The sequence below is a fragment of the Paenibacillus sp. BK033 genome, from assembly GCF_004345425.1.
Taxonomy (GTDB): Bacteria; Bacillota; Bacilli; order Paenibacillales; family Paenibacillaceae; genus Pristimantibacillus.
Genome location: NZ_SLVP01000006.1, coordinates 115,343 through 173,013 on the forward strand (window position 1 = coordinate 115,343; position 57,671 = coordinate 173,013).

Here is a 57,671-nt window from a genome sequence, read left to right on the forward strand (position 1 = left end):
CAGCAATCCGTGGCATATGACGGCTGACGGGAAAAGCAAGTATTTGGGCGTGTTTTGGGAAGGCATGCCGGATTTGAATTTTGACAATGCGGACGTACGCCAAGAGCTTGCGTCCATCGGCCGATATTGGCTGGAGCAGGGGCTCGACGGCTTCCGGCTCGATGCGGCCAAGCATATTTACGGAGATTATGCTTCAACCATTAATAGCGCGGAGATTCAAGGCGCGAATCAGAAATGGTGGCAGGAGTTCCGCAGCGGCTTGTCCGGCGTGAAGCCGGATGCGTACCTGGTAGGCGAGGTATGGGATTCGCCGGTTGTTATCGCTCCTTATCTGGATAAAGCGCTGGATTCGGCTTTTGATTTCGATCTCGCCGGCAAGCTGATCAGCGCGGCTGACCGGGAGCGGGACTCGGATCTGGCCTTTACGCTTGGCAAGGCGTACGGGTTATATGAGAAGTCCTCGGGCGGATCGTATGTAGATGCGCCGTTTCTGAGCAACCATGATCAGACGCGGGTGATGACCGCATTGAGCGGCAACGTGTCGCATGCCAAGATGGCTGCGGCCATGCTGCTGACCCTGCCGGGGAATCCGTTTATTTATTACGGCGAAGAGATAGGCATGGCCGGCGCCAAGCCGGATGAGTATTTGCGCGAGCCGATGGTCTGGTATGCCGACCCCGCTGGAGGGGAGGGGCAGACCAGCTGGGAGCGGGGCAAGTACAATGCGGCCGGCTCGGCCGTATCGGTGGAGAGCGAGCAGAAGGACGAAGCTTCGCTGCTCGCTTGGTACCGGATGCTGCTCCGTTGGCGCAGCGAGGAGCCGGCTTTGCGCGATGGGGGAATCATCGCGTACAGCTTGAAGAACGCGGTACCGCAGGTATCCGCGTATGTAAGGGCAACAGCAGACGAGCGCGTGCTCGTGCTGCACAATTTGTCCGGCCAGCCGCAAATGGCGGAGCTGGCCAGTGAGTACGGCTCATTCGCGAAGCTGAGCCGCAAGAGCGACAACGCCGCCGAGCTGAGCGGCGGCGTCGTTACGCTGCCGCCGTACAGCAGCGTTATATTGAAGTAGACGAATCCGGTGCCTGAGGCGCCGGATTTTTTGTTTTGGGGATCGCAGGCTCTCCCTCGCTTCTCTCCGATTGAAGCGGAATGTCCCCCTAAGACGGAAAAACCGTACTACAGCGCGTTAGGTGTGGGGATGAGGGGCATGAGTAGCGGAATAAGGCGGAAAAACCGTGCTACAGCGGGGCAAGCATGGGAACGAGGGGCAGGTGACTGAAAAATGGAGAAATGCGGTAAACTAGTTGTCTATGGCTTGAGTAGGTATATGGATATTTACGATTGACGGGTGGTGTGACGGGAGTGAGTACGAAGTCTCTGCGGATTGCGACGCTTATAATTTTCTTGATTAATGTTATTCTTATTTTTCTTGTTGACTGGTTTACGGTCGAGATGCTCCCGGATAAAGGAATTTCCGGCGACGGAAATCCTGCGGTTATCCTTTGGTTTATTGAGCTGCCGATGTATCTGCTGTTATTGGCCGGTGTCGCTTTAATCGTACACAGGGAACGGTATCTGGTTCAATACAATAGAATCCGGGTCCTGCTTATTCTTCTCGTCTTTTTTGCGGTATCGGTGCTGCTTCAGGTTGATAATGCCCAGCGGATTCATGATCGGATCGACGGCCGAACGAATGATTACGGCTGGCTGAACCCATATACCAACACGATATACATCAATTTTTACTCGTTCCTAAGCGGCATCCTGCTGCTGCTTTTAATTCAGACGGCAATTACATTAATTCGCAATCGCTTTTATCGGGGAGACAGGCTTGATAAAAAATAGAGACGGATCAGCTTGCGCTCGCGTCCGTCTCTTCGTTTTTAAACAAGCTGCTTCCAGATGCCGTAGCCGTACCCCGGGAGCCGCAGCCGCAGCTTCCCGGCTGCCGGCTCAAGCCGCTGCTCATCCCCGAGCAGCGACACCCAGCTGCCGCCGGCTGGCACGGCGGCAACAGCCTCGCGTCCTCGCGCATTCATCGCGACGAGGATGCGCTCAGCCCCATCGCGGCGTTCGTACACGATAACGCCGCCGTCCTCGCCATCCGCTGCCTGCAGGAAGCGGATGTCCGCGCTGCGCAGCGCGGCGTGCTTGCGCCGAAGCGCAAGCGCCTGCTTATAGAACGCGAGCAGCTCCCGGTCCTGCTGCTCCGGCTCCCACACCATGCATTTCCGGCAGTCGGGATCGCCCTCGCCGTTCATGCCTACTTCATCGCCGTAATAAATGCACGGCGTGCCCGGATAGGTCAGCTGGAAAAGAGCCGCCAGCTTCATCGCATCCGTTTCATCGCCGCAGATCGTCAGAAGACGCGGCGTATCATGGCTGTCCAGCAGGTTAAACGCCGTCTCCGTTACCTGCTGCGGATAAGCGGCAAGCTGCCGGCCAATGGCATCGGCGAAAGTTTTCGCTCCGATGGTCTGATGCCCGAAGAAGTCCAGCACCGCGTTCGTAAACGGGTAGTTCATGACCGCGTCGAATTGGTCGCCCTCCAGCCACATCATCGCGTCATGCCAGATCTCGCCGAGGATATAAGCATCCGGATTTACGGCCTTCACCGCTTGGCGGAACTCCCGCCAGAACTGGTGGTCCACCTCGTTGGCCACGTCAAGCCGCCAGCCGTCGATTCCGATTTTCTCAATCCAGTAGCGCGCCACATTGAACAAGTAGGCTTTCACATCCGGATTTTCCGTATTGAGTTTAGGCATCATCGGTTCAAAGGCAAACGTCTCGTAAGTCGGGATGCCGTCCTCCACCCGAAGCGGCCATTCCCGCACGTGGAACCAGTTCGCGTAGACGGACTTCTCGCCGTTTTTCAGCAGATCCACAAACGGCGGGAACGTACGGCCCGCATGGTTGAATACCGCATCCAGCAGCACCCGGATTCCGCGCTTATGGCATTCCCCGACAAGTTCTTTCAGCTTCTCGTTGGTGCCGAAATGACGGTCCACCTGCATATAATTCTCGGTATCGTACTTATGGTTTGTTGTAGCTTCGAACAGCGGGGTGAAGTAGACCGCGTTAATGCCTAGCTCGGCCAAATAATCCAGATGGTCCAGCACGCCCTGCAGGTCGCCGCCGAAGAAGTTCGTTGGCGTTGGCTTGCCGCCCCAGGCTTCCGTTATCTCGGGGTTCAGCGTAGGATCGCCGTTTGCGAAACGCTCCGGGAAGATCTGATAGAACACCGCATCCTTCACCCAAGCCGGAGGAGAGAAGACATCAACCGGATTGATGTAAGGGAAGTCGAAGAACGTATTCGGATTATCCGGCAGATCGGCGGGAAAGCCGCTTTCCGTCAGAATAACCGTCTCATCGCCATCCGTCAGGCGGAACGCATACCGCAGCCGGCGGAAGGGAGGCTGGATCGAAGCTTCCCAATAATCGAAAAGCGAATCCGAGGAGAGCACGCTCATCCGGGCAACGGTAAACGTTCCGGCCCAGTTGTATTTGTCTCCGGCAATAAGCTCCACGCGCTTCGCGTCATTTCGTTTCGTGCGGATTCGAATATGCAACGTCGTCTTGTCATAAGCGTAAGCCCAATTTTGCTTGGGTCTGTGATAGATCGCTTCCAGCAGCATAAAGGTAAGATCACTCCAATCGGATAATGGGGTACAAAACAGAAAAAGGCACAACCGGCTAATTATAAAAATCAGCGAGGTTGTACCTTTATAGGTAGCATTGCCTTTAAATTGTCGTTCGAACTTCCTTCATTATACTATGATCTTTCCGAACGAGCCACAGGCAATTCCGATTTCATAAAATCTTAAGCATGCACCGCGTCGTGGCTTTGCGCTTCCAGGAAGCGTTCCGCATCCAGAGCTGCCATGCAGCCGCTGCCTGCCGCCGTAATCGCTTGGCGGTATTGACGGTCTTGCACGTCGCCGCAGGCGAATACGCCAGGAATGTTGGTCTCCGAAGTGCCGGGCTTCACGATGATGTAGCCTTGCTCGTCGGTGTCGATTTGGCCGCCGAGGAATTTCGTGTTAGGCGTATGGCCGATCGTGATGAACACGCCGTCCGCTTCCACGAATTCTTCTTCGCCGGTAGCGTTGTTGCGAACCTTCAGACCTTTCAGGCCCATTTCGCCGGGAACGATCTCAAGCGGGGTTTTGTTCAGGTTCCAGCTGATTTTTTCGTTCGCGCGCGCGCGGTCCTGCATGATTTTCGAAGCGCGGAGCTCGTCGCGGCGGTTAACAACCGTTACTTCGGATGCAAAGCGAGTCAGGAACACCGCTTCTTCCATGGCGGAGTCGCCGCCGCCCACGATGATCAGCTTTTTGTTGCGGAAGAAGAAGCCGTCGCAGGTTGCGCAAGTGCTGACGCCGCGGCCGATGTTTTCTTGCTCGCCCGGAATGCCGAGGTATTTCGCGGAAGCGCCTGTCGAGATAATGACGGACTCCGCTTGAATTTCGCCGATGCCTTCTACGTCAAGCGTGTAAGGGCGTTTGCTGAAGTCGACGCTTTTTACCGAGCCGTTGCGGAAGGATGCGCCAAACCGCTGCGCTTGCTTGCGCATGTTGGACATCAGCTCGCTGCCGAGAATCCCTTCAGGGAAGCCAGGGAAGTTCTCGATTTCCGTTGTTGTTGTAAGCTGACCGCCTGGCTGCCAGCCTTCGATAACGAGAGGTTCCATATTTGCGCGCGCCAGATAAATCGCCGCCGTTAATCCGGCAGGGCCGGTACCGATAATGACTGTTTTGTACATGAAGAATTCCTCCGCTCCATCTATATGTTGTTGATGTATGTCGCATTTTCTAGTTTAAAATTATTACAATCTGTAAACTTTGTCAATACAGTTCATCTTAATTTCATCTAGTTGTATTATTGTAGAAAGACAGTATACGGGAGGTGCTCTATAATGCCGAAAATACTCGTCGTGGACGACGATCCGAATATACGGGAGCTGGTCAGCTTGTTTTTGCGGAGAGAAGGCTATGAAGTGATCGAAGCAGCCAACGGAGAGGATGCTTTAACCCGTTTGGAGGCGGTGAAGCCGGATCTTGCGGTTATTGACGTAATGATGCCAAAAATGGACGGCTGGGCTTTATGCTCGGCTATGCGCGAGTCGTTCGACATGCCGCTCTTGATGCTGACGGCCAAGGGCGAGACGGCTCATAAGGTAAAAGGCTTTGAGCTTGGCGCCGACGATTATGTCGTGAAGCCGTTCGATCCGCCGGAGCTGATCGTTCGGGTCAAGGCGCTGCTCAAACGATACCGCATTGCGTCGTCGCAGGTTGTGGAGCTTGGCGGGCTGTCCATGAACCGTTCGGACTTCCAGCTTGTCGCGAACGGAGAGAAAATCCTGCTGCCGCCGAAGGAATTCGAGCTGCTCTTCAAGCTGACAAGCTATCCGGGCAAAACCTTCACCAGGGAGCATCTGATCGAGCAGCTGTGGGGAATGAACTACGAAGGGGACGAGCGCACGGTAGATGTACATATTAAGCGGCTACGCGAACGGTTTCCGGAGGAGGATTTTGGCTTCCGCATCGTTACGATCCGCGGTCTTGGCTACCGATTGGAGGAGCGGGCATGATCCGCAGCCTGTATGTGCGAATAGCGGTGACTTTTCTGGTCATCGTATTAGTAAGTATTAGTATTGCCTATTATACGGCGAACCAGCTGTTCCGGCGGGATCTGCAAGGGCAGAACGGTCTGGAGGACATGATGATTACCCGGCTGGAGCGGCTTTACAACGATTCGTCTCCGCGGTCCTTGCCGATGTTCCTCGAGCAGGTCTCAAGCCTTCAGGAGATGTCGATCGTCGCGGTCAATCGGAAAGGGCTTGTTATTCAAGTCGGCCGGACAAGCCGGGCCATTGTAAATCATTTAACGTACAAGACGGTCGAGAACATCTTCGGAGGCAAAACGGAACGGGTGAAGTATGCGGACGAGCATGAGAGCGGTCCTCCTTCGCCCCCGGCATACGGCCGCTTGGCTCAATTCGGCAATACGGAATGGGCCGTCTTTATTACTCCGGATCATGTCCGGCAGGTTCGCAGCTTCCAGCGAAATACCTTCACCATTCTGATTACGCTCTTGGTCGTCGGCTGTATTCTTATCCTGTTCGCTGCCCGTTATCTGGTGAAGCCGCTCAAAATGATGACCGCTGCCACCACTCGCATCGCCAAGGGCGATTTTAGCGTACAGCTTCCGATGTCCCACAAGAACGAGCTGGGCGAGCTTGCGGACAGCATTAACAAGATGGCGCACAGCTTGTCGCAGCTGGAGACGATGCGCCGCGATTTCGTATCCAACGTATCGCACGAAATCCAGTCGCCGCTCACCTCGATCGGCGGCTTTGCGGAGGCGCTGCGCAGCGAGGATTTGACGGAAGGGGACCGGAATCGTTATGTTGGTATTATTAAGCAGGAAAGCAGCCGCTTATCCCGGCTCAGCGAAAATCTGCTGAAGCTGGCATCGCTTGATTCCGAGCATCATCCGTATAAGCCGGTCACTTACCGGCTGGATAAGCAGCTTCGCGACGTCGTCTTGTCCTGCGAGCCGACCTGGCTTGCGAAGCGGCTGACGGTAGAGCTGTTAATGGAAGAGACCGTCATTAAAGCCGACGAGGATCAGCTCAGTCAGGTATGGATCAACCTGCTTACCAACAGCATGAAATTTACGCCCGAGGAAGGTAAAATCTCGTTCCAGCTGTCGGAGAAAAGCGGCTATGCCGTCGTCCGGATCTCCGATACGGGGTGCGGAATACCGGAAGAGGAGCGGGACCGGGTATTTGAGCGGTTTTACAAAATCGATCCGTCGAGGGACCGTACCCAAGGCGGAAGCGGGCTTGGCTTATCTATTGTGAAGAAGATTATCGACATTCACGGCGGGGCAATCGAGATCGAGGATGCGGAGCAGGGGACGGTATTTGTCGTCCGTCTGCCGCTCAGTCCCGATCCTGACATTTGAGACCGAAAGGGTGACGGCCATGTTTCATGAGAAGAAGAGGCAGCAGGTACGCAAAGCGATTATTCCGGCGGGAGGGCTCGGTACGCGCTTCCTTCCCGCGACCAAGGCACAGCCGAAGGAAATGCTTCCGATTATCGATAAGCCGGCTATTCAATATATCGTGGAAGAAGCGGTGCAGTCCGGCATCGACAGCATAATAATCGTGAGCGGACGCCATAAGCGGGCGATCGAGGATCATTTTGACAAGTCTTACGAATTGGAAAAGGAACTCGAAGAACGCGGCAATGAAGAAATGCTCGCCATCGTCCGGGATATCTCGCATCTGGCCGACATCTATTATGTCCGCCAGAAGGAACCGCTTGGGCTTGGACACGCGGTTCTGTGCGCGCGTCGTTTTATCGGAGACGAGCCGTTTGCGGTACTGCTTGGCGATGACATCCTGCGTTCCGAGCCGCCTTGCCTGCAGCAGATGATCCATCAGTACGAGGATACGGGCTCCTCGGTTATTGCCCTTATGGAGGTGCCCTGGGATCAGACGCATAAATACGGCATTGCCGCTTTCGATAACGCCGATCCTTCCCGTAACCGCATTCTAGACCTGATCGAGAAGCCGGCCCGAGGTCAGGCGCCATCCAATTGGGCGGTCGTTGGGCGCTACGTGCTGGATCCGGCGATCTTCGAGCTGCTGGAGAATGCCAAGCCGGGCAAGGCCGGGGAGATACAGCTGACGGACAGCCTTCAGCAGCTGAATCATATCGCTCCGATTCTGGCACACCGCTTTACGGGCAAACGCCATGACGTCGGCGATAAGCTGGGCTTCGTGAAAGCGACGATTGATTTCGCCCTGGAGCGGGAGGATCTGTCGGAGGAGGTCCGCAAATATTTGCGCGAGCGTCTCGGTTGAGGGATGAACGGAAAAGCACGCTGATGTGAAGAGGAAACCTCTTGCGCAGCGCGATGAACGAACGGCATGTATATGGTGCCGATTGGAGTAAAATAACGGAAAAGAATGAGCCGGTTCCTGGTTATGCAGGTTCCGGCTATTTTTATGGAAAGGGCTGGAGAAACTTTTTTTATTTTCCGTAAAGGAAAAATGGAGATCATTTATTTTTTCATATAGAATAGATAAGAGATATAAAGAGATGAACAACTCAAGCTGGAGGAGAATGAAATTGTATTGCCATCATTGCGTCAGGGAGCATGATGCGGATGCCGTATACTGCAGCAGGTGCGGCAGGCTGCTGGAGCCACAGCGAAATTTGCAGCAAGGAACAGAGGATCAGGCGGCAGCATTGGAAGAATGGGATATAGCAAAGGACCAAGCAAGCTCGGCATTGGAGACGTCGCAACCGCCGTTAAAGCAGACTGGCCGGGGCAATTTGTTCATTGGACTGATTCCCGTCATTTTACTCGTTGGTATTGCGGCGGTGCTGTTGTCCTATTATTTATATGAAACCAGATTAAATAACCGCGTGCTGGATTGGCAGAGTACGGCCAGACAAGAGGCGTTGGCGGGTAAATACGAGGAGGCATTCCGGCAGCTGAACAAAGCGGCGGATGCGCGTCCGGATTTTAAGCCGGTGCAGGCGGATTTGAAGGTTGTGGAGGAAGCTTTATCGCTTGACCGCACGTTGACGGAAATTCAGCAGCGTCTGGACGACCAGGACCTGGGCGAAGCTTCCATTCAGCTGGAGCAGGTGAAGTCGAAGCTTCGCGGCCGCGAGGAGCCGATTTTTGGCAGAGTGCGGGATCAGGTTGGCGAAATGTCGACGAAGGTGACGGTGCTTCAAGTATCGGCGGAATATGAGAGCATGAACGGCATTGACGACCTTGCCGGCGAATATAACCAGGTGAAGGGCCTGTCCGGCGACGAGGCGCTTGCGCTGCGGCAGAAGATTGAAGCGAAGATTGCGGCTATCAGCTATGATGAGGCCGATGAGATGCGGAAGAAGAAGAATTTCTCGGCGGCTATTACGGCAGCGCAAAAGGGACTCATCTACGCGCCTGACAACGATAAGCTGGCTAAGCTGTACGACCGGATAGTCGTGGAGAAGAAAAACTTCGAAGACGCGGAGCAGCAGCGGATCGAGCAGGCCATGCAGAAGGCGGCGGAAGAGGATCTGATCAATCAGACGGCGGCGGTTAAGGTGAAGCATATCGATGCGCAGCTTGATCTTTTTGGCGATTTTAACGTGAAGGGAGAACTGCTCAACGCAGCCACCCGGCCGATTTACTCCGTAGTCATTGAGTATACGGTTCATGACTCGGAAGGAAAAGCGATTACAACGGGCAAAGTGGATGCAACCCCTTCTTACATTGAGGCGGGCGAGACGTTCAGCTTCTCCTTTGTGGTTCATCATGTGCAGGATGAGAATGCAACAGTGGCTATCGATCATATGACTTGGTATTTGGATTAGGGGAAATTCGTCATGAAAAAAGGAACATGGATTAGTCTCATCGCGTCTGTGGCGGTTCTTTTGGCGGGAGCGGGCACCGCTGCTTATATCCATGCGGAGGTGCCGAAGCAGCTAAGCGGCCTGCCTCTGCTCGCTGATGCTAACGCTGGTGCGCCCAAGTCGTTAAAGGATATTATTTACGCAACGCAAAAGCTTGTTGTCATGATCGAAACCGAGGACGGCACGCAGGGCTCCGGCTTCGTCTATAACGATAAGGGCGACCTGATTACCAATGCCCATGTGGTTGCCGGGGCAAGCAAGGTTACGGTGAAAACGGCGGACGCGAAAGAGCTCGAAGGAGATGTCATTGGCATCAGCACGGAGACCGACGTTGCGGTCGTACGGGTTGCAGGACTTGCGGGAGTGGAGCCTCTTGCGATGGTGCGCAAGGAAAGAGCGGAGATTGGCGACGAGGTTATCGCGATCGGCAGTCCGCTTGGCTTCCAGAATACCGTTACAACCGGCATTGTCAGCGGATTAGGCCGGAGCTTCGAGATCAAGCCTTACACGTATAACGATCTGTACCAGATCTCGGCGCCGATCGCGCCGGGCAACAGCGGCGGACCGCTGGTCGACAAGAAGACAGGTGAGGTTCTGGGCATCAACTCTGCCGGAATCGAGCAAAGCTCCATAGGCTTCAGCATACCTATCGTTAACGTGCTGGACATGGCCGAGGCCTGGTCGGAGCATCCGATGAAGACGCTGCCCGAATGGAAGCCGGCCGAGGATGACAGCAACGTGAAGAAGGACGCATCGATTACCGAGTATGCGGAATATTTGGTTACGCACTTTTACGACAGTCTTAATAATGCCGACTACGTTTACGCGTACTCCCTGCTTGGCGGCAACTGGAAGCTGGGCACCAGCTACGAAGTGTTCCGTCAGGGCTACATGATGACCCGGAACGTGGTTATCGACAACATTCACGTCACGAAGGAAAGCAACGACGAAGCGATCGTTACGGCAATCATTTCGGTTGATGAACGGGTGGACGGGGAATACCGGCTCAGCAAGTATCAGGTTACCTATGACGTTGGCTACGAGAACGATCAGCTGAAGCTGATCAGCGGCAAAGGGAAAGTCATCAAGCAAGGCGAAGAGCAAGATAAGCCTACCAAGGCTAAATGAGCGAAGGAAAGGCCGCGGGCACAGCCCCGCGGTCATTTTTTTTGCATGCCCTATAAGGGAAGGAGCGGCTCGCCTGTTTACTAGCGTTAAAGTTCCAGCTTCCTCATCACCGCATGCGCCTCCCGGCTCGAGTTGAGGCTTGACCGCCGAAGTGTGACTGAGCATTGCGTGCCGCAATGGCGATTCTGAAGATGCACGCGCTCCATTCCCGTAATATAGCGATGGTGAACTCCGGCGAAAAAAACTTGTTAGCTAAAGAACTTGGTCCGCTACGCTGCACGTATTGCATCATAATGGAGTCTTTGAGTGACGTAACGCCAAATATCCTGCACGGAGTTCAGGATATTTGGTTTGGGGGTAGCCATATTCCCTCGATTTGGAGAAATATCGTGTACGATGTGCAGCATATTTCGCTCAGTCCTGCCTTATTGGTTGAATATGCCGCATTTCGTGCAACGTGCATCCAGGCATACCGAGTCGTGCGATGAAATTATGATTTCGATAGGCGGTTATCCGCCTTTCAGGAGGGAGAATCGGCAAGAATATGGAGCTGAAAGACTGGAAACAGCCTATAGGCGGGAGAACGGCATGGCGCATCGCCCCAAAAGAAAGCTGGGAGTCCGTATCGGCCTCCCAGCTCGGTTTTATTCTTTATACCTCTTCCGGATCGTAAGTGGCAAAGTGTTCGGCAACGTTCAGATGGGCAATATCCGTCAGCTCCTGCTGCAGTTTATCCTCTTCGTCAGCCCTTCCGGTTACGGAGAAAAACAGCTCGATTGCAACCGTATCAAAGCGTTGTACCGGGAAAGTCAGCAGCGTTTGCGGTATGACGCGGCCATTCAAGCGGAGAACAAACTGAATTGGTCCGCCGATCGGAATGCCGCTTACCGAAGCAATCTGGCCGTTAAACGAGAAACGTACAACGCCGGTTGCCGCAAGAGAATCGCGAATGCTCATGCCCGGCCAGAACCTTACACGATAAGAATTCGTCACGTTCGGGAAGAAACGTCCCCCGTTAATGACGACAGTTACATATGCCGGCCCCGGTTGTGGAGGGAATGGAGGAAACGGCGGGAATGGGAAAAACGGTGGAAATGGCCCCGGCGGGAATGGCCCCGGCCCCGGCGGGAACGGTCCTGGTCCCGGCGGGAACGGTCCTGGTCCCGGTGGGAACGGCCCTGGCCCCGGCGGGAACGGTCCTGGTCCTGGCGGGAACGGTCCTGGCCCCGGCGGGAACGGTCCTGGTCCAGGACCTGGGCCCGGACCAGGACCCGGGCCAGGAGGTGGCGGAGGCGGTGCAGGCATTAACGTCCGCGTGCCCCCGCAGCCGCAGTTGCTCACAACGGTGTTGTTGCCTTTCCCTTCGATATACTTATAAGTATAGCTGCTCATGCGTTTTGTCAGACTCCTTCGTATGACAGATTAGGCAATCATCCTGATTCATCTTATGCGGCGGATGCCTATCCGTGTGCACGAAGCAGCTGCTTCGGGAGCTTATTGCGACAAAAATAAAAAAAGGCTGCCCCAAAGGGACAGCCTTGTCTGCATTCAACCAACTGCTTATTTAACAGCTGCTTCGTAACGTTTGCCAACTTCAGCCCAGTTTACAACGTTCCAGAACGCTGCAATGTAGTCAGGGCGTTTGTTTTGGTAGTTCAGGTAGTAAGCATGCTCCCAAACGTCCAGACCAAGGATAGGCGTTTCGCCTTCGAAGATCGGGCTGTCTTGGTTAGGCAGGCTCGATACTTTCAGCTTGCCGTCTTTAACGGATAGCCAAGCCCAGCCGCTGCCGAAGCGAGTTGTAGCTGCTTTCGCGAATTCAGCTTTGAACGCGTCGAAGCCGCCCAGTTCGCTGTCGATTGCCGCAGCAAGTGCGCCAGTTGGAGCGCCGCCGCCGTTAGGGCCGATAACTTCCCAGAACAGGGAGTGGTTTGCATGGCCGCCGCCGTTGTTGCGGACAGCCGTTTTGATTGCTTCCGGAACGATTGCCAGGTTGTTAGCCAGCAGTTCTTCCAGGGACTTGTCTTGCAGCTCAGGAGCTTGTTCCAGAGCAGCGTTCAGGTTTGTTACATAAGTGTTGTGGTGACGGCCGTGGTGGATTTCCATTGTCAGCGCGTCGATATGCGGTTCAAGAGCGTCCTTAGCGTAAGGCAAAGCAGGTAATTGATGAGCCATGATTAACAGCCTCCCATAAATAGGTTATGTAAAACTCTTCTCATATTATCCCTTATCCGAGTACATAAATCAACATTAATGTTGCGAAAGTCGAATGGTGGCGGACAAAGTCGTACGAGTTGTAGAGTGTCACGGAAGTCGCGGAAATATGCAAAAACATTAGAAAACGAGCCAAATTCAGAGCAAACCGCTAATAAATACATGTAAGCGCTTAAAATAAAGCGTTTTCAACGGAATACAGCAAATTTCTTTAAAATTTTTAAGTTATTTTTAAGACAAAAAGAGGATTTCGTTAAAAAATGTCGTAAAATATATAAATGCAGCACTATGACAAGGTATAGAAGGTGTATAATTAATGAACGTTCGTTCCTTCCAGTTGTCTGACTACAGACCTGTCACTACACTCCTTGAGGAAGTATTGTCTGAAGAGTGTTACGAACAAACGATGGAAGCTTTTGCGCGTCAATTGTCATGGGACAGTGAGCTTGTACTTGTCGCTGTCGAAGAGTCGGAAATTGTAGGTATGATCATCGGCACGATTGATAATAACAAAGGTTATTATTATCGTATCGCTGTTCATACGGAATATCGTCGCCAAGGAATTGGCAAGGCGCTTATACAAGCTTTGCGGCAGCGCTTCGAGCAGCGCAACGTTTCCAAAATATTAATTACCGCCGACGAGCATAATGAACCGGTGTTGCCGTTATACGAAGCGATGGGTTATGCTTCGAACGACTTTTTCCGTTCATTCCAGAAATTAAGTATTGTAGCAGGCTAAACGGCTGCCAAATTCAGCCTAATAGCCATATTGTGCAGGGCATATCTGCATCGCCATTGCTTTTGGCGGTCAGATATGCTTTTCTATTTAAAAGGACTATTGTTTGGAACATACGAACGGGGCGCTTGATGCCGCCCTTGGCCCGTTTCACAATAAGTAAGGAGAGGCGTCATGGACATTTATCGGCACTGCGTTATCAAAAGCTTCAAGCACGACGGTCATATTCACCGAACATGGCAGCGCAACTACCTTGTGCCGGCGGAACGGCTTGCGCCGGAGCACAGGGATAACCAAATCATTGTGCTTATAAATCGCCAGACGCCTATTGTGGAATCCGACGGCAAGCAATGGATCAGCCGCGTGCCGGCGGTATCGTTCTTTATTCCGGGTGAATGGTTTAATGTCGTAGCGCTGCTGGAAGACAGCGGCATCCGTTATTATTGCAACATCGCATCTCCTCCTTATTTGCAGGGGGACGTGCTTACTTATATCGATTACGATCTGGATGTGATCCGCACGACGGAAGGCAACCGCTATGTCGTGGATCAGGACGAGTACCAGATGCACAAGCTGGCTTATCATTATCCGCAGATGGTAGAGGACAAGGTTCAGCAAGGGTTGGCTGCGCTGCTCAAACGAATGGACGAGGGAGCCGTGCCTTTCCAGGATGACATTGTCCAAAGCTACTATGCAGACTGGCATAGCACCTGCGGGGAAAGCGAGGGGTAGGCTAAAGATGAGTGTATCCCCTTCGGATTGGAACGAAACCGCCCCGCGAGAGGTACATGGGAAGCCTCATTGGTTCAAGGAAGCGCTGGAGTGGGCGAAGACCATTACGATTTCTTTTCTGATCGTTATGGTGCTGCACCTGTTTGTGTTTAACCTCTCGACAGTCGAAGGGCATTCCATGGAGCCGACGCTTCGGGACCGGGAGTGGCTGTTCGTGAATAAGGCCGCTTACCTGATCGGCAATCCCAAGCTGGGGGATATCGTTATTCTCGAAGACCCTTCCGCTTACGGCACCGAAAAAGACTATTTGGTGAAGCGGGTCGTTGGCGTGGCGGGCGACCGCATTGAAATTTACAATAAACAGCTCTACCGTAACGGGGAAAAGGTATCGGAGGCTTATACCGACGTCGAAATCGAGGACCTGGATTTTATGCCGGTTATTGTGCCGAAAGGGCAATATTTCGTTATGGGGGATAACCGCCATGCGAGAGCCAGCAAGGACAGCCGGATTTTTGGCACCGTACCGCGTTCCATGATTCACGGTAGAGCGGATTTTATATTATGGCCGTTCAAACAGGTAAAGGTGTTATAGCCTTTAAAGAATTGCTTCTTTTAGGAGATGAAAGAATGAAAGAAGTAACCATTTATACGGACGGCGCCTGCTCGGGCAATCCGGGGCCGGGCGGCTGGGGAGCCGTGCTGTTCTACGGCGCGCACCGGAAAGAACTTTCCGGAGGCGAAAAGCATTCGACGAACAACCGGATGGAGATTCAGGCGGTTATTGAAGCGCTGAGCCTTCTGAAGGAGCCGTGCAAAGCAAAGATCTACAGCGATTCCGCGTATGTCGTGAACTGCTTTCAGAAGGGCTGGATTCACGGCTGGCTGAAGAATGGTTGGAAGAACAGCAAGAAGGAGCCGGTGGAGAATCAGGATCTGTGGAAAACCCTATGGGATCTGATGAAGCGCCATCAGGTGGAATACATCAAGGTGAAGGGACATAGCGACAACGAGTGGAATAACCGCTGCGACGAGCTTGCCCGCGAAGCGATTAAACGGTTGTAATTTTAGGAGGAAGGGAGCCAGGTACTGATGGACGGCAGCCGCTGGATATTGTTAAAAGAAGAATTGCGCGAAGCGGCGGGAAGCCTTGGCATCGACAAGATTGGCTTTGCTTCCGCCGATCCGTTTACCGAGCTGAAAACAAGGCTGATCCGGCATCGTGAGCTAGGCCGCGAGTCGGGCTTCGAGGAGCCGGATTTGGACAAGCGGACCAATCCGGCTTTGCTGTTTGATAATCCGCAATCGATCATCGCGATTGCCGTCGCTTATCCGGCGAAGCTGCCTAATCCGCCAAAGTCGGAGCCGGGAGCCCGGCGCGGTATTTTATCGCGCTCCGCCTGGGGCGAGGATTATCATAAGGTGCTGCGGGACCGGATGGCGAAGCTGGAGGCTTGGCTGAAGGAACGCGTCCCTGAAGCGAGGTTCGAGAGCATGGTTGATACGGGCGCTTTGTCCGACCGGGCGGTTGCCGAGCGTGCCGGGATCGGCTGGAGCGCGAAGAACTGCTCGATTTTGAGCGAGGATCTGGGCTCATGGATCTACCTTGGCGAGATGATTACGAATATTCCGTTCGAGCCGGACACGCCGGTAACGGAAGGGTGCGGGGAATGCACCAAATGCATCGACGCATGCCCGACGGATGCTCTGGTTGGTCCGGGACAGCTGGACTCGAATAGGTGCATCTCGTTTATTACGCAGACCAAAGGCTTTATCTCCGATGAATACATGCGCAAGATCGGCAACCGGTTATATGGCTGCGATACGTGCCAAACGGTCTGCCCGGTGAACCGGGGCAAGAACTGGACCCATCAGCCCGAGCTTCAGCCGGATCCGGAGCTGGTCAAGCCGCTGCTTGTGCCGCTGCTGACGATCGGCAACCGGGAATTCAAGGAGCGCTACGGTCACACCTCCTCGGCATGGCGCGGCAAGAAGCCGATCCAGCGCAACGCGGTTATCGGCCTCGGCAATTTCAAAGATAAAAGCGCCGTACCCGATCTGATTGGCGTGCTGAAGGACGATACGCGCCCGGTGCTGCGAGGAACGGCTGCTTGGGCACTCTCCCGGATAGGCGGCGACGAAGCGTTGGAGGCCTTGATAGAGGCGCTGCCCAAGGAGTCGGACGAGGAAGCGAGAGTCTATTTGGAGCGTGCGATTGCCGGTCTGCAGGCCGACCTCGGCAGAGCGGAGGAAGGAGCTTCGATCCCGCGTGAAAGCTAGGAAAATTTACTTCCGAGGGACGTTTGCGAATGCCTGCTTTACATGCTATTATAGGGGTCATTATAGACTATAGGCTGGATTAGTAGAAAGGGCCGGGTGAGTTCGTTATTATGTGGAACATCATTATTCCGATTGTAACTTTAATCGTAGGGGTTGCAGGCGGATTTTTTATCGGGGTATTCTATCTGCGCAAGCAGCTTGAGAAGATGCAAAGCGACCCTGAAATGATCCAAAAAATGGCCAAACAAATGGGCTACAACTTGAACAAGCAGCAAATGAATCGTGCACAGCAAATGATGAAAAATCAGAAGTTTCCACGAAAATAAATGCGGTTAGTTGAAAGTAGCCGGAGAGGTGGTACGAAATGGCGGGGATGAAAGACTACGTCAATTCGGCGGTATCGCGCAACCGGGAGCAAATCGAGCATCATGTCAAAGAAATCCTGAAGCTCGTTGGCGAGGACGTTGAAAGAGAAGGTCTGCTGGAGACACCGGCTCGCGTTACCCGGATGTATGAGGAGATTTTCGCGGGCTACGAGGTAGATCCGCGGGAAGTGCTGGGCGTTACCTTCGACGAGCAGCATGAAGAGCTTGTTATTGTGAAAGACATTGTCTACTACAGCCAATGCGAGCATCATATGGCGCCGTTCTTCGGGAAGGTGCATATCGGATATATTCCAAGCGGCAAAATCGCCGGTCTCAGCAAGCTTGCGCGACTGGTTGAAGCGGTTTCCAGAAGGCTGCAGGTGCAGGAGCGGATCACGACGCAAATCGCGGACATTATGCAAGAAGTGCTGAAGCCGCAGGGCGTCATGGTTGTCGTGGAAGGCGAGCATCTGTGCATGTGCGCTCGCGGCGTGAAGAAGCCGGGAAGCAAGACCGTTACGTCGGCAGTCCGCGGCGTGTTCTCGGACAGTGCGCTGCGTTCGGAATTTCTGTCTTTGCTCAAGCAATAGCAGGATTAACAACAAAAAGCCACTGCGGCATCAGGCGTTGTCAGATCGCTTGATGCCGCGGTGGCTTTTTTAATTGAAATATATAAGGGCAGTATGCTCTAAGTGGCTTGCGTATGATCTTTGGAAGGATGCATTTCCTGGAACTGCTGATCAACCTGGCCGAGGAAAAGGGCAGCGCGCTGGATGTATTCGGTTGGCGAAGCGCGGAAGAGCATTTCGTGCTGGCCGTTTGGTACAATCCAGGAGCGGGACAGCGGATTGGTCTGATCCGCGGCTATTTGCTCCGCTAATTGGTAAGGCGCTTTGGCATCGCTCGTGCCATGCATAATGTACAGCGGTATATCAAAGGATTTCGTTAATATTTGATCGACCGGTACCTGCTTCAGGCTTGTGCCAGACCAGGTGGGGAGCAGCATTTCGATCAACTGCTTGGACGGGAACTTCGGAAGCGGCAGAATTTGAGTCACGTTATGGAACATCGTATCGGCCGTTGCCAGGAAGGTGCTGTCCAGAATCATCGCATCGATATCCTTCGTCTGAAGCGCGGCTTGGAGAGCCGTGCCTGCTCCCATGGAGAAGCCCCATACGACAATCTCCTGGGCGCCGCGGGACTTGGCGAAGTTGACGGCGGCGAGCAGCTGCTGCGATTCTTCAATCCCCGCGGTAGCCGGCGCTTTGTATTTCTGCGAGGCATAGCCGTAGTCAAAAAGCACCACATTATAGTGAAGCCCGTGAAGCAGCTTCGTCAGATCATACATCGGCACCCAATCTTCTTCGCGGTTGGCCCCGTAGCCGTGGCTGAAAATAACGGTGCGTTCCGACTTTGCGGCGGAGCTTGCCAGAACGGCGTCGGAATCATTGTCCGAGGCCGGTACATACCATCCGCTGACGGTCGTTTTTCCGCTGGCGCTCGGGAATAAGATATCTTCGTAATCAAGGCCGGCAGCGGCCTTCGGATTGGAAGTAAGCGGTGCTACATAAGGATAAGTCAGCATCCAGGCGACATATCCGTAGAATACGAGAACAAGCAGCAGGCATAGCGCCGTGAATGAAGCAACCAGCGCGATGAAGAAATGCTTGCGCGTCTTTGCTTGCGGTCGCCCTGTCTGCAGTCCGCCGTCAAGCGGAAATGGCTGCAGTGTTTGAGGAAAGCCGGTTTCAAGCGGCATTGGTGTCATCATGGTTGTGCTCATCGCGTAGTCCCTCCCTCACTGCTAACGATGTAAGCGCTATTACATATCTAGTACTTTTATCGTAGACCCGCAGGGTAAGCCTGTCAATTGATGTCGATGTAATGTTAAGCATTTGTAATCAGGCTGTAATGAAAGATCTTTTCTTTACCATTATCGCTGAATTGAGGTATACTGAGTGATAATAAGTTTCATTGTACGAAACCAAAATAAGAGCGGATTAAGGGAGGGCGGACTGGATGGAGGAAGGCAAATCAAATGTGCGTGCGGTAGAACGGGCGCTGGATATTTTACTCTGCTTCACGGAGGGAACGGATCTGGCAATGTCCGAAATCGCGGAAAAGGTAGGCCTGCATAAAAGCACCGTCCACCGCATGCTGGCAACGTTGGAGGACCGTGGCTTCGTGGAACGGGATCCGTCGTCCGAGCGTTATCACCTCGGAATGCGGATGTGGGAGCTGTCGGCGCATCTATCCAGCTCGGATGACCAAGCCGTCATTTGGCAGCCGGAGATGGAACGCTTGCGCGACCGGCTCGGGGAGACGGTTAGTATATATGTACGCGACGGATCGGAGCGGGTGCGGATTCAGGCGGTCCAGAGCAATCAGCCCGTTCGCCGGGTAGCGCCGGTTGGCGCAAGGCTGCCGCTGTATGCCGGTGCGTCCAGCAAGGTGCTGATTGCTTATTCCGACCGTTTTGTGCAGGAGCAGATTTTCGGAGACCCGGCCTGGCTGCTGGCGATCGATCTCGACCTGTACAAGCAGCAGCTGGAGGAAATCGTGCAGCAGGGCTACGCGACCAGCTTCGAGGAACGCGAGCCGGGAGTAGCGGCGCTGGCGGCGCCAATCTTTAACCGGCATGGCCAGGTGGCCGCGGCTTTGTCCGTATCGGGACCGTCCAGCCGTCTAACGCTGAAGACGATGCGCGAATACTCGCCGGTTCTGATCGAGTTCGCGAAGCGTATGGGCACCATGATTAAGTAGGTAAGGTTAAGCGGCAAACTCCGCATAGTGCAGGTTAAAGTGGCAAACTCCGCATTTGAATGGGGTTCTGGTTAAGTGGCAAACTCCGCATTTGAATGTTCTTCCGATCGCCATTGCTCAGGGATTCCTTGGAATTACGTTTAACAATGTAGGAATCCCTTCACAAAAGCGACCACTTCGTTTCTCCAGAATCATTCAAAATGCTCCGTTTGCCATTAACCTATTTTAGAGAAAAGAAAAGCGACTGTGCTGATTATACTTAGCACAGTCGCTTTTGTTTTAATTAAATAAGTTACATGATCTGACGGAGCACGGTTTGCAGGATACCGCCGTTGCGGTAGTAGTCAACGTCGACCATGGAGTCGAGACGCACGGTTACGTCGAACTCGGTTACTTTGCCGTCTTCGCCGGTCGCTTTCGCGCGGACCTTCTGTCCGGGCTTCACGTCATTGGACAGGCCCGAAATATCAATCGTCTCGCGGCCGGTCAGACCGATTGTCTTCCAGCTTTGACCTTCAAGGAACTGAAGCGGAAGCACGCCCATGCCGACCAGGTTGGAACGGTGAATCCGTTCGAAGCTTTCGGCGATGACCGCCTTGACGCCAAGCAGCAAGGTGCCTTTTGCCGCCCAGTCGCGGGAGCTGCCCGTGCCGTATTCCTTGCCCGCGATAACGACGAGGCTCGTTCCGTCCTTTTGATACTTCATGGAAGCATCATAGATGGACATCACTTCGTTAGTCGGCAGATAGGTGGTTACGCCGCCCTCCGTACCCGGCGCTACTTGGTTGCGGATCCGGATGTTCGCGAACGTGCCGCGCATCATAACCTCATGATTGCCGCGACGGGAGCCGTAAGAGTTGAAGTCCACCCGTTCAACATGGTGGTCGGTCAAATATTTGCCTGCCGGGCTGTCGGCTTTAATATTGCCCGCGGGTGAGATATGGTCCGTCGTTACGGAATCGCCAAGCAAGGCCAGAATGCGCGATGACGGAATATCTTTGATATCGCCGACATCTCCGCTCAGATTCTCGAAGAATGGAGGGTTCTGAATGTAAGTCGAATCCGGATCCCACTCATAGCTTTCGCCTTTAGCTACTTCAAGTGCGTTCCAGCGTTCATTTTGCGTGAAGACATTGGCATATTTATCTCGGAACATCTCAGGACGGACAGCCGATTTGATCGCTTCGTGCACCTCTTCATTGGTCGGCCAAATATCCTTCAAGAAAATCTGCTTGCCGTCTGAGCCCGTACCGATCGGGTCCTTTGACAGATCGATATTTACTGTGCCGGCAAGAGCGAAAGCGACGACAAGCGGCGGCGACGCCAAATAGTTGGCCCGGACCTGGGCATGAATGCGGCCTTCGAAGTTCCGGTTGCCGGAAAGCACCGCCGCCACCGTCATATCATTGTCGGCGATCGCTTTGCTCACTTCGTCAGGAAGCGGCCCGGAGTTGCCGATGCAAGTGCCGCAGCCGTAACCGGTAAGGTGGAAGCCAAGTGCCTCCATAGGTTCCATCAGTCCCGCGCGGTTGAAGTATTCCGTTACAACCAGCGAGCCTGGGGTGAGGGAGGTTTTGACGTATGCCGGTACCTTTAGTCCAAGTGCGACAGCTTTCTTGGCGACAAGCCCGGCGCCAAGCATAACGCTTGGGTTAGACGTATTGGTACAACTGGTTATGGCGGCAATGACAACAGCGCCGGTGCCCATTTCGCTCTCCCGGCCGTCTTTATGGTGAACCTTCACTCTTTGATTTTTATTTTCTTCGCTTAAGCCATAGCCGCCTCTTTCGACGGACAGGTTGATAATATCGTTAAAAGCTTCCTTGAGATGAGTGAGTTCAACGCGGTCCTGCGGACGTTTTGGTCCGGCAAGGGACGGCACGACCGTGGACAGATCAAGCTCCAGCGTGTCCGTAAACACCGGATCCGGCGTTTCATCGGTGCGGAACATGTCCTGTGCCTTATAGTAAGCCCGAACCAGCTCAATCTGTTCTTCGTCCCGTCCCGTATCCCGCATGTACCGGAGCGTCTCCTGATCCACCGGGAAAAAGCCGATAGTCGCGCCGTATTCAGGCGACATATTCGCCACCGTTGCGCGGTCAGCCAGGCTGATGTTAGACAGCCCGGATCCGTAAAACTCGACAAATTTGCCTACAACGCCTTTTTTTCGAAGCATTTGAGTAACCGTTAAAGCCAGATCGGTTGCGGTGGAGCCTTCGGCTAAGCTACCGGTCAGCTTAAAGCCGATAACTTCCGGCATCACAAAGTAGAGCGGCTGCCCCAGCATCCCGGCTTCCGCCTCGATCCCGCCTACGCCCCAGCCCACAACGCCAAGACCGTTGATCATCGTGGTATGGGAGTCGGTGCCCACCAAGGAGTCCGGGAAGACGACCGTGTCATTGCCGATTCTTTTGGTTGCGGCAACGGAAGCCAGGTACTCCAGATTCACCTGATGAACGATTCCGGTGTCGGGCGGGACTGCCCGGAAATTATCGAAGGCAGTCTGCGCCCAGCGCAGAAACCGGTAGCGCTCCTCATTGCGCTTGAATTCAAGCTTTATGTTGTATTCGAGTGCTTCCGGCGTACCGAAGGAATCGATCATAACCGAGTGGTCGATGACAAGGTCAACCGGTACGAGCGGATTGATCTTTTTTGGATCGCCGCCGGCACGCTTGACGGTATCGCGCATCGCGGCCAGGTCGACGACAACGGGGACGCCGGTGAAATCCTGCAGGAGAATACGCGCTGGAATAAAAGGGATTTCCTTATCGATCCTGCCGTTCGCCCAGGAAGCAATCTGCTTCACATGCTCCTCGGTTATCGCTCGGCCGTCAAATTGGCGTACGGCGGCCTCGAGCAGCACTTTAATCGAGAACGGCAGCTTCGATACAGGGCCCAGCCCTTGCTTCTCCAGCCCCGCGATCGGGTAATACGCATAGGTTTTGCCGGCAGCCTCCAGCGTGCTGCGCTCGGCAAAAGGGTTGTTCTTGGACATACTTACTAACCTCCTAAAAGTTTGGGAAGCAATCTCGCTTCGAAAGCATCCGCTTAAAGCTTGCGAAGCATCGCTTCGAAAGCCTCCGCTTAAACGCTCATATCTCCTGTTTACCTCAGGTAGTGTTCCCAAGCCCCCTGGTGATTGTTACATGAAATCTTACATTTGCTCATATAATGAACCAGCAAATACAGGAATGGGAGGGGTAGCCATGTCTACGCGATCGGATCAAACGAGGAATCGTCCCGACAAGCAGCGGCCAAGCAAAGCTTTAGTGCTCCAACCGGCGGCGGTGCGAACAAGTCAGCCGTCCGAATTATTACTGAAGGCGGATGAGCCTGAAACGCAGCGTCCTTCTGGCGTGACGCGGGAGAATGCCGACCGCGGGCAGCGGGGCAGCCAAACGCCGCCCGCTGGGCTACCCGTCCAATCCGCACCTACAAAGTCTGCCCAGCCTTCCGCCGGACATACCGCCGGGAAACAGGTGGCGAAGCTTTCTTCCTTGCTTCGCTCCGCCGAGCAGGAAGGCTCCGGAAAAAGGGAGAAGGCAGGCGAATGGAAGTCCGTGATATCCAAGTACGTGAACTTATATAACAAGGCCGAGACGGATCAGCATTATGCCGCTCTCGATGATTATATAGAAGACAAAGACCATTGCTTGAGGCTTCGTTACCGGCTTGAACGGCTGCGGGAAAGGGATCTGTACCGCGGCGTGCTTCCCGCCAGGGGCGAGACCAAGGCGGAGCTCATCAAGGTGAATGAATCCGCTGCCGAAGTATCCGTGCTAGTGAAGCTTCATATCAAAAGGCAGATGGAGCAGTCGGGGCTGTATTATCTGGAGGAGCGGACCGAAATCGAGCGGTTATGGCTGAATCAGTCGGGGGGCGCCTGGCGCATCTTCCGGATCGAGCCCGTCATTGCCGAGCGGAGACCGCGGTTTGGCGCTTCCGAATATACCGCGGCGGTGGAGGAGGAGCTGGATCAAATCCGCGAAGCATCGGTCTTCCGGTCAACTCCTTTTTTGAACCTGGACCAATATCCCCAGCTGAAGCAAAGGATAAAAGGCATTCCCTATCGCCGCGAGCTGGCGGCGGCATACGCCGACCGGTGGTGGAACGAGGGGAATCCGGCTTACGAGGAATTCGAGGTGAACTGCACTAACTATATTTCCCAGTGTCTCTTTGCAGGCCACGCGCCTATGAACTATACTGGTAAAAGAGAAAGCGGCTGGTGGTACAAAGGCCGCAGCGGCGGCAAGGAATGGTGGAGCTACAGCTGGGCGGTGTCCAATGCGCTGACCCATTATTTATCCGGCAAACGCAATTCCGGCCTGCACGCGACCGTCGTTCAATCGGTGGAGGAGCTTCAGCTCGGCGATGTTATCACGTACGACTGGAACGGCGACAACCGGTACCAGCATAGCACCATCATAACCGCCTTCGATGCGGCGGGCATGCCGCTTGTAAACGCGAATACGGTTCCTAGCCGGCACCGGTTCTGGGATTACCGGGACTCCTATGCTTGGACCGAGCAAACAAGATACCGTTTTTTTCATATTGCGGACCACTTCTAAAAATAACATACCGGAGGATACCTAATGGGGCAGAAAGTACACTTAGGGTTGATTTACGGAGGGAAGTCGGGAGAGCATGACGTATCGCTGCGGACGGCATTTGCGGTGATGGGGGAGCTTGATTACGCAAAATATGAAATAACGCCGTTTTATATTACCAGGCTGGGCGAATGGAGAGTAGGCTCGATGCTAGGCGGGCAGCCGGGAGCCATTGACGAGCTGCGCCTTGCGCCCGTGGACGGGGCTCCGGTGCCGGTTGTGCCGGACCTTCCGCTTGCCCCGCTGCTGGACCGCTTGGCCGGCGGAACCCTGGCGGGCGGGGGACAGCCGATCGATGTTGTTTTCCCGCTGCTCCACGGTACCTTCGGCGAGGACGGGACGATTCAAGGCCTGCTCGAAATTGCGGACATCCCTTATGTCGGGGCGGGGGTTCTGGCCTCCGCCGCAGGGATGGACAAGATTACGATGAAGAAGATATTCGCCTACGAGGGTCTGCCGCAATGCGTCTTCCGGTATTTCAACCGGGCGCAGTGGGAGAAGGACGCCTCCTTTTTTATTATGGAATGCGAAGTCGCCTTGGGTTACCCGTGTTTTGTAAAGCCGTCCAACCTGGGCTCCAGCGTAGGCATATCCAAAGCCAAGAACCGCGATGAGCTGATCGCCGCAATCGATTTTGCCTTCCGGTTCGACCGCAGGGTTATCGTGGAGGAATTCGTCGATGCCAGGGAGATCGAAGTGAGCGTTCTCGGCAATGACGATCCGAAGATATCCGTACCCGGGGAAATAGCTCCGTCCAACGAGTTTTACGACTACAAGGCCAAGTATGTGGACGGCAAGTCCACTATTCATATCCCGGCGAATATCCCGAACAAGACCGCGGAGGCGGTGCGGGATATGGCGCTTCGGGCATTCCTGGCGATTGACGGGGCAGGGCTCTCGCGGGTTGATTTCTTTCTTCGCAAGACGGACGGCCAGCTGTTCATTAACGAAGTGAACACGATGCCGGGCTTTACGCCAATCAGCATGTACCCGCTGATGTGGAAGGAGTCGGGCATGCCGTACAAGGAGTTGCTGGATAAGCTGATCGAGCTGGCGTTTAAGCGCTACGCGGTTAGACAAACGATCGATTACGGCAGCAGCGGAGGCAACTAAACGAAACGATGCAAAAAATCGGACTACAGGGAAAGAGGGATAGAGATGGGCTTTGCAACTGAGTTTAATTCCGTATGCAAATTCAAATCGGAGCAAGAGCTGTATGAATTGCTTGAATACGGCAGGGGCAAAATGGTGAAGAGCGGGTTCCGCGTCTTCCCGACCGGCCAGAAAGTAATCGCGTATACGCCTGACAACGAAGCGATTGCGATCGTACGCATTCTCGCGTCCATTGCGGAAATCAATTTCCAGGGCGAAGAAGTGACGGAGGTGGAGATGGAGCTGGTGCGCAAGCTGACGGAGGAGGAAGCGCGCATTCAGACGGCTCTCGCATACGAGATGTTTTTCGGAGAGAGGGTATAATTGATTATGATCGTCCGGTTCGGATTTGTCGCCATGAGCACGATTCTAGAGAATGCTTCGCCGTCTCGGACGATGACGTTCGCGAATTTCAGCAAGCTGAATGACAGAGAAGCCGGCATAAGGAAATTGGAGCGGATTGCCGAGGAAAATTTGCATAACACGCTCCGGATCATGAAGCATGCCAATGCCCATGATATTCATATGTACCGCTTCTCCTCCAAGCTGATACCGCTGGCAACGCATGAAGATCTCTTGGACTGGGATCCGTTCCCCGTCCTTCGTCCGTCGATGAAGGAGATTGGCGACTATGCGAAAAAAACGGGAATGAGGACTTCCTTCCATCCCGATCATTTCTGCGTATTCAGCACGAATCGGCCCGATGTTCTGGTCAAATCGGAACGGGATCTCGATTATCATATACGGATGCTTGAAGGGATGGAGCTGCCGGAAACGGTAAAATGCAATATCCACATGGGCGGCGCCTATGGCGATAAGAAGCTGTCCGGCGAGCGCTTCATCCGGCAGTTTGGCGCATTGTCTGACCGGTACAAGCATCGGGTTACACTCGAAAACGACGATAAAACGTTTGATGCCAGGGAAACGATTGCCGCTGCCGAAGCTGTTGGCGTTCCCATGGTCCTCGACATCCACCATCATGCCGTGAACAGCGGGGATGTTACGATGGACGAGCTTTCCGCCGGTCTATGGCCGAGGATTGCCCGAACGTGGACGCTGGAGGAGCAGCGTCTTGGCCTGGAAGAAGGAGGGCTTCCGCCCAAAATCCATGCTTCGAGTCCAAAAAGCCTATCCGATCCCCGGGGGCATGCCGATGGCGTGGAGCCGGAGCCGCTGGTGCAATTCCTCCGGAGCGTTGCCGCTGCAACGCCGCGGATTGACTGCATGCTGGAGGCGAAAAACAAGGATGCCGCGCTGCTCCAGCTGATGGAGGACTTAAAGGAAATGGCCGCCCAAGGAAACGGAATCCGGATTCTGGACGGCGGTACCGTGGAGATTGAACCTTAAGCGATAGCACCGTCAAGTACCGCCGCAACAGGACGGCGGAAGTTGCTTGGCGGTGTTATTTTTGAATTTTGAGCGTTTATAACAGGGCTTAGAATTCTCCGGATTGAAACGCGCTCTCCCGCCAATAGGGCAGAGGGAGACCCTTTTCATCTTGTGCAACTACATCATTTTTGGGGTCACATTGAGCCGGAAAGCGGTGAAGGTATCGTGTTGGAATGGATTCTTCTTGTGCTGCTTGGCGTTGTTGCAGCGATGTTTGGCAGTATAGTAGGTCTAGGCGGCGGTATTATTATCGTACCGGTGCTTATGCTGCTGGGACCGCAGCTGACGGGGGGCGAGATCAGCCATGCCACGGCAGTGGGCACCTCGCTGACGATGCTTATCGTGACGGCGCTTGCCTCCACGCTGAGCTATGCGAAGAAGAAGCTGGTCGATTTCAAGAGCGGTTGGCTGTTCTTTATTACAAGCGGGCCTGCCGCCATGATCGGTTCCGCGCTGACCAGCCGGTTTCAAGGCGCTGCCTTTTCGCTGTCCTTCGGTATTTTTATGCTGCTTATGGCCGGTCTGCTCGTAGCGCGCGATTATTTGAAGCCCATCAACCGGGAATGGCCGATCGAGCGTACGATTATAGATGCGAAGGGGCAGGAGCATACGTACGGTTATGCGATTGTTCCCGCGCTGGCTATCGGGTTTGCCGTGGGTCTCATATCCGGTTTGTTTGGCATAGGCGGCGGTTCCCTGTTTGTTCCGCTTATGGTGCTTCTGTTCCGTTTCCCGCCGCATACGGCGACCGCAACGTCTATGTTTGTCATTTTTCTTTCTTCGATACTGGGGAGCGGGATGCACGGCTGGCTGGGGGAAATCAATTACTGGATCGTGCTGGCGCTGGTGCCTGGCGCCTGGATCGGCGGCAAGCTTGGAGCCATCATCGCGGGTCGGATGAGCGGAAAAGGGCTGCTCTGGCTGTTGCGGGTTACGCTGCTCCTGCTGGCCGCCCAATTAATCTACGAGGGTTTGACGAAGCTTTAACACTACGGTAATATTTTAAAAATATACGAAGTATACATTACCTCTATAACAACTTGCGCGAAACTTGCAGAGGAAGTCATTCGTATAAGATATGAACATGCCATTTTTTTAAAAAAGCATTGTGAAAAGCTAGAGGCTGGGTTTAGTAAAATTATGATGAGAGTAGAGTGATGGACTGTGACTGTAAGTGATCAGCAGGGCACCGTCGTCGGAGGCAAAAGCTTCGCCGCCGTGGCGATTAACTGCGCGGCTAAGGCTGGAGAATGGATTAAGTCTAAGCTAGGAAACTATGAGAAGCTTGATATAAAGTATTCCGCTCACGATTTGGTGACGGAAGTGGACAAAGGCTCGGAGACGCTGATCAAGCGTCTTGTGCTGACGCATTTCCCTCATCATTCCTTCCTCGGGGAGGAAGGCGTTGAGCCGGGGCCGGAAGCATCCGCGCGCGCGCTGGAGGAAGTAAGCGAGGCCGAGTATTTATGGATTGTCGACCCGATTGACGGGACGACCAATTTCGTGCACGGCTTTCCGTTCTTTGTAGTATCCATTGCGCTTGCCCATAAAGGCGAGGTTATTCTTGGCGTTGTCTATGATCCGATGCGCGACGAGCTGTTTATTGCCGAGAAGGGTAAAGGAGCTTACGTGCACGGCAAGCGGATGAGCGTATCCCAAGAGGATAGCCTGAAGACGAGTCTTATTGCTACGGGCTTCCCGGCAGACGCGGGTTATGCGCTGCCGCTTAACATGAAAGGGCTGCAGGCGCTGGCGCCGCAGGTCCGCAATATCCGCTCGGGCGGTTCGGCTGCGCTTCATATGGCTTATGTCGCGGCCGGCCGGTTAAGCGGCTTCTGGGAGATTGGCCTGAACAGCTGGGATCTTGCGGCAGGCGCGCTGCTCATTCAGGAGTCCGGCGGCATCGTAACCGATACGCTAGGGCAGCCGTACAATCTGGGCGTCCGCAACGTCGCAGCCTCCAACGGCAAGGTGCATCGATCCTTCCTTGACGCGCTTGCGGCAGCGGATGCCGTGAAATAACAGGCATTTTATTCGTAAATAGAGTTTGTTAAAGAACCGGCTATCGGCGATAGCCGGTTCTTTTCGTGCGCGTGGCAGTACTATAGCGCTATAAATGATAGAATAGGTCGTAGGTATAATATATTAGTTCGTTGGTATGGTATATGATACTGTTTAGCATTATCGTATATTGTCATATTTGAGGATGGGATGGGTCAGGCGATGGGTAGGAACAACTGGGGAAATGCAATCAGTCGTCATGCATTAAACAGGAAGATAGCAATGGTATTAATCTTCGCAATAGTAGCAGGTCTGCTGCCGGCATATGGTAAAGCCCTCGCAAGCGGGGGGACGGACGCGCTGGAGGGCTTGTCCTGGGTAGCAAAGCCGTCGGGCTCGACCGATTCTACGGATTCATTCCGTACGGCGGCTTACGGCAACGGAACGATCGTTGCAACAGGTACCCCGCCAATGCCGTTTATAAGCAGCAATCAAGGGGATATGCACGCTGGAAGCTTGTACCGCACTTCAACAACGGGCGCGGCATGGACGGCGCTGTCTACGGGCAATCACGAGATTAGAGGCCTGGTATACGGCGGCCCCGCTAATTTTGTGGGAGTGGGTTATTCCCAGTACATAATGTACGGTCAACAGAGCTATCACGGGAAGATAATGACCTCCAATGACGGGGTGAATTGGAGTTCGATTACGCCTCCCGGCGAGTCGGGAGAAACGCTGTACGGCGTAGCTTACGGCAGCGCGGGTTACGTAGCGGTTGGCGCGAGCAACGACATCAACTTCAATCAGACGCAAACGATTTTGACCTCAAGCAACGGGTATTCGTGGAGCCAGCAAGTGCTGACAAGCGGGGCGCTTAATGCGGTAGCATTCGGCGGAGGGACCTATGTCGCGGTTGGCAGCGGAGGGACGATACTGAGTTCATCCAATGGCGCAAACTGGACGCCGCAAAGCTCGGGTGTTGCAACGGCATTGCGGGGAGTTACATACGGCAACGGACTATTCGTTGCGGTCGGAAGCAGCGGCAAAATGCTTACGTCACCTGACGGAGCGAACTGGACTTCCGTTACTCCGCCGGTTAGTGGCACGTTCTACGGAGCCGCATTCGGGGATGGCACGTTTGTAGTCGTTGGCGGCAACGGTACGATTCTAAGCTCGCCGGACGGGCAGAACTGGCAGCAGCGCGCAAGCGGCACGACAGCTGTCCTGTACGGAGCCGCGTACGTCAACGGTGAGTTTATGGCGCTTGGCTCGAACGGCACGATTCTTATGGCGCAGCATAAGCTCACCTATACGGCGGACTCGAACGGTACGATTAGCGGCAATGCGGCGCAAGGCGTACGGACGGGCGGAAGCGGGACTGAGGTAACGGCCGTAGGAAATACCGGTTACCATTTCGTCAATTGGAGCGATAACTATGCTTACGCAAACCGGAAGGAAAACGATATAACCGGGGATGTCAGCGTAGCCGCTAGTTTTGCAATCAACGTCTATGAGCTCACTTATGCGGCTGGCCCGAACGGCAGCCTTACGGGGGAGGTATCCCAATCGGTCACGCATGGCGGGAATGCCACAACCGTAACGGCCGTAGCGAACCCGGGCTATCACTTCGTAAGCTGGAGCGACGGCAATACGAATGCAAGCCGGGTGGACAGCAATGTGACGGGAAATTTGGACGTCACCGCGCAGTTTGCGATCGATACGTTTAAGCTTACATATACGGCAGACACGGGTGGAAGCATTGACGGGCAAGCATCGCAGGTGCAGACCGTCGATTTCGGTTCCGACGGTCAAGCCGCAACGGCAATGCCGGATACGGGTTATCATTTCGTAAGCTGGAGCGATGGGGCAGAGACTGCCACTCGCGTGGACCGCGATGTGAAAGCGGACAAAAGCGTATCGGCCAGCTTTGCGATTAACGAGTATACGCTGACTTATGCAGCTGAGGCAGGCGGGACCTTGGACGGCCAGACTTCCCAGACGGTCACGCATGGCTCCAATGGCAGCGAAGTAACGGCAGTACCCAACCCGGGTTACAGCTTTATCGGCTGGAGCGACGGCGTTGCGACGGCATCCCGGACAGATCTCGCAGTGGTGTCTAACAAAAGCGTAACGGCGGCTTTTACCATTAATAAATATACGCTGACCTACACGGCAGGCACCGGGGGAAGCATTAACCAGGATGCTGCTCAAGCCGTCGATTACGGAACAGACGGCAAGACGGTAACGGCGGTAGCGGGCACGGGTTACCATTTTGTAGGCTGGAGCGATGGCGTATTGACGGCATCCCGCCAAGAGAAAAATGTCCAAGCTGACGTTGCGGTAACGGCGGAATTCGCGATTGACCAATACGAATTGACTTATACCGCAGGAGCGCACGGAACACTGACTGGCGCTAAGCTCCAAACGGTGGCACACGGCTCGGATGGTACGGCAGTAACGGCGACGGCGGATACGGGCTATCATTTTGTCCGTTGGAGTGACGGCGTAACGACGGCTAGTCGTACGGACTTGAACGTGACCGGCAATTTGAACGTCACGGCGGAATTCGCGATCGATACGTTTAAGCTCATTTATTCCGCGGGAGCAGGAGGAAGCGTGACCGGAGCGGCAGCGCAGGACGTCAATTACGGAGCCGATGGTACGGAAGTAACGGCAAAGCCGGCGATTGGCTATCATTTCATCGGCTGGAGCGACGGCGTTCAGACGGATACCCGTCAGGATACCGGAATTGTGGCTGACGTGAACGTAACGGCCCATTTCGCGATGAACGAATATACGTTAACTTATGCGGCAGGCGATCACGGAACATTGACCGGCGATAAGCTCCAAACGGTGGCACACGGCTCGGATGGCACGGCAGTAACGGCGACGGCGGATACGGGCTATCATTTTGTCCGTTGGAGTGACGGCGTAACGACGGCTAGTCGTACGGACTTGAACGTGACCGGCAATCTGATCGTCACGGCGGAATTCGCGATCGATACGTTTAAGCTCACCTATTCCGCGGGAGTGGGAGGGAGCGTGACCGGAGCGGCAGCGCAGGACGTCAATTACGGAGCCGATGGTACGGAAGTAACGGCAGAGCCTGCGATTGGCTATCATTTCATCGGCTGGAGCGACGGCGTTCAGACCGATACCCGTCAGGATACCGGAATTGTGGCTGACGTGAACGTAACGGCCCATTTCGCGATGAACGAATATACGTTAACTTATGCGGCAGGCGATCACGGAACATTGACCGGCGATAAGCTCCAAACGGTGGCACACGGCTCGGATGGCAAGGAGGTGACGGCTGTTCCGGATGCCGGTTACCAATTTGCCGGCTGGAGCGACGGAGTGGGGAGTGCAACAAGAACGGATCGCAGCGTCAGCGGCAATCTGACCGTAACGGCTGCGTTCGCCGTAATCAGCAGCAACAGCGGCAGCAATAATTCGAATCCGGCCTCCGGCTTCGAGATCCTCATTAACGGGAAGGCTTACCGCTCAGGCGAGCTCAAGTCTTCCATCCGGGGAGAGCAAACGGTATCGACCATCCATCTGAGCGCGGATAAAATGAAGGAAATCCTTGCTTCCTCCGGCCAAAAGGCTACGATTGTGCTTCCAATCAAAACAGGGGCCGATGTTGCGATTGGCGAGATACCAGGCGATCTCCTGCAGCTGCTTATGGAGAAGCAAGCAACCTTGCGGATTGAAACGGAGTATGCCGTATACGACTTGCCTGCCGGGCTTATTAATCTGACAAAGCTGTTTGGCGGCAGCGTAAACTCCAAGGATGTTACGGTGAACGTGGAGGTCGGCAAACCGTCTGCAGCAATGACAGCATGGACGCAGAAGGCGGTCGAGCAGAATCAGCTTAATCTGGCAGGATCGCCTGTTCAGTTCTCGGTAACTGTATCTTATGGGGACAAAAAGGTCGAGCTATCGACGTTTGCTTCCTATGTGGAACGGATGATTGCCATTCCGGATAACAATGCCCAAAATCCGGGGTTAACGGCAATCGTCGTAGAGCCGGACGGATCTATCCGGCCTGTGCCAACGAAGCTGGTTACCATTGAGGGCAAGCAGTATGCCGTCATCAGCAGTCTTACGAACAGCTTGTATGCGCTCGTGAGCAAGACCGTTTCCTTCTCTGATATAGGGAATCATTGGTCCAAAAACGCGGTGAATGATATGGCATCCCGCTTGATTGTCGGCGGAGCGGGAGACGGGTTGTTCTACCCGAACAAAGCGATTACCCGTGCCGAGTTCGCTGCGATTATCGTTCGCGCGCTGGGACTTCGCATGGATGCCGGCGCAAGCGGCTTCCAGGACGTAAAAGCATCGGCCTGGTATTCCGATGATGTTCAGACGGCATACTCGCTTCAGCTCATTAACGGTTATCCGGACGGCAGCTTCCATCCGAATGACAGCATTACCCGTGAACAAGCGATGACGATTATAGCCAAAGCGATGACAGTGACGGGCGTTCAAACCGATCTTCAAGAGAGCAGCGTAAATGCCTTGATCAACGCGTTCTCGGATAAATCGAAAATCTCGGCTTGGGCGACAAGCGGTATCGCCGCTTGCCTGCAAGCCGGAATCGTATCGGGACAAAGCGCATCGATTCTTGCTCCCGCCTCGAATATTACAAGAGCAGAAGCTGTCGTTATGATTCAAAGGCTTCTATCGAAATCGGATTTGATCTAAAGAAACGAAAAAGACGCTTCCTGTCCTTGCCGGACAGGAAGCGTCTTTTGTATGTCTGTACGTCTAATTTGTCACCTTATTCCGGTACTCCTGAGGCGTGATGCCAAAATGCTTCTTGAACAGCTGGATAAAGTAGCTTGGCTTCTGATAGCCTAGCATGACCGAGATTTCATAGATTTTCTCATCCGTCTGGGCAAGCAGGTCAGCCGATTTCTCCATTCTTGCGCGCAGCAGGTATTCGCTGATGCCTTCTCCCGTCTCTGTCTTGTAAATCTTCGACAGGTAGGAGGGGTTGAGATACACATGCGCCGAGATGGAGTGAAGGGAGGCTTGCTCCAGATGATTATGAATATACTCCTGAACCTTGCGGATAATGCTGGAACGGGAATCCTTATCCTCCGAATTGACCGATTTCCGGTAGGAAGCGATCGTCCGGGCTGTCCACGCGCGCAGGTCGTCAACCTTATGTATCGGGCTGCCGTTCGCAAACGCGTGGAAGTCTTCGCCAATCATATCGGACAGCCATTTCTTGTTCTTGTGCGCCAGGGCGGCAAGCGTTGCCGCAATCGAGAAGTAGGCCTCCAGCACATGCTCCTGCGATCCCCGCCATTCCTCCTCAATCTCGCGGAAGATCGCTTCCAGCTTCTCGCCGGCGGCATCCCATTGGCCAAGCTCCAGCATTTGCAGCACGGAAGGCGGGCGGTACAGCTCGCCAAGCAGCTGCGGCGTGCCGCGCGTCGGCTCCTTCGCGAGCGACACGAACAGCTCCTGTTCGCTGCCGATAAACTGGCGGAAGTTCGTAATGGAGGTCTGGTAGAGAGGGCAGACCTCCTGCGGGAATGCTCCTCTTTTGCTCGTGAGAATGGAGATGCCGACCTTGAGATACGACTTCACGACATGCTGGAGCTGGAAGGCGTGGCTCTCAATCCATTCATCCAGGTCGCCTGGGATGGTTGAACCGGCTTTGGCTTTCAGGAGACATACGATAAAACCGTTCGAATCCTTGCAATGCCACATGTCCAATTGATCGCCAAACACTTCCTCCGCGATATTGGCCAGCGCGTAATCGATTAAAGCCTCGCTCTCGCCGTCATCGTAGAGATGGTCTCCGTCATCAATCCGGAGCAGCATGACATGGAAATCGTCGTTTTCTTGGAACGGTACCGAATAGGCGGCTAGTTTTTTGGACAGGCGCTGCGGGGACAGCGACTGCTTGCCGCTCAGCATATCCAGCAGCAAATATTCTCTCAGCTTCGGGAGCTGCTCCCGCAAGGAGTACATCGCACGCTGCATCGAGCTGATCTCCAGCCACTCCTGCTCAAGCTCCTTGATTGCGCGGCGAACGGAGGTCAGCAGCTCGTCGTCCGACGCCGGCTTCAATAGATAATCGCTGGATTTCAGCTTCAAGGCTTGCTTCGTATATTCAAAGTCGGAGTAACCGGAGAGCAGAATGCATTTGGTATGCTTCCAGTTCTGCTTGATTTCCTGAATAAGCTCCAGTCCCGTCATACCCGGCATCCGAATATCCGTAATGACGACATCGATTGCATGCTCATGCAACAGACCAATGGCTTCCGGGCCGGAATAGGCTTTATGGACAACATCCACGCCGGCTTCCTCCCATGGCAGCATATCTGCCAGATCGTCGGCAAGTATCGATTGGTCATCTACAATAAGAAGTTGGCGCATCTCTTGTTCCTCCTAAAAGAATTGCGAAGCAATTCTGCTTCGTAAGGATATGCTTATGAAATGGCTTGCATCATTGGTTTCCTTCACTGTCATTTGGCCAATAGAGCTCGACGGTAAGTCCGCCGTCATCGCCGCGGAACAGCCGGACGCCGGCTTCCTGTCCGTATTGCAGAAGCATCCGCTGGCGCGTATTCCACAAGGCGCAGCCCTTATCCTCCGTTGGCGGCATCGACATTTGCAGCTTTAATTGGGCCAGCTGTTCCTCCGTCACGCCAACTCCGTTATCGGTGACGGTTATAATGTTGTACCGGTCATTCTGCGAGCCGGCAATTTGCACCTCGCCGCCGCCGATCGGCTCGAGGCCGTGCAGAACGGCATTTTCGACGATCGGCTGGAGGATTAACCTCGGAATTTCAAGCTCCTCCATAGCCTCCGGAATCGTAATGACATAAGTCATATCCTGGACGTTCATCGCCTGAATCGCCAGGTAGCTCTTCACCAGCTCCACCTCCTCGCGCAGGTAGGCCAGCTGTCTTTCGGACCTTGTTGTATACCGGTAATACCGGCTGAGATGCAGCGCAAGCTCCATAACGGATTCCTTTTCCCCAAGTCTCGTAAGACTGCGGATCAGAGAGAAGCAATTATAGAGAAAATGCGGATTAATCTGCGATTGCAGCTGCTTCAGGTTGGCATCCCTGGAACGAATCTGCTCCAGATATACGTTCTGAATGAGCTGCTCGATCTGGGAGGCCATGTCATTAAAGCTGACGAGCAGGAAGTGGAACTCATTGTTCGGATGGAACACCTTCAGCTTCGGATATTCGCCTTTCTTCAGCTTTTTCACGCCTCGGATCAGCTCCCGGATCGGAACCTGCACGTTGGTATACAGCACATAGGCCGCAATCGTACTGCCGATAAGGAGGAAGACGATGCAGATGTAAAAGAGATTGCTGTTCGCCGTAATCGGCCTGACGACATCATCGATGGGCAGGTAGTCGAAGAGGTACCAGCCAAGCTCGGGCATGTACACGCTGTTGACGGTATATTCGACCCCGTCGAGCTTAATGCGGGTATATTGCGATTCCGACAGCTTTTCCAGGTTTACCTTGGCAAGCAGCTTCTTCTGCAGCTCGGTATCGGAGCCGTTAACCGCAAGAATCTCCTGATCCGGCGAGCTGAAGAAGACATCTCCCTTGCTTCCCGCCTTGAAGCGTTCAAGCGCTTTTACTAATTCGTCGGCCGCAAAGCTGACTTCAACGATAACTCCCGCATTGCCGGAGGTGCTGTCGTAGGGCTCGCTGAGAAACCTTACGAACCTTGGATTGTTCTGATAATAAGGGGCAACGTTCTCGGTATATTTCCAGACCTTGGAATAGTTTTTCGCTACGAGATCCTTATCGTATTCCAGATGGAAGTCGGTTGAAACGAAGGTGTTGGTGGCCGGCGCATAGATGCTGATCGTTGTGTCCCAATCGGAGGAGGCATTAATGAGCCGAAGCTTGTCGGCAATGCGAATCTTCTGATCCGTTTGTTCGTATAGGGTGGCTATCTCCAGAAATTCGAGGGTACGGACGTTAATGTCTTCGGTTATCATAAGGCCGCTCTTCGCCAGCTGCTCCGCGGTTTCATCGGTCTCGGCGGCAAAGTAGGACAAGTCCTTGTGCATGGAAATTTCCACTTCGTTCATGACGACGTCCATGCTTGTCTTATTCGAAAACCAGTAGAGCGCGATAATCGGAATAAGCAGCAAAACGATGATGCCGACTATTTTTGTAAACGTATTCAATCGCAGCGACATGGCTGTCCGTCTCCCCGCATCAAAGTCGATAAAAACAAAAAAATGGGGTATCGTTCTAAAATCATTGGCGCAGACTTCGCGATTCCCCGATTGCTATACTTACTATACATCATGATGAAACTCTGTCAATCGACAAATAGAATAGCGGAAAGGACAATGGGGATGGGGACAACGACAAAGGCGATAGCCGGCAATGAGGTCTTGCGGCAGGAGACCGACAAATCGAAAACGAGAGGATTTTTGAAGAGGACCTGGCCTCTTCATGTCATGCTGCTTCCGGCGGTCATCCTGCAATTCATATTCGTGTACGTGCCTCTCGGAGGATTGGTTATCGCTTTTCAAGACTACAAACCGTACGATGGCATTTTCCATTCCAAGTGGGTAGGGCTTGAGCATTTCAAATTCATGTTCGATTATCCGGACATTAAGCAGGTTATCACGAACACGGCGCTGATCGCCGGCCTGAAAATTATATGCGGCATTATCGTGCCGTTTATATTCGCGCTTTTGCTGAATGAAGTGAACTTCAATCCGTTCAAACGCACGGTGCAGACGCTGGTCTACCTGCCTTACTTTATTTCCTGGGTATTTCTCGGCGGCATTCTGAATGACATGCTGGCATCGGACGGAATCATTAACTCGGTGCTTCACAACTGGTTTGGCGTAAAGGAATCGATTCTGTTCCTGGGCGATGGCAACTGGTTCCGGTTTGTCGTTGTGCTCAGCGACATTTGGCAGCAGTTTGGCTACGGCACAATCGTATACCTTGCCGCATTGGCAGGGGTTAATCCTTCCTTGTATGAGGCAGCTGAAGTAGACGGCGCGACGCGCTGGAAGCAGACGCGGCACGTGACGATTCCATCGCTTCTGCCGATCGTTATCGTAGTGGGCACGCTCGCGCTTGGCAATATCCTGAACGCCGGCTTCGATCAGATCTTCAACTTGTATAATCCGCTTGTCTACAGTAAAGGCGATATCATCGATACGTTCGTGTACCGTACGGGCATTCTGAACGGGCAGTACAGCTTGGCGACGGCCGTGGGCATTTTCAAATCCCTGATCGGATTCGTGCTTATCATCATCGGCTACAAGCTCGCTCAAAAATATGCGGATTATAAAATCTTCTAGAAAGGGGTACCAGCGTACATGTATCAAAAAACATTCGGCTACCGGGCATTCTCCGTCTTCAACTACGTTCTCCTGAGTCTGGCGGGTCTGCTGTGCATTATACCAATCATTCATATTCTAGCGATCAGTTTTAGCGCCAGTGCCCCTGCGAATGCGCATCTGGTGGGCATGTGGCCGGTTGATTTCAATACCGAGTCGTATACGAAAACGATGAACAACCCGAACTTCCTCCGGGCGTTCTGGATCTCGATCGGGCGTACGGCGCTCGGCGCGTCCATTACGCTGGCGGTTATTACGCTGGGCGGCTATGCTTTGTCGAAGGATAATACCGCCTTTAAGGCCCGCTCGAGATACGCTTGGTATTTCGTGTTTACGATGTGGTTCAGCGGCGGGATCGTGCCTTTGTATATCGTCATTCGCAATCTTCATATGATGAACACGATTTGGGCGCTTGTTCTTCCGGGCTCCGTTGCCGTATTCAACATGATTCTCCTGATGAACTTCTTCCGCGCTACGCCTAAGGAGCTGGAGGAGGCAGCCTTCATCGACGGAGCGGGGCATTTCTCGATTCTGTTCCGCGTCTATCTGCCTCTGGCCATGCCGGCGATCGCGACGATGTCGCTGTTCACCATCGTTGGCAACTGGAACGCCTGGTTTGACGCTTTGCTCTATATTAACGACTACCGCAACTATCCGCTCGCAACCTTCCTGCAGACGGTTATCGTACAGCAGGACTTCAGCAAGCTGAACCCGGACGTCAATGAGCTCAAGAACATTTCCCAGCGTACGGTGAAGGCGGCCCAGATCTTTATCGGGATGCTTCCGGTTCTGGTTGTGTATCCGTTCCTGCAGCGGTTTTTCGTCAAAGGGATTGTCCTTGGCGCGGTGAAAGAGTAAATATTTAAGAGGATAACAAAATGGCATGTTACTCAAAATTATGGTATTTCTATCATTAATAACCAAGACTATAGTATTAATTGAGAGTAAATAAAGCGCTCTCATGCTATAATAATCATTTTACGGGGGGAAAAAAATGCGTAATTCAATGAAAAAGCTAATGCTCGTTTCGTTGACGGGCGTGCTTGCGGCAAGTCTTGCGGCATGCGGATCGAACAATAATAATAACGGGAATAAGCCGTCGAACGATCCTGCGGCAACGAACTCCGGCAACGCGGCGGCAACAAACAATGCGGGTACGGACAACGCGGGCAGCGGCGTCGACGAGACGGGCTGGGACGGCAAAAAATACGTAGAGCCGATCACTCTGACAACGGTTAAAGGCGTAGGAACGAATTACTTCTTCAAAACGGGCGAAACGATGGAAAACAACGTTTTGCAAAAGTATATGAAAGACAACCTTGGCATCGACGTGAAATACGACTGGGTTGTAACGGATACAAACGATGCTTACAAAACGAAGCTTCGCCTGATGCTCTCCTCCGGCGAGAAAATGCCTGACGTCATTACGTACCGCGGCGACATGGAAACAGTTAACATGCTGATTGACTCCGGTCAATTCATGCCTGTGAACGAGCTGTTCGACAAGTATGCGGGCGAGGAGTACAAAAAAGCCGCTGCGCTGAACCCGGATACGTTCCTTCCGGTAACGCGCGACGGCGAGAAAATGGCGCTGCCGGTTCTCGACTACGCTTACAATGACGATATGGTTCTCTGGCTCCGTCAGGATTGGATGGATAAATTAGGTCTTCAAGCTCCTAAAACGGTTGCCGACCTTGAAGCCATCATGGATGCATTCACAAACAAGGATCCGGACGGCAACGGCAAGCCGGATACATTCGGCATGGCTCTCGGCTTCAAGAACGGCTTCCTGAACTGGATGACGGACGTAAGCTGGCTGTTTGGCGCTTACGGCACAATGCCGGGCCAATGGAATAAAGCGGCTGACGGCACGCTGGCTTTCGGCTCCGTGGATCCTGCTGCGAAGCAAGCTCTGGCAACGCTGAAAAACTGGATGGATAAAGGCTGGATCTCGAAAGACTCCGGTTTGAAGGATGACACCTCCGGTTCCGAATTCTTCACGAAAGGTCAAGCGGGTGCAATCGTAGGCCGCAACTGGCTGCCGGACTGGCCGTTTGGCGATCTGATCAACAATGTTCCTGGCGCGAAATACAAAGCTTACCCGATCCCTGCCGGTCCAGACGGTAAAATCGGTGCCCAAAGCGGCAACCCGTCCGTTAACGGCTGGATGCTGATCAACAAGAAAGCGGCTCATCCTGAAGCGCTGCTCCGTTACTACAACTTCTTCTTCGATAATTGGGCGAACCCGCAAAAAGGAAGCGAGTTCGAAAACGGCTTCGCGGAAGGCTATGACTGGGCGAAACTGCCGGACGGCACCATCACGAAGGATCCGCAAAAATATCCGGACCTGTTCCCGAACTATGCGGACCGCACGCATCTCGTAGAGCCAATCTACTACTCGCTGACCTTTGAAGGCGCACGTCAACCGGCTCTGTATGCAGACACGATGATTAAGCTATACAACGGCGAAGCTCCAACTACGCCATACGAAGAGCAAACGAAAGCCGTTCGTAAACCGGAAAACCTGGAAGCGATGAAGATCGTTATGGATCAAAAAGATATTCGCATGAAGAACTACTTCCAAGGTCCTCTGACCGAAACGATGAAGTCCAAAAACGAATTGCTGAACAAGCTGGTTAACGAATCGTATTCCAAAATCATCTACGGTCAAGCACCGCTTGATTCGTTCGATACGATGGTTGAGAACTGGAAGAAATCCGGCGGCGACCAAGTAACGAAAGAAGTAAACGATTGGTACGCTTCGGCTTCGAAGTAATCCAGCAATAGCTGCTAGCAACAGGATAAGGAACGCCCTATTTACGCCAGGCGTTCCTTTTCTTTTGCCGGTTACCCTTTTTTGAAAATTCTGAAAACGTCACAACAAGTGCAGTCACCCTGGTCATCTTGCTTGAGAGGGGAAAACAGTGTTGACTAGAAAAAGAACAAGAAGGTTATTGTCGTTAGCGATGTCGGTCGTTATTGCGGTAAGTTACGTGCCTTCAGCCGTATTTGCGGCATCGGATACAGCGGCGGCAGCAACGGCTGCAGCAGCGCCGGATGTCGCGGGGCATTGGGCTTCGCAGCAGGTAACGGATTGGATCTCCAAGGGCATCGTTAACAGCTACCCGGACGGAACGTTTAAGCCGGAGCAAGGCATTACGCGCGCGGAATTTACGAAGCTGATTAACAGCTTGTTTGGTTTTACGGCAAAAGGAGAGAACAGCTTCTCGGATGTAGGGGCTGAAGCATGGTATGCCGATTCGGTGTCGATCGGGAAGAAAGCAGGCTTTATTAACGGTTATCCGGATGGAACCTTTAAACCAAATGAGGCCATTACAAGACAAGAGGCGGCAAAAATGGCTGCAGGACTGTTCAAATTGCCGTTAGTAACAGGCGCTGATCCGCTCGAAGCCTTTCAGGATAAATCACAGGTTAGCGCATTTGCGGCAGAGCCGCTGGGCCAATTGGTAAGCGGGGGTTATTTGAAGGGCTTCCCGGACGGGACGGTTCAACCGCTTAAGTCCATTACCCGTGCGGAAGCGGTTGTTCTATTAAGCCGCCTAGCAGGCGAAGTTTACGTGAAAGCGCAGACGTACAAGGATCAGAAGCTGGCGGGCAACGGGCTGGTGAACCTTGACGGCGTAACGATCGAGAACTCGGCAATCGGCGGGAATCTTTACTTGGCCGCGGGGATTGGCGAAGGCGATTTTACGCTGAAAAACACGGAAGTAAAAGGAACCATCTTTATAAGCGGCGGCGGTGTGCATAGTATCCATCTGAACAACGTGCAGACGCCAAATATCGTTGTGGATAAGAAGGAAGGACCGGTACGCGTCGTTGTTGACGGCTCGGAGGTCGGAACGATGAATTTGAATTCCGAGACGGTACTGGAAACGAATAACTCGGATATCGACCATTTAAACAATCAAACGGACGGTTCTACGTTAAACGGCAATAAGCTTAGCAAAGGCGAATCTCAAGTAGATAATCAGTCTAGCAACAGCGGCAGCGGAGGCAGCAATCCACCTTCTTCGTCGCCAACTCCAACGCCAACCGAGGAGTGGCAGATGGTCTGGAATGACGAGTTTGACGGAACCGGCAGCAACCTCGATACGAATGGCGTAAACCTCGACAAGTGGGGTTATCAGCTTGGCACGGGCTCGCAATACGGCCTTGACGGTTGGGGCAATAACGAACAGCAAAGCTATGAAGCGGACAATATGAAGGTAGAAGACGGCAAGCTTGTCATTACGGCGAAAAAGGAAGCGAACAGCAATAATAAGCCTTATACTTCCGGCCGAATTTTCACTCAAAATACGTTTACCAAAGCCTATGGCAAGTTCGAAGCGAAGCTGAAGCTGCCGAAGGGGCAAGGCTTCTGGCCAGCCTTCTGGATGATGCCTGCAGCAAGCGAATACGGCACATGGGCATCCTCCGGCGAGATCGATATCATGGAAGCGGTCGGCCGACTGCCGGGCGAGGTTTCCGGAACGATCCATTACGGCAAAGCCGCCCCGGGCAACCGCTACACAGGCAACAAATACAACTTTCCGAACGGAACGGATTTCAGCGGCGAGCATGTCTATGCCGTTGAATGGGAGCCGGGCGAAATCCGCTGGCTGGTAGACGGCGTTGTCTATCAAACGCAAAACAACTGGAACAGCTGGGGAATCGACCAGCCGGCGAAATACGCTTATCCGGCACCGTTTGATAAACCGTTTTATATGATTTTGAACCTGGCGGTTGGCGGCAACTTCGACGGAGGCAAGATGCCGCTCGACGACAACGCCCGGACGATGGAAGTCGATTACGTCCGCGTCTACGATAAGAAGGGCGGATACACCACTGAAGGACTTGAAGAGCCAAAGGTTGAACAAGAGGCTTTGCCCGACAATCATAAACCGGCCATTGACGGCAACTATGTGCATGACGTGAATTTCGCGAATGGCTTTAAGACGGTAGCGACGGACGCGGATACGCTGGATCCGGAAAAATGGAACTTTGTGCATGTCCCTACTTATAACGGCAACGGCTCCATCGGAACCGACGTTATTGGCGGCAAAACGTATGCCAAAGCGGACATTACGGCCGGAGGCTCGCAGGACTATGCCGTGCAGCTCATTCAGAATGTTACCGTAGGCAAAGGCCGATACTACAAGCTTTCCTTTGATGCCAAATCCACTGCGAACCGGACCATGTCCGCCAAGATTGGCGGCGGCGCCGACCGCGGCTGGGCAACCTATTCCGATGTTTTGTCGGCAAGCCTAACCGATGAATTCAAGACGTACAGCATGACGTTCCAGATGGCTGCCGATACGGATGTTCTGGCTCGCCTTGAGCTTAATATCGGCCTGAATACGAACCCCGTCTGGATCGGCAACGTGAAGCTGGAGGAAGTGGACGCACCCGATCCGTATAACGAGGATGCGGCGAAAGAGCCGATTAACGGCAATCATGTATACAACGGCAATTTTGACCTCGGAAGATTGGACCGTCTGACTTATTGGCATTTCAATACGGCGGACGGTGCGACGGCAACGGCCTCCGTTGATCCGGAAGACCGCGAATTCAAGGCGAATATTACGAATGGCGGAGCGGATGCTTCTTCCGTTACCCTGCTTCAAAAAGGCATTAACTTGATTCCAAGCAACGACTATCAAGTGACGTTTAACGCAAGCGCAGCTTCCGACCGTACAATCAAGGTTGGCATTCGGAAGCAGGACGGGACGAATGTGGTCGATCCGATTGAGGTCAACCTGACCGGAACATCCGCTGTACAGACGGTGAACTTCAACTCTGCGGCAGCAGCAGATGACAAGGCGATTCTAGTGTTTATGCTTGGCGGCAGCGATGCGGATGTGATCATTGATCATGTGGTTATGACCCGTCTGACGAACAATGGTATCGGCGATTTGCCGCTCTCCGAACAGTTCCCGCTGAAGAACGGCGACTTCTCGAACGGCAAAGCATCGTGGAACCTGCATGTGCAAGGCTTTTATGACGGCTGGGATAAAGTGACCGGCTATAACGAAGAAGCAGGAAGCATGAAGGTTAACGTAAGCAGCGTTGGCAACAATCCTTGGGATGTCATGCTGATGCAGAACGATTTTACTCTCCGGAAGGACAATACTTATGTTGTATCCGTGGATCTCAAATCAACCGCGGAGCGCGACGTGGAGATTGTCGTGGATAACGCCGGCGGACGATTGCTTTCGAAGATGGAGCACCTGACGGAAGATTATCAGACGTTTACGTATGAGCTGCCCGTTACGGCAGATACGTTAGCCTCCTTTAAAGTACTGCTTGGCAAGCAAGCAACCAATCCGGCAGGCGCGCATGATGTGTACGCGGACAACGTACGCGTGGAAATCAAAGGCGCCCGCGAGAAAGCCTTCCTATTAAAAAACGGCTACTTTACGGACGGCGAAGCCAACTGGTCAAAGCATATTCAAGGCGTGTATGACGGTACTTCGAAAGGAACGTTTGATTTTACGGGCGGCAGAGCAAGGATCAATATCGAGAATGCAGGCGCGAATCCTTGGGATGTGATGCTCTTCCAAGAGCCGCTTCCGGTAAAGAAGGATAACACCTATATCGTCACCTTTGACGCAAGATCAACCGCAGCCAAAACCATTGAGGTTATTGCGGAAAATGGCACTTATACCCGTTATCTGAATCAAAAATTAACGCTAGGCGAAACAACGAAGAGCTACGCCTTCGAGTTTACGATGCCTAAGGATGATACGGTAGGCTTGAAGTACCTGCTCGGCAAGAACGGCGATGTTCTGGCAGCGCATGACGTCTTGATCGACAACGTCCGCTTCGAGCGGAAGGGCGCCAAAGAAGCCTTGGGAGAAAAGGTATCGCTCGTGAACGATATCCGCCTTCCTTCGGCTCCAATCGTTACGCCTGATGTGTCGGACAACAGTCTGGGCAAGGACATTACGCTGACGTTCGCTTCCCAACCGGGTTGGAGCAGCTCGATTAACGCGATCACCGTGGACGGAACAGCGCTGGCTGCAGAAGATTACACGGTGGGAACAAACAGCATTACGATCAAAGCGAGCGTATTTGCAGCAGCGGGCGATCACGTTATCGTCGTTGCGGCATCCGGGCACGAGCTGGGTCAAGTCACGCAAACGATTGAAGCGCAGCAAATGTGGAGCCTTGTCTGGTCCGACGAGTTTAACGGCGATGCCGTCACTCCCGATACAAACGGCGTCGACTTGACGAAATGGGGCTACCAGGAAGGCAACGGCTCCGAATACGGCGTTGCGGACTGGGGCAATAACGAGCAGCAATACTACCGCAAGCAAAATATCGCCGTTGATCCGGCAACGGGCAACCTCGTTATTACCGCGAAAAAAGAGACGTTTAACGGCAAGCCGTATACGTCCGGCCGTCTCTGGACCAGCAATACGTTTACGAAGGCCTACGGCAAATTCGAAGCCCGGATGAAGCTGCCGGAAGGCACAGGCATTTGGCCGGCCTTCTGGATGATGCCGAAGGATAGCGAATACGGCGGCTGGGCTGCTTCCGGCGAGCTAGATATTATGGAAGCGAGAGGCCGTCTGCCGCATGAAGTCGGCGGAACGATTCATTACGGCAAGAATGCTCCGAACAATAAAGCAACGGGTGCGGCTTACAACTTCCCCGAAGGCGAATCGATCTCCGGTTATCATACCTATTCGGTAGAGTGGGAGCCGGGCGAGATCCGCTGGTATGTGGACGGCAATCTCTATCAGACGGTTAACAACTGGAACAGCTGGGGAGCCGATCAGCCGGATAAATACGCATATCCCGCGCCGTTTGATAAACCGTTCTATATTATTCTAAACCTGGCCGTTGGCGGTCAATTTGACGGCAACCGTCTTCCGGCCGACAGCGATCTGCCGGCGAAAATGGAAGTGGACTATGTTCGTGCCTACGAACTGACGGGCCGTCCTTACCGTACGCCGGTAGAACCGGATTCGAAGGATGAGATTCCGGCTAACGCGAAAGCGATTGTGGATCAGGACTTCGAGCATGGCTTGACCGATATTACGGACTCCACGCAGGCGCTTGACGCGAACTACTGGAGCTTCCTGCATACGCCGGACTTTGGAGGAGCAGGCTCTGCGGTCGTAGACACCATCGGCGACGATAAGTTCGCCAAAGTGTCGATTACCGGCGGGGGCAACCAGAATTACGCACTGCAATTGATTCAGTACGCAACGATAACGAAAGGCCACGCTTACAAAATCAGCTTTGACGCCAAAGCATCGGCACCAAGAAACATGAGCCTGAAGGTCGGCGGCGATGCGGATAACGGCTGGGGCGCTTATTCGGATAACTTCGATGCCGCGCTGACAACCAATCTGAAGCATTACGAGTACCGCTTCCTGATGAATAACGATACCGATCTTGCCGCGCGGCTGGAGCTTAATCTCGGTCTTAATACCAATACGGTATGGATCGGCAATATTAAGATCGAAGAGGTTGACGCGGTATCCGAGCAAAACGGGGCAAAAGCGCCGCTTGGCAACGGACAGCATGTGTACAACGGCAATTTCGATCTTGGATCGATGAACCGTATGACCTACTGGAACTTTGAAACTTCGGGCGGCGCGAACGCTGCTGCTTCGGTTGACTCAGAGGCAAGACAGCTTGAAGCCGCCATCGCAAACGGCGGAGACAGTCCATCGGACATTACGCTTACGCAGAAGGGCATCAATCTGCTTCAAAACGATTCCTATAAGCTGGACTTCAAGGCTTCGGGGGAAGCGGAGCGTTCCATTAAGGTTTCATTCGTAAGCAAGGACGGCCATACAGTCTATGCTTCGAAAGACTTTACGATCGGCACGGCAATGGGCAATCAGGAGCTTGCGTTTACGATGCCGATTGGCGTTACGGATGAGGAAGGCCAGCTGGTCTTCGGACTTGGCGGCAATGACGCGGATGTTGCAATCGACAACGTTTCCCTGATCCGGACGACGAATAACAACTTCGACTTCACGGGCGTTGACCTGTTCCCGCTGAAGAATGGCGATTTCTTCGCCGGCCTTCTGAACTGGGAGCAGAATACGCAGGATGGCGGGGCTGCACAGTTCTTCACGGAGGATGGCGCCGCAAAAATCAACATAACAAGCCTTGGCAATCAGCCATACAGCAATATGCTGATTCAAGGCGGCATGAGCTTCAAGAAGGGCCTAACCTATACGCTGGAGTTTGACGTAAAAGCCTCCGTTGCCCGCGACCTGCAGGCTACGTTGGAAAACGCCTCGTACGTCCGGAGATTGGATTCCGGCGTGCAAGCCGTCGGCACGGACTGGACGCATATGACATTTACCGTTCGCCCTACGGCCGACGAATTGCTTGCGCTGAAAATCATGCTTGGCAAGACCCCTAACGGTGCGGTTGGTACCGTCTGGATCGACAACGTTGTGCTTGAGGTGGAAAATGCGCCGGTGAAGCGTCCGCCAACGATGGTAGCGGACAGCACGGATAATCTCGCCGGCCAAGAGATCGCGATTCCTTTTGCGGATGACGCTGCCTGGAGAGGCGCTATTACGTCGGTGTCCGTAAACGGTGCGGCTCTCAATGTCTCGCAATACGCAGTAGCAGCAGGGATGCTGACGCTTCATTCGGATGTCTTCTCCGTTGACGGCAACTATCCGGTGAAGGTAGCCGCGACCGGGTATGGCGATGCTGTCCTGACGCAGCTAGTTTTCTCCGGCGATGGCAACCTTGTATTAAACGGCAGCTTTACGAACGGTACGGCTAACTGGGAATCGTGGAAAGGAGCCGATGACTACTCTTCGATTTCGGTAGAGGACGAGAAGGCTGCCATCCAAATCAACTATAACGGCGGTTTGGACCCGCAATGGAGCGTTCCGTATACGTGGTCCACGCAGTTCATGCAATCCGGCATCAAGCTGAAAGCCGGCAAAACGTATGAGCTGAGCTTTAAAGCCTGGTCAACCGTTGACCGTCCGATTCTGGTCGAGTTGACAGGTTACAGCGGCAATCAGCAAGTGCTGTTCAACCTTACAGGCGACTCTTCTACGGTCTATACGAAAGTATTGAAGCCAACGGCTGACATGACGCTGACGGTGAAATACTTGCTTGGCAATGTCATTAGCGGAGATATTACGACACCATCCGGCGAGCATACGATTTATATCGATGAAGTAGCCGTCCGGGAGAAAGTGTCCCCGCCAACGGTGACGGCAGATTCAACGGATAATAAGCTGACCAGCCCGATTGAATTGACCTTTGCGGATAATGCGGCTTGGCGAAACGCCATTACGGGCATTACAATCGATGGGGCAGCCGTGAATGCAAGCCAATATACGGTTGCGGCAGGCAAAATCACGTTTGACGCATCCCTGTTCCCATCGATCAAGACGTATTCCATAGCCATTCTGGCTAATGGCTATGCGGCAGCGGAAGTATCGCAGGAAGTGAAGACCAACGCGAAGAACATCGCTCTCGGCAGCACGGCAACCGCTTCTACGAATAACCAGCCTGCAGCAAACGCAATTGACGGCAAGGCCGGAACAAGATGGGAGAGCGCCGCACAGGATCCGCAGTGGATCTCGCTTGACCTGAAGAAGCTCTATAAGCTGGACAGCATGACGCTGAGCTGGGAAGGGGCTTACGGCAAGACGTATGCGGTTCAAGTCTCTTCGGCGGAAACGCCGGGCGATAACGACTGGACCACCATCTTTACCGAGCCTTCCGGCAACGGCGGTATCGACAACATTACGCTGCACGGCGAAGAAGCGCGCCATGTGCGGATCTACGGTACGGCAAGAGGCACGCAATGGGGCTACTCGTTATGGGAGGTCGAAGTATACGGCAATCCGTCGAATCCCGACCCGGTATTGCCGCTTGGCCCAGCCTTGACAGCGGACTCGACCGATAATAAGGTTGGCAGTAGCATCGACCTTGCTTTTGCCAGCGATTCCGCATGGGAAGGCGCGATTACGGCCGTTAAAGTCAACAATGCCGCTCTTGCAGCCAGCCAGTACACGGTTGCAGCAGGCAAAATCACGCTGAATGCAGGCGTATTTGCCGCAGCCGGCAGCTACACGATTACGGTAACGGCTTCCGGTTATGCGGACAATGAAGTAACTCAAGCGGTCACGGCCGATGTGAACCTCGCTCTTGGCAAGACTGCCGTTGCTTCCTCCGTGCAGGGTGCATTCCTGGCGGCTGAGGCTACTGACGGCGATCAGGGCTCGAGATGGGGTGCGGATTGGACAACAAACACGGATAACCATCCAGAATGGATTTACGTGGATCTAGGTGCCGTAGAATCCTTCAGCAAGCTTGCTTTGAACTGGGAAGGAGCTTACGGGAAGTCGTTCGACATTCAAGTGGCTCAGCCGGGTGCCGATCTGACCGATAACGCGAGCTGGACGACAGTCCATACCGTTTCGGGACAATCGCTTAGCGGAGACGGATTGAAGCAGATTATTAATCTGGATGCTCCTGCGCAAGGTCAATATGTTCGAGTCTATGTCACAGAGAAGGGCTTTGCTCCATACGGTCCTTCGTTATACGAAATCGAGCTCTATAAATAAGTGGCTAGAGAAGAGACCCCGCAAAATTCAACATTGCCGGGGTCTCTTCCTGTTATCAAGGCGGCTAAATGAAAAAAGCTGTTCCAGTCAGCCTGGAACAGCTTTTAAATCTATTACAGCTTCGAGAAGGCATGATCAGCAGCTGCGAGAGTAGCTGCGATATCTTCTTTCGTATGGGCGGTAGTCAGGAACCAAGCTTCATATTTGGAAGGAGCCAGGTTGATGCCTTGCTCCAACATTAGCTTAAAGAAGCGGCCGAACATTTCGCCGTCGGTATCCTGCGCTTCCTCATAGTTCGTTACCGGATGATTGCAGAAGTGGGTCGAGAACGAACCTCGGATTTGGTTGACCGTAAGCGGTATGCCGTGCTTCGCTGCCGAAACGCGCAAGCCGTCTGCGAGAATTGTCGCCAGATCGTTCATGCGGTCGTAAATGCCTGCTTCCTGTAGCACCTCGAGGCACGCGATTCCGGCCGAGATGGAAGCGGGATTACCCGCCATCGTGCCTGCCTGGTAAGCGGGGCCGAGCGGAGCAACCTGCTCCATAATTTCCTTGCGGCCGCCGTAGGCGCCAATCGGCAGTCCGCCGCCGATGATTTTGCCAAGCGCGGTAAGATCCGGCTCGATGGCTTTGAAATCCGGGAAGACATGAAACGTCTGCGTAGTGCCGTAATGGAAGCGGAACGCCGTAATGACCTCGTCGTAAACAACGAGAGCGCCGGCTTCGCGCGTCATTTTGCAGACGCCTTCGAGGAAGCCGGGCTGTGGCATAACCATGCCAAAGTTGCCGACAATCGGCTCCACCATGACGGCGGCCGTATCGTCGCCCCAACGCTCCAGCGCTTCCTTCAGGGCATTCAGGTCGTTAAACGGTACCGTGATCACTTCATGCGCGATGCTGGTCGGAATGCCCGCGCTGTCCGGAATGCCAAGCGTAGAAGGACCGGAGCCCGCTGCAACCAGAACGAGGTCGGAATGGCCGTGGTAGCAGCCGGCGAATTTGATGATTTTATTGCGCTTCGTAAACGCGCGCGCAACCCGGATAGTTGTCATGACGGCTTCGGTGCCGGAGTTAACGAAGCGGACTTTATCGAGAGAAGGGATTGCTTCCTTCAGCATGCGGGCCATTTGGATTTCAAGCTCGGTAGGCGTCCCGTAGAGCGTCCCGTTTTGCGCTGCGCGAACGATCGCTTCGGTAATATGCGGATGGGCATGTCCCGTAATAATCGGACCGTAAGCCGCCAAATAATCGATATAGCGGTTATCGTCGACGTCATAGAAGTAGGCGCCTTCCGCGCGCTTCATGAACACCGGCGCACCGCCGCCAACCGCTTTGTAAGAACGGGAAGGGCTGTTAACGCCCCCCACGATATGCTGCAGCGCTTCCTCGTAAAGCGCCTCTGAACGTTTGCGTTGCATGGACATGAAAGAAATCCTCCGTGTTTCGTAATATGTAAGCGTTTGTTTAAAGCAAGCAGCCTGAATGAAGAAAATCGACACTTCCCATTATCGCGCAGTCGGAGCAAAAAGCAAAGTCATGCTGGGGGCTTACCAAACAGATAGGCATAGCAAGCTCTTCTTCTCTACACTTTGTACGAAGAGCAGTATATTTGCCCCAGGAACAGGCAACGGGCAAGTTATGCTGCACCAAATGCAGTATATCACTCGGAATCTAGCCCAATTGGGCAGTATAGTCTATAATATCCTGCATTCCGTGCAGGATAGATCTGCCTACGGGGCTCAAATACGTCAAGATGCTGTATTTCGTGCAATATAACCCGCGACAGCTAATGATTAAACAAATGAATGGTTAGTGAGCTCTACCTTTAACCGCATGAATGCGAAAGGACCAGTTCTCGCCGGTTGGCGGAGATCTGGTCCTTTTTTTAAAACTAACTCCCTTTATCTATATCCCTATTGCGCTGTGCCGCTGTCAGTAGAAGTTGTAGTAGTATCGGTTCCGTTCCCGGCACCCGGCGATGGGGATGGCGTGGTTTCCGTATCATCCTTCGCCAGCGTGTCTTGAACCGAAGCCTTCAGTTCATCCAGGTCGCGAACGCCAATAACGGCTGCCCCTCCTACATGCTCCTCGGCAATATTGTCCATCGGAGGAATCTGCTGCGTGCCTGCCAAGTGGGAATCGACGCCGAGCTGACCGAGCTTCAGCATATCGGTAACCTGCAGGTTCGTCTCGATGTAAGGTGATACGCTGTCCAGAATCTTCTTCATCTGAACGATGTTCCAGCCCGACTTCAGCTTGTCGGCTACCGCGCCTAAAAATTCACGCTGACGCTCCGTACGGGTGAAGTCGCTCATCGCATCGTGGCGGAAGCGGACGTATTGCAGGGCTTTGTCGCCGTCCAGCAGCTGGTAGCCCTTCTTCAGATCGATATCGTATTTATTTTTATCGGCATTGTCTGTATAATGCATATCCTTCTCAACGTCGAAGTATACGCCGCCGATCGAGTCGACTAAGGCTTTGAATCCTTCGAAATCCGTGTACACATAATATTGAATGTCGAGACCAAGCAGGTCGCCGACGGTCTTCATGGCCAGCTGCGGTCCGCCAAGCGTAATCGCCGTGTTAATCCGGCCTTTTCCATGACCTTCGATATCGACGTATGTGTCCCGGAGAACGGAGAAGAGATGCGCTTTTTTCGTAACCGGGTCAAAGGATGCGATCAGTATGGAATCGGACCGCGGAACCTGATTTTCTTCCAAACCGCGGGCGTCGCCGCCAAGAAGAAGAATATTGACGCGTTCTTTGCCTTCCCATTTCGGAGGCGCTTGAGCGGTGGTTGTATTGTTATCGAATTGGCCAAACCGGGAATCTTCTTTGTTCTTGCTGAAATTGTCTAACGAATTATATACGCCGGTGCCCCAGTAAACCAGGCCGGCGATGGCAATAACTATAACTACGAGAAAACCGCTGAGTACCCATTTCCAAGGTTTTCTTTTCTTTTTAGCTTTTGTAGCCATGACTGTAGTAGTGCTCCTTTCAGCAACTCTTCCTGCAAAGTGTGTAAACCCAAATCAGACAGGCGATTCATCGCTCCCGAACCGATGATGCCTGCCATTTACGCAAAACAATAACTATTGTAATATTACATATCATAAAATTATAAAGCGGAACGATGGATAGACGCAAGTTTTATCGTTTCCCTTGGAAAAAACTCATAATTCCCCGGGAAATGTCGACCGTTCTTAACGGAGAGGAGTTTTAGTAGACCCATGCTGGCGATTGATGTCAAAGATCTGCGAAAGCAGTTTAAAGTGCAAAAGAACAGAGAGGGCTTGTCCGGCGCTCTGAAAGACCTGTTCAAACGAGAATATAACGAGGTAACGGCCGTCAAAGATATTTCGTTTCAAATTCCGCAAGGCGAGATCTGCGGGTATATCGGCGAGAATGGCGCAGGCAAATCGACAACGATTAAAATGCTGACCGGCATTCTGGTGCCGACATCCGGACAACTGAAGGTAAACGGTTATGTACCCTACAAAGACCGCGAAAAATTCGTCGGAGGAATTGGCGTTGTTTTCGGCCAGCGCTCCCAGCTTTGGTGGGATATCGGTGTTATAGAGTCTTTCCAGTTGCTGCGCAAAGTATATCGCGTGTCCGAGGAAGATTTCCGCAAAAGATTGGACAACCTCGTGCAGCGCCTCGATCTTGGCGATCTGCTGAATCGTCCGGTGCGCAAGCTGAGCCTTGGTCAGCGAATGCGCTGCGAGCTTGTAGCATCGCTGCTGCATAACCCGTCAATCCTGTTCCTCGATGAACCAACCATCGGTCTCGATATTATGGTGAAGACGGAAATTCGGGAGTTTCTTAAGGATCTGAACCGTGAGGAAGGGACAACGATTCTGCTTACCACGCATGACCTTCAGGATATCGAAGCCTTGTGCTCGCGGGTGATCATGCTGGACGACGGCCGGATTATTTACGACGGAGGATTGGAGGAGCTGAAGAACCGCTGGAGCAAAGGCCGCGAGATTCAGTTCCAATTCGGCACGCCAACGTCGCTTGCGAAGCTGCAGCTGCTTACGGCGGGACTGGATGTCACCTGGACGATGAGCGAGCAGGGCGCCTCGATGTGGCTGCCTCATACGATTAACGTATCGGACGCGCTTGGCGTAGTTGTAGGAGGGGCGGATATCCGGGATATCAAAATTCTCGAGACGAACACCGACGATATCGTGCGCGAAATTTACCGCTCCGGTTCAGCGTCGGCATCTGCCGCGGCAACGCTGCTGGAAACCGACTCTACAAAGCAGGAGGCCGAGGCGGAGCCCGAGAAGGAGACTACTCTCCGATGATGAGCGCTTACGTCGATTTTATCCGAATCCGGTTTCTGACCATGCTGGCTTACCGCGTTAATTATTATAGCGGTATCATTATTTATGCGATTAATATCGGAGCGTATTATTTCCTCTGGAAAGCGATTTTCGGCTCGGCCGAGACGCTTCAGGGGTTTACGCTTGCTCAAATGACGACCTATATCGCCGTGTCCTGGATGGCGCGCGCCTTCTATTTCAATAATCTGGACCGCGAGATTGCGAACGATATCCGGGACGGCAGCATCGCGATGCAGCTGATCCGGCCGTACTCCTATTTGCTCGTCAAAATGATGCAGGGGCTTGGCGAAGGCTTGTTCCGCCTGATTCTCTTTATGGGGCCGGGACTTGTAATCGTCTGTCTGCTGTTTCCGGTCAAGCTGCCGAAGGATCCGGCTGTATGGATTGTTTATTTCATCATGCTGCTATTCAGCTTGTTCATTAACTCGCAGCTAAACATTCTGACCGGTCTCGCGGCCTTCTTCGTGGAAAATAACGAGGGGATGATGCGGATGAAGCGGGTGCTTGTCGATCTGTTCTCCGGCGTGCTCATTCCGATCGCTTTCTTCCCGGGCTGGCTCAAGGGGGCGATGGAATGGCTGCCCTTCCAGGCCATTACGTATTTGCCAAGCGCCGTGTTTACCGGGCGCACCCCGATGAGCGAGGCGTGGGGCGTTCTGGGCATTCAGGCGTTGTGGTTCGTTATTTTGCTTGTGCCCATTCTATTTACTTGGCGTGCGGCCCGCAAGCGGCTGTTCGTGCAAGGAGGTTAACTCAAGATGCTGTATGCCGTGTTATTCTGGGAATACATTAAAAACTATGCCAAAACACGTCTGACCTACCGCGCCGATTTTTGGGTCGAGGTGCTGTCGGACTTGATGTTCCAAGGGATGAACCTGGTCTTTATCCTTGTCGTGTTCCAGCATACGCCTTCGCTTGGCGGCTGGACGGAATCGGAGGTTATTTTCGTATACGGCTTCTTCATGATTCCGTACGGAATCTTCTCCACCTTCTTCGGGATGTGGAATTTCAGCGAGCGTTATATCGTAAAAGGGGAGATGGACCGCATTCTGACGCGTCCGGCCCACAACCTGTTTCAAGTGCTGCTCGAAAACGTGGATCCGCCGTCCCTGATCGGTTCCGTGGTAGGGGCGGTTATCATGGCCGTCTGCTGGAATGATCTCGGACTGGCGTTCCACTGGTATTATGTCTTGATCATGCTTCTGTTCGTGCTTGGCGCCGTGCTTGTGTACGGCGGGATCTATACGGCGCTGTCGGCGATATCGTTCTTCTCGGATGCGCCGACGGGCATCGTACCGCTTATTTACAACGTGCAGAACTATGGCCGTTACCCGGTCAACATTTATAACAAAACGATTCGGTTTGTCCTGACCTGGCTGCTGCCCTTTGCCTTTGTAGGCGTAATTCCCGCATCGTACTTCCTGGAAAAAAAGGCGGATGACTTATCTCAGCTGGCCTGGTTTACGCCGGTTATGGGCGTTATCGTATTCGGGCTGGGGCTGGCGCTGTGGAATCATGGCGTGAAGCGGTACCGCGGCGCGGGCTCGTAGACCCCGCAGGTTAAGGCAGGTAATTGGAGGTTAGTGGCATGACTACGATAGAAGTAGGCAAAAAAGCGCCGGATTTCAAGCTGCCGGCATCAAACGGCGAGACGGTGAAGCTTAGCGACTACCGCGGGAAAAAGGTTGTCCTCTATTTCTACCCGAAGGACAATACGCCAACCTGCACGCAGCAGGCTTGCGATTTCCGGGACGCCTATCCTGCTATGGCAGACAGTAATACGGTCGTGCTTGGCATCAGCCCGGATCCGGTTAAGTCGCATGAGAAGTTTATCGGCAAGCAAAGCCTGCCGTTCCTGCTCCTCTCGGACGAGAATCACAAGGTATGCGAGAAGTACGGCGTATGGCAGATGAAAAAGCTGTACGGCCGCGAGTACATGGGCGTTGTCCGCTCGACCTTCCTCATCAATGAGAAAGGCAAGCTTGTCCGCGAGTGGCGCGGCGTAAAGATCAAAGGCCACGTCCAGCAGGTGGCTGACGAGGCGGCAAAGCTATAACGATTGGAAGACGGGTCCTGTGGGGCCCGTCTTTTTTTGTTGAGCTAGAGACTTGGGTAGAGGAAGAGCAGCCACCTGACAACCATATACGAAATTAATTTTTAACGGGGCATTTGCTAGATTTGCCGCTCATATACTCTACTAGTTTGATGACTAACGAGAGTAGAGAAGGGTGGCAATAAGATGCGATTGCTGGTGCGGACGGGATTATGTTTGGTTGTGTTATGGTTTGGGCTGCTTGGAGCCGGTCCGGTAACGGAGGAGCGGGGGGAGGCAGCAAGCGAGCTGGCGCAAGCCGGGCTGGCAAGCGAGATGGCTGCGGCCGCGACAAGGCCAGCGGCGTATCAGGAAGAAGGGGCGGGCAGTCTGATTCGGGCGGATCAGCTGGTTGACTATAGCGCGGAGGAAGCGAAAACGGCGGCGGTCAAGCCAACCGTCTATTTGACGTTTGACGATGGCCCTAGCGGGAAGACAAAGGATGTTCTGGCCATCCTGAAGCGGGAGGGCGTGAAGGCGACTTTTTTTATGCTGGGCAAGGAAGTGAAGCAGTATCCGGATATCGCGAGGCAGGTCGTCAAGGAAGGCCATGCCATCGGCAATCATACGTATGATCATGTCTATAAAGAGCTGTACAGCAGCTTCTCCGCGTTCGCGAAGCAGGTGATGGACACCGACGATGAAATCTACAAAGTGACGGGGGTACGGACCAATCTGCTCCGCGCGCCGGGAGGGACGTTTGGCAACTTTGACCAAGGGTATTACGACGCGCTTGCGAAGGCCGGCTATATCGTCAACGACTGGAACGTGGACAGCGGCGACTCGGCGCGGGTTGGCGTGCCCGCCAAAGAGATCGTAAGCACCGTTAAAGGCTCCAGGCTGTCCGGCAAAGTCGTTGTGCTGATGCATGACAGCTCCATCCACGGGGAGTCGGTAAAGGCGCTGCCGGAAGTGATCGGTTACTTTAAAAATAAAGGCTATCAGTTCGCGGTCTTAACCGAACAGGTTAAGCCCATTCAATTCCGTCTCGCGCCAACGCTCAAGTGGAAGCGTCCCAAGGTAACGGCTCAAGAGACGCAGACTCTCGTGCAATATACGGCCCGGACGAGAACAAACTTACCCGAGCTGAATACCCATAGCTTAATCATTCATGCCGGCGGGGATGAAATTCCGTTTGCCCCGCAGGATTACAAAACGCTGAGCGGCACTATCGATGTGCCTCTAAGACAGCTGGCTATAGGGCTTCATGGGATTATCCGTCTAGACATGGCAAACGGAGTCGTCGAAGCCATGGTGAACAATCAAAGCGTTAGCTGGACGGCAGCGGAGGTAGGAGGCAGCGGAACGTCTCTGCCAAGCCGGATAATAGTGCATTTAAGAGAGACGCTTCAGCGGTTTCATTTTGGCATAAGCCGAATTACGGTTACGGAAGGCAAAAGAGAGATTTGGATCGGGCCGTCTTCCCTCTAGCAGGTCTAAATAGAGAGGCGCGTGGCGATACTGAAAGATAGAGATGCTATTTTTCAGGAGGTCGATGATAGAGATG

43 protein-coding genes (2 of these 43 running past the window's edge) are annotated in these 57,671 nt (G+C 53.5%); 33 read left to right on the forward strand and 10 right to left on the reverse strand.

From position 1 onward, the window contains the following. On the forward strand, positions 1 to 1,072 hold the 3' portion of the coding sequence (locus EV294_RS20130; RefSeq protein ID WP_132310022.1) for an alpha-amylase family glycosyl hydrolase. 587 nt of this gene lie to the left of the window's left edge; 1,072 of the gene's 1,659 nt are visible here — the last part of the coding sequence; its start codon lies beyond the left edge, outside the window; its stop codon occupies positions 1,070 to 1,072. A 293-nt stretch (positions 1,073 to 1,365) separates the two neighbouring features. Beyond that, the gene (locus EV294_RS20135) at positions 1,366 to 1,848 is read left to right on the forward strand and encodes a hypothetical protein (RefSeq protein WP_132310024.1); all 483 of its coding nucleotides are present in this window, start codon (positions 1,366 to 1,368) and stop codon (positions 1,846 to 1,848) included. Positions 1,849 to 1,886: 38 nt separating this feature from the next. Here the strand turns inward: EV294_RS20135 and EV294_RS20140 are convergent, their stop codons facing one another. Then, positions 1,887 to 3,638, reverse strand: coding sequence for an alpha-glycosidase (locus tag EV294_RS20140; RefSeq protein ID WP_132310026.1), 1,752 nt, complete (start codon positions 3,636 to 3,638; stop codon positions 1,887 to 1,889). A 185-nt stretch (positions 3,639 to 3,823) separates the two neighbouring features. Next, the gene (trxB, locus tag EV294_RS20145) at positions 3,824 to 4,765 is read right to left on the reverse strand and encodes a thioredoxin-disulfide reductase (protein ID WP_116394066.1); all 942 of its coding nucleotides are present in this window, start codon (positions 4,763 to 4,765) and stop codon (positions 3,824 to 3,826) included. Between the two features lie 153 nt (positions 4,766 to 4,918). On the opposite strand from trxB, the gene EV294_RS20150 reads away from it, so the two are divergent. The 6 genes from EV294_RS20150 to EV294_RS20170 are packed head-to-tail and all read left to right on the forward strand — an operon-like array spanning position 4,919 to position 10,556. Continuing rightward, on the forward strand, positions 4,919 to 5,593 hold the full coding sequence (locus EV294_RS20150) for a response regulator transcription factor (RefSeq protein ID WP_132310028.1): 675 nt from the start codon (positions 4,919 to 4,921) through the stop codon (positions 5,591 to 5,593). Then, entirely contained in the window at positions 5,590 to 6,972 is a 1,383-nt protein-coding gene (locus EV294_RS20155; RefSeq protein ID WP_132310030.1) for a sensor histidine kinase, read from the forward strand. Before EV294_RS20150 ends, EV294_RS20155 begins: the two co-directional genes overlap by 4 nt. A 19-nt stretch (positions 6,973 to 6,991) precedes the next feature. Next, a complete protein-coding gene (gene galU / locus EV294_RS20160) occupies positions 6,992 to 7,876 on the forward strand; it encodes a UTP--glucose-1-phosphate uridylyltransferase GalU (RefSeq protein WP_132310032.1) in 885 nt (294 codons plus the stop codon). Positions 7,877 to 7,917: 41 nt separating this feature from the next. Beyond that, positions 7,918 to 8,058, forward strand: coding sequence for a hypothetical protein (locus tag EV294_RS30375; protein WP_165930755.1), 141 nt, complete (start codon positions 7,918 to 7,920; stop codon positions 8,056 to 8,058). 56 nt (positions 8,059 to 8,114) lie between these two features. Continuing rightward, positions 8,115 to 9,389: an FxLYD domain-containing protein gene (locus tag EV294_RS20165; protein ID WP_132310034.1), complete on the forward strand. Its 1,275-nt coding sequence runs from the start codon at positions 8,115 to 8,117 to the stop codon at positions 9,387 to 9,389. Between the two features lie 12 nt (positions 9,390 to 9,401). Beyond that, the gene (locus tag EV294_RS20170; RefSeq protein WP_132310036.1) at positions 9,402 to 10,556 is read left to right on the forward strand and encodes a S1C family serine protease; all 1,155 of its coding nucleotides are present in this window, start codon (positions 9,402 to 9,404) and stop codon (positions 10,554 to 10,556) included. Positions 10,557 to 11,207: 651 nt separating this feature from the next. Here EV294_RS20170 and EV294_RS30380 read toward each other — a convergent pair. Together EV294_RS30380 and EV294_RS20180 are read right to left on the reverse strand one after the other, a co-directional pair. Then, positions 11,208 to 11,513, reverse strand: coding sequence for a hypothetical protein (locus tag EV294_RS30380; protein ID WP_207918170.1), 306 nt, complete (start codon positions 11,511 to 11,513; stop codon positions 11,208 to 11,210). A 603-nt stretch (positions 11,514 to 12,116) separates the two neighbouring features. Then, a complete protein-coding gene (locus EV294_RS20180) occupies positions 12,117 to 12,731 on the reverse strand; it encodes a superoxide dismutase (protein ID WP_132310038.1) in 615 nt (204 codons plus the stop codon). A gap of 355 nt (positions 12,732 to 13,086) precedes the next feature. Here EV294_RS20180 and EV294_RS20185 point away from each other — a divergent pair, with 355 nt between their 5' ends. The 7 genes from EV294_RS20185 (at position 13,087) to folE (ending at position 17,470) form a co-directional block, all read left to right on the forward strand. Further along, a complete protein-coding gene (locus tag EV294_RS20185) occupies positions 13,087 to 13,509 on the forward strand; it encodes a GNAT family N-acetyltransferase (protein ID WP_015842428.1) in 423 nt (140 codons plus the stop codon). 171 nt (positions 13,510 to 13,680) lie between these two features. After that, positions 13,681 to 14,238: a DUF402 domain-containing protein gene (locus EV294_RS20190; protein ID WP_132310040.1), complete on the forward strand. Its 558-nt coding sequence runs from the start codon at positions 13,681 to 13,683 to the stop codon at positions 14,236 to 14,238. A 7-nt stretch (positions 14,239 to 14,245) separates the two neighbouring features. Beyond that, entirely contained in the window at positions 14,246 to 14,830 is a 585-nt protein-coding gene (gene lepB / locus EV294_RS20195) for a signal peptidase I (protein ID WP_132310042.1), read from the forward strand. Positions 14,831 to 14,865: 35 nt separating this feature from the next. Beyond that, entirely contained in the window at positions 14,866 to 15,300 is a 435-nt protein-coding gene (rnhA, locus tag EV294_RS20200; protein WP_132310044.1) for a ribonuclease HI, read from the forward strand. A 27-nt stretch (positions 15,301 to 15,327) separates the two neighbouring features. Continuing rightward, the gene (gene queG, locus EV294_RS20205) at positions 15,328 to 16,515 is read left to right on the forward strand and encodes a tRNA epoxyqueuosine(34) reductase QueG (protein WP_132310046.1); all 1,188 of its coding nucleotides are present in this window, start codon (positions 15,328 to 15,330) and stop codon (positions 16,513 to 16,515) included. 110 nt (positions 16,516 to 16,625) lie between these two features. After that, positions 16,626 to 16,841 (forward strand): YneF family protein, encoded by a 216-nt coding sequence (locus EV294_RS20210; protein WP_132310048.1) that lies wholly within the window; start codon positions 16,626 to 16,628, stop codon positions 16,839 to 16,841. 38 nt (positions 16,842 to 16,879) lie between these two features. Next, entirely contained in the window at positions 16,880 to 17,470 is a 591-nt protein-coding gene (folE, locus tag EV294_RS20215; RefSeq protein ID WP_116394087.1) for a GTP cyclohydrolase I FolE, read from the forward strand. A gap of 98 nt (positions 17,471 to 17,568) precedes the next feature. Here the strand turns inward: folE and EV294_RS20220 are convergent, their stop codons facing one another. Continuing rightward, positions 17,569 to 18,663, reverse strand: coding sequence for an alpha/beta hydrolase (locus EV294_RS20220; RefSeq protein ID WP_132310050.1), 1,095 nt, complete (start codon positions 18,661 to 18,663; stop codon positions 17,569 to 17,571). A gap of 236 nt (positions 18,664 to 18,899) precedes the next feature. Between EV294_RS20220 and EV294_RS20225 the strand changes: the two genes are divergently transcribed. Further along, complete coding sequence (locus EV294_RS20225) at positions 18,900 to 19,643, forward strand: IclR family transcriptional regulator (RefSeq protein ID WP_132310052.1); 744 nt, start codon at positions 18,900 to 18,902, stop codon at positions 19,641 to 19,643. A gap of 292 nt (positions 19,644 to 19,935) precedes the next feature. Here EV294_RS20225 and acnA read toward each other — a convergent pair whose 3' ends face one another. Further along, positions 19,936 to 22,638 carry an aconitate hydratase AcnA gene (acnA, locus tag EV294_RS20230; protein ID WP_132310054.1) on the reverse strand — a complete coding sequence of 901 codons (2,703 nt, stop codon included), beginning with the start codon at positions 22,636 to 22,638 and terminating at the stop codon, positions 19,936 to 19,938. A 211-nt stretch (positions 22,639 to 22,849) separates the two neighbouring features. On the opposite strand from acnA, the gene EV294_RS20235 reads away from it, so the two are divergent. From EV294_RS20235 to EV294_RS20265, 7 genes are all read left to right on the forward strand, one after another. Next, positions 22,850 to 24,211 (forward strand): amidase domain-containing protein, encoded by a 1,362-nt coding sequence (locus tag EV294_RS20235; protein ID WP_132310056.1) that lies wholly within the window; start codon positions 22,850 to 22,852, stop codon positions 24,209 to 24,211. A gap of 24 nt (positions 24,212 to 24,235) precedes the next feature. Next, positions 24,236 to 25,363, forward strand: a complete 1,128-nt coding sequence (locus tag EV294_RS20240; RefSeq protein ID WP_132310058.1) for a D-alanine--D-alanine ligase — start codon at positions 24,236 to 24,238, stop codon at positions 25,361 to 25,363. Positions 25,364 to 25,408: 45 nt separating this feature from the next. Further along, the gene (locus tag EV294_RS20245; RefSeq protein ID WP_132310060.1) at positions 25,409 to 25,726 is read left to right on the forward strand and encodes a hypothetical protein; all 318 of its coding nucleotides are present in this window, start codon (positions 25,409 to 25,411) and stop codon (positions 25,724 to 25,726) included. Positions 25,727 to 25,732: 6 nt separating this feature from the next. Continuing rightward, positions 25,733 to 26,749, forward strand: coding sequence for a UV DNA damage repair endonuclease UvsE (gene uvsE / locus EV294_RS20250; protein ID WP_132310359.1), 1,017 nt, complete (start codon positions 25,733 to 25,735; stop codon positions 26,747 to 26,749). 210 nt (positions 26,750 to 26,959) lie between these two features. After that, positions 26,960 to 27,778 carry a sulfite exporter TauE/SafE family protein gene (locus EV294_RS20255; protein ID WP_132310361.1) on the forward strand — a complete coding sequence of 273 codons (819 nt, stop codon included), beginning with the start codon at positions 26,960 to 26,962 and terminating at the stop codon, positions 27,776 to 27,778. A 177-nt stretch (positions 27,779 to 27,955) separates the two neighbouring features. After that, a complete protein-coding gene (locus tag EV294_RS20260; protein WP_132310062.1) occupies positions 27,956 to 28,813 on the forward strand; it encodes an inositol monophosphatase family protein in 858 nt (285 codons plus the stop codon). Between the two features lie 261 nt (positions 28,814 to 29,074). Then, positions 29,075 to 33,499, forward strand: a complete 4,425-nt coding sequence (locus EV294_RS20265; protein ID WP_165930756.1) for an InlB B-repeat-containing protein — start codon at positions 29,075 to 29,077, stop codon at positions 33,497 to 33,499. 63 nt (positions 33,500 to 33,562) lie between these two features. On the opposite strand, the gene EV294_RS20270 is transcribed toward EV294_RS20265, so the two are convergent. Then, complete coding sequence (locus EV294_RS20270) at positions 33,563 to 35,188, reverse strand: response regulator transcription factor (protein ID WP_132310066.1); 1,626 nt, start codon at positions 35,186 to 35,188, stop codon at positions 33,563 to 33,565. A gap of 70 nt (positions 35,189 to 35,258) precedes the next feature. Continuing rightward, positions 35,259 to 36,986, reverse strand: a complete 1,728-nt coding sequence (locus tag EV294_RS20275; protein WP_132310068.1) for a sensor histidine kinase — start codon at positions 36,984 to 36,986, stop codon at positions 35,259 to 35,261. Between the two features lie 162 nt (positions 36,987 to 37,148). Between EV294_RS20275 and EV294_RS20280 the strand changes: the two genes are divergently transcribed. The 4 genes from EV294_RS20280 (at position 37,149) to EV294_RS20295 (ending at position 49,720) form a co-directional block, all read left to right on the forward strand. Beyond that, on the forward strand, positions 37,149 to 38,114 hold the full coding sequence (locus tag EV294_RS20280) for an ABC transporter permease (RefSeq protein ID WP_132310070.1): 966 nt from the start codon (positions 37,149 to 37,151) through the stop codon (positions 38,112 to 38,114). Between the two features lie 18 nt (positions 38,115 to 38,132). Then, entirely contained in the window at positions 38,133 to 39,011 is an 879-nt protein-coding gene (locus tag EV294_RS20285; protein ID WP_132310072.1) for a carbohydrate ABC transporter permease, read from the forward strand. Positions 39,012 to 39,147: 136 nt separating this feature from the next. Beyond that, positions 39,148 to 40,929, forward strand: a complete 1,782-nt coding sequence (locus tag EV294_RS20290; protein WP_132310074.1) for an extracellular solute-binding protein — start codon at positions 39,148 to 39,150, stop codon at positions 40,927 to 40,929. A 148-nt stretch (positions 40,930 to 41,077) separates the two neighbouring features. Continuing rightward, a complete protein-coding gene (locus EV294_RS20295; RefSeq protein WP_132310076.1) occupies positions 41,078 to 49,720 on the forward strand; it encodes a hemoblobin-interacting domain-containing protein in 8,643 nt (2,880 codons plus the stop codon). Positions 49,721 to 49,833: 113 nt separating this feature from the next. Here EV294_RS20295 and EV294_RS20300 read toward each other — a convergent pair whose 3' ends face one another. Beyond that, positions 49,834 to 51,144 carry a glutamate-1-semialdehyde 2,1-aminomutase gene (locus EV294_RS20300; RefSeq protein WP_132310078.1) on the reverse strand — a complete coding sequence of 437 codons (1,311 nt, stop codon included), beginning with the start codon at positions 51,142 to 51,144 and terminating at the stop codon, positions 49,834 to 49,836. Positions 51,145 to 51,633: 489 nt separating this feature from the next. Then, positions 51,634 to 52,698, reverse strand: coding sequence for an LCP family protein (locus EV294_RS20305; protein ID WP_132310080.1), 1,065 nt, complete (start codon positions 52,696 to 52,698; stop codon positions 51,634 to 51,636). A gap of 252 nt (positions 52,699 to 52,950) precedes the next feature. Here EV294_RS20305 and EV294_RS20310 point away from each other — a divergent pair, with 252 nt between their 5' ends. From EV294_RS20310 to EV294_RS20335, 6 genes are all read left to right on the forward strand, one after another. Further along, complete coding sequence (locus EV294_RS20310) at positions 52,951 to 54,033, forward strand: ABC transporter ATP-binding protein (protein ID WP_132310082.1); 1,083 nt, start codon at positions 52,951 to 52,953, stop codon at positions 54,031 to 54,033. Further along, positions 54,030 to 54,824 (forward strand): ABC transporter permease, encoded by a 795-nt coding sequence (locus EV294_RS20315; protein WP_132310084.1) that lies wholly within the window; start codon positions 54,030 to 54,032, stop codon positions 54,822 to 54,824. Before EV294_RS20310 ends, EV294_RS20315 begins: the two co-directional genes overlap by 4 nt. 6 nt (positions 54,825 to 54,830) lie before the next feature. Next, the gene (locus EV294_RS20320; RefSeq protein ID WP_132310086.1) at positions 54,831 to 55,622 is read left to right on the forward strand and encodes an ABC transporter permease; all 792 of its coding nucleotides are present in this window, start codon (positions 54,831 to 54,833) and stop codon (positions 55,620 to 55,622) included. Positions 55,623 to 55,660: 38 nt separating this feature from the next. Then, entirely contained in the window at positions 55,661 to 56,128 is a 468-nt protein-coding gene (gene bcp / locus EV294_RS20325) for a thioredoxin-dependent thiol peroxidase (protein ID WP_132310088.1), read from the forward strand. Positions 56,129 to 56,311: 183 nt separating this feature from the next. After that, positions 56,312 to 57,595 (forward strand): polysaccharide deacetylase family protein, encoded by a 1,284-nt coding sequence (locus tag EV294_RS20330; RefSeq protein ID WP_132310090.1) that lies wholly within the window; start codon positions 56,312 to 56,314, stop codon positions 57,593 to 57,595. 73 nt (positions 57,596 to 57,668) lie between these two features. Beyond that, positions 57,669 to 57,671, forward strand: the start of a protein-coding gene (locus tag EV294_RS20335; RefSeq protein ID WP_132310092.1) for an AAA family ATPase. The gene runs 1,020 nt beyond the window's last position; only the first 3 of its 1,023 coding nucleotides appear in the window; its start codon is at positions 57,669 to 57,671; the stop codon falls past the right edge of the window.

What these genes read in the sequence shown, in the direction of transcription:
- EV294_RS20140 (WP_132310026.1), bottom strand. Translation starts at nt 3,638, where the DNA reads ATGCTGCTGGAAGCGATCTATCACAGACCCAAGCAAAATTGGGCTTAC.
- trxB (WP_116394066.1), bottom strand. Translation starts at nt 4,765, where the DNA reads ATGTACAAAACAGTCATTATCGGTACCGGCCCTGCCGGATTAACGGCG.
- EV294_RS20150 (WP_132310028.1), top strand. Translation starts at nt 4,919, where the DNA reads ATGCCGAAAATACTCGTCGTGGACGACGATCCGAATATACGGGAGCTG.
- EV294_RS20155 (WP_132310030.1), top strand. Translation starts at nt 5,590, where the DNA reads ATGATCCGCAGCCTGTATGTGCGAATAGCGGTGACTTTTCTGGTCATC.
- galU (WP_132310032.1), top strand. Translation starts at nt 6,992, where the DNA reads ATGTTTCATGAGAAGAAGAGGCAGCAGGTACGCAAAGCGATTATTCCG.
- EV294_RS20165 (WP_132310034.1), top strand. Translation starts at nt 8,115, where the DNA reads ATGAACAACTCAAGCTGGAGGAGAATGAAATTGTATTGCCATCATTGC.
- EV294_RS20170 (WP_132310036.1), top strand. Translation starts at nt 9,402, where the DNA reads ATGAAAAAAGGAACATGGATTAGTCTCATCGCGTCTGTGGCGGTTCTT.
- EV294_RS30380 (WP_207918170.1), bottom strand. Translation starts at nt 11,513, where the DNA reads ATGAGCATTCGCGATTCTCTTGCGGCAACCGGCGTTGTACGTTTCTCG.
- EV294_RS20180 (WP_132310038.1), bottom strand. Translation starts at nt 12,731, where the DNA reads ATGGCTCATCAATTACCTGCTTTGCCTTACGCTAAGGACGCTCTTGAA.
- EV294_RS20185 (WP_015842428.1), top strand. Translation starts at nt 13,087, where the DNA reads ATGAACGTTCGTTCCTTCCAGTTGTCTGACTACAGACCTGTCACTACA.
- EV294_RS20190 (WP_132310040.1), top strand. Translation starts at nt 13,681, where the DNA reads ATGGACATTTATCGGCACTGCGTTATCAAAAGCTTCAAGCACGACGGT.
- lepB (WP_132310042.1), top strand. Translation starts at nt 14,246, where the DNA reads ATGAGTGTATCCCCTTCGGATTGGAACGAAACCGCCCCGCGAGAGGTA.
- rnhA (WP_132310044.1), top strand. Translation starts at nt 14,866, where the DNA reads ATGAAAGAAGTAACCATTTATACGGACGGCGCCTGCTCGGGCAATCCG.
- queG (WP_132310046.1), top strand. Translation starts at nt 15,328, where the DNA reads ATGGACGGCAGCCGCTGGATATTGTTAAAAGAAGAATTGCGCGAAGCG.
- EV294_RS20210 (WP_132310048.1), top strand. Translation starts at nt 16,626, where the DNA reads ATGTGGAACATCATTATTCCGATTGTAACTTTAATCGTAGGGGTTGCA.
- folE (WP_116394087.1), top strand. Translation starts at nt 16,880, where the DNA reads ATGGCGGGGATGAAAGACTACGTCAATTCGGCGGTATCGCGCAACCGG.
- EV294_RS20220 (WP_132310050.1), bottom strand. Translation starts at nt 18,663, where the DNA reads ATGAGCACAACCATGATGACACCAATGCCGCTTGAAACCGGCTTTCCT.
- EV294_RS20225 (WP_132310052.1), top strand. Translation starts at nt 18,900, where the DNA reads ATGGAGGAAGGCAAATCAAATGTGCGTGCGGTAGAACGGGCGCTGGAT.
- acnA (WP_132310054.1), bottom strand. Translation starts at nt 22,638, where the DNA reads ATGTCCAAGAACAACCCTTTTGCCGAGCGCAGCACGCTGGAGGCTGCC.
- EV294_RS20235 (WP_132310056.1), top strand. Translation starts at nt 22,850, where the DNA reads ATGTCTACGCGATCGGATCAAACGAGGAATCGTCCCGACAAGCAGCGG.
- EV294_RS20240 (WP_132310058.1), top strand. Translation starts at nt 24,236, where the DNA reads ATGGGGCAGAAAGTACACTTAGGGTTGATTTACGGAGGGAAGTCGGGA.
- EV294_RS20245 (WP_132310060.1), top strand. Translation starts at nt 25,409, where the DNA reads ATGGGCTTTGCAACTGAGTTTAATTCCGTATGCAAATTCAAATCGGAG.
- uvsE (WP_132310359.1), top strand. Translation starts at nt 25,733, where the DNA reads ATGATCGTCCGGTTCGGATTTGTCGCCATGAGCACGATTCTAGAGAAT.
- EV294_RS20265 (WP_165930756.1), top strand. Translation starts at nt 29,075, where the DNA reads ATGGTATTAATCTTCGCAATAGTAGCAGGTCTGCTGCCGGCATATGGT.
- EV294_RS20270 (WP_132310066.1), bottom strand. Translation starts at nt 35,188, where the DNA reads ATGCGCCAACTTCTTATTGTAGATGACCAATCGATACTTGCCGACGAT.
- EV294_RS20275 (WP_132310068.1), bottom strand. Translation starts at nt 36,986, where the DNA reads ATGTCGCTGCGATTGAATACGTTTACAAAAATAGTCGGCATCATCGTT.
- EV294_RS20280 (WP_132310070.1), top strand. Translation starts at nt 37,149, where the DNA reads ATGGGGACAACGACAAAGGCGATAGCCGGCAATGAGGTCTTGCGGCAG.
- EV294_RS20285 (WP_132310072.1), top strand. Translation starts at nt 38,133, where the DNA reads ATGTATCAAAAAACATTCGGCTACCGGGCATTCTCCGTCTTCAACTAC.
- EV294_RS20290 (WP_132310074.1), top strand. Translation starts at nt 39,148, where the DNA reads ATGCGTAATTCAATGAAAAAGCTAATGCTCGTTTCGTTGACGGGCGTG.
- EV294_RS20300 (WP_132310078.1), bottom strand. Translation starts at nt 51,144, where the DNA reads ATGTCCATGCAACGCAAACGTTCAGAGGCGCTTTACGAGGAAGCGCTG.
- EV294_RS20305 (WP_132310080.1), bottom strand. Translation starts at nt 52,698, where the DNA reads ATGGCTACAAAAGCTAAAAAGAAAAGAAAACCTTGGAAATGGGTACTC.
- EV294_RS20310 (WP_132310082.1), top strand. Translation starts at nt 52,951, where the DNA reads ATGCTGGCGATTGATGTCAAAGATCTGCGAAAGCAGTTTAAAGTGCAA.
- EV294_RS20315 (WP_132310084.1), top strand. Translation starts at nt 54,030, where the DNA reads ATGATGAGCGCTTACGTCGATTTTATCCGAATCCGGTTTCTGACCATG.
- EV294_RS20320 (WP_132310086.1), top strand. Translation starts at nt 54,831, where the DNA reads ATGCTGTATGCCGTGTTATTCTGGGAATACATTAAAAACTATGCCAAA.
- bcp (WP_132310088.1), top strand. Translation starts at nt 55,661, where the DNA reads ATGACTACGATAGAAGTAGGCAAAAAAGCGCCGGATTTCAAGCTGCCG.
- EV294_RS20330 (WP_132310090.1), top strand. Translation starts at nt 56,312, where the DNA reads ATGCGATTGCTGGTGCGGACGGGATTATGTTTGGTTGTGTTATGGTTT.